Source organism: Bacteroidota bacterium (genome assembly GCA_041658205.1).
Classification (GTDB): domain Bacteria; phylum Bacteroidota; class Ignavibacteria; order UBA10030; family UBA8401; genus UBA8401.
In genome coordinates, this window is the sequence record JBBAAO010000002.1 from 1 (window position 1) to 57,671 (window position 57,671).

At 41.4% G+C, this 57,671-nt stretch carries 56 protein-coding genes (1 of these 56 running past the window's edge); 26 read left to right on the forward strand and 30 right to left on the reverse strand.

The genetic code is table 11. The annotated features are described in order from the left end of the window. Positions 1 to 68 precede the first annotated feature (68 nt). Complete coding sequence (locus tag WDA22_11820) at positions 69 to 1,616, forward strand: glycerol-3-phosphate dehydrogenase/oxidase (GenBank protein ID MFA5834151.1); 1,548 nt, start codon at positions 69 to 71, stop codon at positions 1,614 to 1,616. 47 nt (positions 1,617 to 1,663) lie between these two features. Beyond that, the gene (locus WDA22_11825) at positions 1,664 to 2,368 is read left to right on the forward strand and encodes an MIP/aquaporin family protein (GenBank protein ID MFA5834152.1); all 705 of its coding nucleotides are present in this window, start codon (positions 1,664 to 1,666) and stop codon (positions 2,366 to 2,368) included. 67 nt (positions 2,369 to 2,435) lie between these two features. Here WDA22_11825 and nfo read toward each other — a convergent pair whose 3' ends face one another. After that, positions 2,436 to 3,299 carry a deoxyribonuclease IV gene (nfo, locus tag WDA22_11830; protein MFA5834153.1) on the reverse strand — a complete coding sequence of 288 codons (864 nt, stop codon included), beginning with the start codon at positions 3,297 to 3,299 and terminating at the stop codon, positions 2,436 to 2,438. A gap of 124 nt (positions 3,300 to 3,423) precedes the next feature. On the opposite strand from nfo, the gene WDA22_11835 reads away from it, so the two are divergent. Then, positions 3,424 to 5,064 carry a membrane dipeptidase gene (locus WDA22_11835; GenBank protein MFA5834154.1) on the forward strand — a complete coding sequence of 547 codons (1,641 nt, stop codon included), beginning with the start codon at positions 3,424 to 3,426 and terminating at the stop codon, positions 5,062 to 5,064. A gap of 45 nt (positions 5,065 to 5,109) precedes the next feature. Here WDA22_11835 and WDA22_11840 read toward each other — a convergent pair whose 3' ends face one another. Together WDA22_11840 and WDA22_11845 are read right to left on the reverse strand one after the other, a co-directional pair. Further along, positions 5,110 to 6,567 (reverse strand): SUMF1/EgtB/PvdO family nonheme iron enzyme, encoded by a 1,458-nt coding sequence (locus tag WDA22_11840; GenBank protein ID MFA5834155.1) that lies wholly within the window; start codon positions 6,565 to 6,567, stop codon positions 5,110 to 5,112. A gap of 387 nt (positions 6,568 to 6,954) precedes the next feature. Continuing rightward, entirely contained in the window at positions 6,955 to 8,088 is a 1,134-nt protein-coding gene (locus WDA22_11845; protein MFA5834156.1) for an FAD-dependent oxidoreductase, read from the reverse strand. Positions 8,089 to 8,167: 79 nt separating this feature from the next. On the opposite strand from WDA22_11845, the gene WDA22_11850 reads away from it, so the two are divergent. The 8 genes from WDA22_11850 to WDA22_11885 all read left to right on the forward strand — a co-directional run bounded on the left by WDA22_11850 (position 8,168) and on the right by WDA22_11885 (position 14,611). After that, positions 8,168 to 9,355, forward strand: coding sequence for an anhydro-N-acetylmuramic acid kinase (locus WDA22_11850; GenBank protein ID MFA5834157.1), 1,188 nt, complete (start codon positions 8,168 to 8,170; stop codon positions 9,353 to 9,355). Positions 9,356 to 9,375: 20 nt separating this feature from the next. Next, positions 9,376 to 10,926, forward strand: a complete 1,551-nt coding sequence (locus WDA22_11855; protein ID MFA5834158.1) for a HAMP domain-containing sensor histidine kinase — start codon at positions 9,376 to 9,378, stop codon at positions 10,924 to 10,926. A gap of 111 nt (positions 10,927 to 11,037) precedes the next feature. Next, positions 11,038 to 11,919, forward strand: a complete 882-nt coding sequence (locus WDA22_11860) for a DUF2279 domain-containing protein (GenBank protein ID MFA5834159.1) — start codon at positions 11,038 to 11,040, stop codon at positions 11,917 to 11,919. A 1-nt stretch (position 11,920) separates the two neighbouring features. Further along, complete coding sequence (locus WDA22_11865) at positions 11,921 to 12,733, forward strand: hypothetical protein (protein ID MFA5834160.1); 813 nt, start codon at positions 11,921 to 11,923, stop codon at positions 12,731 to 12,733. Between the two features lie 29 nt (positions 12,734 to 12,762). Next, positions 12,763 to 13,224: a GNAT family N-acetyltransferase gene (locus WDA22_11870; GenBank protein ID MFA5834161.1), complete on the forward strand. Its 462-nt coding sequence runs from the start codon at positions 12,763 to 12,765 to the stop codon at positions 13,222 to 13,224. 34 nt (positions 13,225 to 13,258) lie between these two features. Next, positions 13,259 to 13,678 carry a VOC family protein gene (locus tag WDA22_11875; GenBank protein MFA5834162.1) on the forward strand — a complete coding sequence of 140 codons (420 nt, stop codon included), beginning with the start codon at positions 13,259 to 13,261 and terminating at the stop codon, positions 13,676 to 13,678. A 2-nt stretch (positions 13,679 to 13,680) separates the two neighbouring features. After that, entirely contained in the window at positions 13,681 to 14,151 is a 471-nt protein-coding gene (locus tag WDA22_11880; protein ID MFA5834163.1) for a GNAT family N-acetyltransferase, read from the forward strand. Positions 14,152 to 14,158: 7 nt separating this feature from the next. Continuing rightward, positions 14,159 to 14,611 carry a GNAT family N-acetyltransferase gene (locus tag WDA22_11885; protein ID MFA5834164.1) on the forward strand — a complete coding sequence of 151 codons (453 nt, stop codon included), beginning with the start codon at positions 14,159 to 14,161 and terminating at the stop codon, positions 14,609 to 14,611. 18 nt (positions 14,612 to 14,629) lie between these two features. Here WDA22_11885 and WDA22_11890 read toward each other — a convergent pair whose 3' ends face one another. Beyond that, positions 14,630 to 16,057, reverse strand: coding sequence for a glycoside hydrolase family 30 beta sandwich domain-containing protein (locus WDA22_11890; protein MFA5834165.1), 1,428 nt, complete (start codon positions 16,055 to 16,057; stop codon positions 14,630 to 14,632). Between the two features lie 137 nt (positions 16,058 to 16,194). On the opposite strand from WDA22_11890, the gene dinB reads away from it, so the two are divergent. Next, on the forward strand, positions 16,195 to 17,352 hold the full coding sequence (gene dinB, locus WDA22_11895; GenBank protein ID MFA5834166.1) for a DNA polymerase IV: 1,158 nt from the start codon (positions 16,195 to 16,197) through the stop codon (positions 17,350 to 17,352). A 44-nt stretch (positions 17,353 to 17,396) separates the two neighbouring features. Here the strand turns inward: dinB and WDA22_11900 are convergent, their stop codons facing one another. Then, entirely contained in the window at positions 17,397 to 18,116 is a 720-nt protein-coding gene (locus WDA22_11900; protein ID MFA5834167.1) for a YebC/PmpR family DNA-binding transcriptional regulator, read from the reverse strand. Between the two features lie 136 nt (positions 18,117 to 18,252). Here WDA22_11900 and WDA22_11905 point away from each other — a divergent pair, with 136 nt between their 5' ends. The 10 genes from WDA22_11905 to WDA22_11950 all read left to right on the forward strand — a co-directional run bounded on the left by WDA22_11905 (position 18,253) and on the right by WDA22_11950 (position 25,140). Then, positions 18,253 to 18,612, forward strand: a complete 360-nt coding sequence (locus tag WDA22_11905) for a DHCW motif cupin fold protein (GenBank protein MFA5834168.1) — start codon at positions 18,253 to 18,255, stop codon at positions 18,610 to 18,612. After that, a complete protein-coding gene (locus WDA22_11910; GenBank protein MFA5834169.1) occupies positions 18,609 to 19,304 on the forward strand; it encodes an aspartate/glutamate racemase family protein in 696 nt (231 codons plus the stop codon). The genes WDA22_11905 and WDA22_11910 overlap by 4 nt, the downstream gene beginning before the upstream one ends. A gap of 9 nt (positions 19,305 to 19,313) precedes the next feature. Then, a complete protein-coding gene (locus tag WDA22_11915; GenBank protein ID MFA5834170.1) occupies positions 19,314 to 19,829 on the forward strand; it encodes a hypothetical protein in 516 nt (171 codons plus the stop codon). Positions 19,830 to 19,873: 44 nt separating this feature from the next. Further along, a complete protein-coding gene (locus tag WDA22_11920; protein MFA5834171.1) occupies positions 19,874 to 20,425 on the forward strand; it encodes an outer membrane beta-barrel protein in 552 nt (183 codons plus the stop codon). A gap of 4 nt (positions 20,426 to 20,429) precedes the next feature. Further along, entirely contained in the window at positions 20,430 to 22,568 is a 2,139-nt protein-coding gene (locus WDA22_11925) for a glycoside hydrolase family 97 protein (protein MFA5834172.1), read from the forward strand. Positions 22,569 to 22,598: 30 nt separating this feature from the next. Continuing rightward, positions 22,599 to 23,081: a peptidylprolyl isomerase gene (locus WDA22_11930; GenBank protein MFA5834173.1), complete on the forward strand. Its 483-nt coding sequence runs from the start codon at positions 22,599 to 22,601 to the stop codon at positions 23,079 to 23,081. A 98-nt stretch (positions 23,082 to 23,179) separates the two neighbouring features. Continuing rightward, positions 23,180 to 23,560: a hypothetical protein gene (locus WDA22_11935; GenBank protein MFA5834174.1), complete on the forward strand. Its 381-nt coding sequence runs from the start codon at positions 23,180 to 23,182 to the stop codon at positions 23,558 to 23,560. Positions 23,561 to 23,602: 42 nt separating this feature from the next. Then, on the forward strand, positions 23,603 to 23,995 hold the full coding sequence (locus tag WDA22_11940) for a DUF1801 domain-containing protein (protein MFA5834175.1): 393 nt from the start codon (positions 23,603 to 23,605) through the stop codon (positions 23,993 to 23,995). A 30-nt stretch (positions 23,996 to 24,025) separates the two neighbouring features. Then, on the forward strand, positions 24,026 to 24,391 hold the full coding sequence (locus WDA22_11945) for a DUF2200 domain-containing protein (protein ID MFA5834176.1): 366 nt from the start codon (positions 24,026 to 24,028) through the stop codon (positions 24,389 to 24,391). A gap of 164 nt (positions 24,392 to 24,555) precedes the next feature. Further along, on the forward strand, positions 24,556 to 25,140 hold the full coding sequence (locus tag WDA22_11950; GenBank protein MFA5834177.1) for a DUF2238 domain-containing protein: 585 nt from the start codon (positions 24,556 to 24,558) through the stop codon (positions 25,138 to 25,140). Between the two features lie 23 nt (positions 25,141 to 25,163). Here WDA22_11950 and WDA22_11955 read toward each other — a convergent pair whose 3' ends face one another. From WDA22_11955 to dnaA, 17 genes are all read right to left on the reverse strand, one after another. Further along, on the reverse strand, positions 25,164 to 26,075 hold the full coding sequence (locus WDA22_11955; GenBank protein MFA5834178.1) for an MlaD family protein: 912 nt from the start codon (positions 26,073 to 26,075) through the stop codon (positions 25,164 to 25,166). 78 nt (positions 26,076 to 26,153) lie between these two features. Next, positions 26,154 to 26,885, reverse strand: a complete 732-nt coding sequence (locus tag WDA22_11960) for an ATP-binding cassette domain-containing protein (protein MFA5834179.1) — start codon at positions 26,883 to 26,885, stop codon at positions 26,154 to 26,156. After that, on the reverse strand, positions 26,882 to 27,691 hold the full coding sequence (locus WDA22_11965; GenBank protein ID MFA5834180.1) for an ABC transporter permease: 810 nt from the start codon (positions 27,689 to 27,691) through the stop codon (positions 26,882 to 26,884). Before WDA22_11965 ends, WDA22_11960 begins: the two co-directional genes overlap by 4 nt. A 157-nt stretch (positions 27,692 to 27,848) precedes the next feature. After that, a complete protein-coding gene (locus tag WDA22_11970) occupies positions 27,849 to 28,031 on the reverse strand; it encodes an Arc family DNA-binding protein (GenBank protein MFA5834181.1) in 183 nt (60 codons plus the stop codon). Positions 28,032 to 28,044: 13 nt separating this feature from the next. Further along, positions 28,045 to 28,560: a hypothetical protein gene (locus tag WDA22_11975; GenBank protein MFA5834182.1), complete on the reverse strand. Its 516-nt coding sequence runs from the start codon at positions 28,558 to 28,560 to the stop codon at positions 28,045 to 28,047. Positions 28,561 to 28,609: 49 nt separating this feature from the next. Beyond that, positions 28,610 to 29,485 (reverse strand): SPFH domain-containing protein, encoded by an 876-nt coding sequence (locus WDA22_11980; GenBank protein MFA5834183.1) that lies wholly within the window; start codon positions 29,483 to 29,485, stop codon positions 28,610 to 28,612. A 157-nt stretch (positions 29,486 to 29,642) separates the two neighbouring features. Then, positions 29,643 to 32,483 (reverse strand): T9SS type A sorting domain-containing protein, encoded by a 2,841-nt coding sequence (locus WDA22_11985; protein MFA5834184.1) that lies wholly within the window; start codon positions 32,481 to 32,483, stop codon positions 29,643 to 29,645. Positions 32,484 to 32,770: 287 nt separating this feature from the next. Continuing rightward, complete coding sequence (locus WDA22_11990; protein MFA5834185.1) at positions 32,771 to 32,989, reverse strand: hypothetical protein; 219 nt, start codon at positions 32,987 to 32,989, stop codon at positions 32,771 to 32,773. A 74-nt stretch (positions 32,990 to 33,063) separates the two neighbouring features. Then, positions 33,064 to 34,284, reverse strand: a complete 1,221-nt coding sequence (locus WDA22_11995) for a hypothetical protein (GenBank protein ID MFA5834186.1) — start codon at positions 34,282 to 34,284, stop codon at positions 33,064 to 33,066. Between the two features lie 48 nt (positions 34,285 to 34,332). Then, entirely contained in the window at positions 34,333 to 35,526 is a 1,194-nt protein-coding gene (locus tag WDA22_12000; GenBank protein MFA5834187.1) for a hypothetical protein, read from the reverse strand. After that, complete coding sequence (locus WDA22_12005) at positions 35,523 to 35,993, reverse strand: hypothetical protein (protein ID MFA5834188.1); 471 nt, start codon at positions 35,991 to 35,993, stop codon at positions 35,523 to 35,525. The genes WDA22_12000 and WDA22_12005 overlap by 4 nt, the downstream gene beginning before the upstream one ends. 27 nt (positions 35,994 to 36,020) lie before the next feature. Continuing rightward, the gene (gene gyrA / locus WDA22_12010; protein MFA5834189.1) at positions 36,021 to 38,750 is read right to left on the reverse strand and encodes a DNA gyrase subunit A; all 2,730 of its coding nucleotides are present in this window, start codon (positions 38,748 to 38,750) and stop codon (positions 36,021 to 36,023) included. A gap of 37 nt (positions 38,751 to 38,787) precedes the next feature. After that, a complete protein-coding gene (gyrB, locus tag WDA22_12015; protein ID MFA5834190.1) occupies positions 38,788 to 40,809 on the reverse strand; it encodes a DNA topoisomerase (ATP-hydrolyzing) subunit B in 2,022 nt (673 codons plus the stop codon). Between the two features lie 56 nt (positions 40,810 to 40,865). Further along, complete coding sequence (locus WDA22_12020; GenBank protein MFA5834191.1) at positions 40,866 to 41,159, reverse strand: DUF721 domain-containing protein; 294 nt, start codon at positions 41,157 to 41,159, stop codon at positions 40,866 to 40,868. Then, a complete protein-coding gene (gene recF, locus WDA22_12025; protein MFA5834192.1) occupies positions 41,156 to 42,289 on the reverse strand; it encodes a DNA replication/repair protein RecF in 1,134 nt (377 codons plus the stop codon). The genes WDA22_12020 and recF overlap by 4 nt, the downstream gene beginning before the upstream one ends. Positions 42,290 to 42,304: 15 nt before the next feature. After that, a complete protein-coding gene (gene dnaN / locus WDA22_12030; protein ID MFA5834193.1) occupies positions 42,305 to 43,420 on the reverse strand; it encodes a DNA polymerase III subunit beta in 1,116 nt (371 codons plus the stop codon). Positions 43,421 to 43,849: 429 nt separating this feature from the next. Then, on the reverse strand, positions 43,850 to 45,301 hold the full coding sequence (dnaA, locus tag WDA22_12035; protein MFA5834194.1) for a chromosomal replication initiator protein DnaA: 1,452 nt from the start codon (positions 45,299 to 45,301) through the stop codon (positions 43,850 to 43,852). A 499-nt stretch (positions 45,302 to 45,800) separates the two neighbouring features. Here dnaA and rpmH point away from each other — a divergent pair, with 499 nt between their 5' ends. From rpmH to yidC, 4 genes are read left to right on the forward strand one after another with little or no spacing between them, the layout of a single operon-like run. Then, positions 45,801 to 45,953, forward strand: coding sequence for a 50S ribosomal protein L34 (gene rpmH / locus WDA22_12040; protein ID MFA5834195.1), 153 nt, complete (start codon positions 45,801 to 45,803; stop codon positions 45,951 to 45,953). Positions 45,954 to 46,012: 59 nt separating this feature from the next. Continuing rightward, complete coding sequence (rnpA, locus tag WDA22_12045) at positions 46,013 to 46,399, forward strand: ribonuclease P protein component (protein ID MFA5834196.1); 387 nt, start codon at positions 46,013 to 46,015, stop codon at positions 46,397 to 46,399. Then, positions 46,396 to 46,635, forward strand: a complete 240-nt coding sequence (yidD, locus tag WDA22_12050; protein MFA5834197.1) for a membrane protein insertion efficiency factor YidD — start codon at positions 46,396 to 46,398, stop codon at positions 46,633 to 46,635. The genes rnpA and yidD overlap by 4 nt, the downstream gene beginning before the upstream one ends. 4 nt (positions 46,636 to 46,639) lie before the next feature. Then, a complete protein-coding gene (gene yidC / locus WDA22_12055) occupies positions 46,640 to 48,448 on the forward strand; it encodes a membrane protein insertase YidC (protein MFA5834198.1) in 1,809 nt (602 codons plus the stop codon). Between the two features lie 36 nt (positions 48,449 to 48,484). On the opposite strand, the gene WDA22_12060 is transcribed toward yidC, so the two are convergent. The 8 genes from WDA22_12060 to WDA22_12095 form a co-directional block, all read right to left on the reverse strand. Beyond that, positions 48,485 to 51,595, reverse strand: coding sequence for a two-component regulator propeller domain-containing protein (locus tag WDA22_12060; protein ID MFA5834199.1), 3,111 nt, complete (start codon positions 51,593 to 51,595; stop codon positions 48,485 to 48,487). Positions 51,596 to 51,673: 78 nt separating this feature from the next. Continuing rightward, positions 51,674 to 52,705, reverse strand: a complete 1,032-nt coding sequence (locus WDA22_12065) for a T9SS type A sorting domain-containing protein (protein MFA5834200.1) — start codon at positions 52,703 to 52,705, stop codon at positions 51,674 to 51,676. Between the two features lies 1 nt (position 52,706). Next, positions 52,707 to 53,726, reverse strand: a complete 1,020-nt coding sequence (locus WDA22_12070; GenBank protein ID MFA5834201.1) for an Omp28-related outer membrane protein — start codon at positions 53,724 to 53,726, stop codon at positions 52,707 to 52,709. A 12-nt stretch (positions 53,727 to 53,738) separates the two neighbouring features. After that, positions 53,739 to 55,439, reverse strand: a complete 1,701-nt coding sequence (locus WDA22_12075) for a DUF6029 family protein (protein MFA5834202.1) — start codon at positions 55,437 to 55,439, stop codon at positions 53,739 to 53,741. Beyond that, entirely contained in the window at positions 55,429 to 55,953 is a 525-nt protein-coding gene (locus WDA22_12080) for a TlpA disulfide reductase family protein (GenBank protein ID MFA5834203.1), read from the reverse strand. Before WDA22_12080 ends, WDA22_12075 begins: the two co-directional genes overlap by 11 nt. 67 nt (positions 55,954 to 56,020) lie before the next feature. After that, positions 56,021 to 56,632: a dienelactone hydrolase family protein gene (locus tag WDA22_12085; GenBank protein MFA5834204.1), complete on the reverse strand. Its 612-nt coding sequence runs from the start codon at positions 56,630 to 56,632 to the stop codon at positions 56,021 to 56,023. Positions 56,633 to 56,670: 38 nt separating this feature from the next. Beyond that, positions 56,671 to 57,585, reverse strand: coding sequence for a glutaminase (locus tag WDA22_12090; GenBank protein MFA5834205.1), 915 nt, complete (start codon positions 57,583 to 57,585; stop codon positions 56,671 to 56,673). Positions 57,586 to 57,600: 15 nt separating this feature from the next. Further along, a protein-coding gene (locus WDA22_12095; GenBank protein ID MFA5834206.1) for a MarC family protein crosses the window boundary here: on the reverse strand, positions 57,601 to 57,671 show its 3' portion. Its footprint extends 526 nt past the window's final position; the window shows 71 of its 597 coding nt (coding positions 527–597); its start codon lies off the right edge, out of view — the gene reads right to left on this strand; it ends in the stop codon at positions 57,601 to 57,603.

The following is a 57,671-nucleotide window of genomic DNA, read 5'->3' on the forward strand; positions in this document are numbered from 1 at the left end:
GGCAATTGCCTGGGCATCCTGACTTTATTAAAAGTACCGTGAATAAAAATCCTTTTAATCGTCAATACATGATCTCCCGGATTCAATCCGAGAAAGAGTGGGATCTCTGTATCATCGGCGGAGGGGCGACAGGTTTAGGCATTGCGGTTGATGCAGCATCACGCGGATTGTCGACGCTGCTGGTAGAGAAACATGATTTTGCCAAAGGAACATCATCGCGCAGCACTAAACTGGTGCATGGCGGCGTCCGGTATCTTCGTCAAGGAAATATTCCATTAGTAAAAGAAGCGTTAAAAGAACGTGGTTTGCTGCTGCAGAATGCTCCTCACCTGGTCAAAAAACAATCGTTCGTTATTCCGAATTATACCTGGTGGGAAACTCCATTTTACGGTGTGGGACTGAAAGCATATGACTGGCTTGCGGGAGATTTGGGATTCGGAAACACGCAAATGTTGTCGATTGAAGAAACGCTCCAATGTGCACCAACATTACAAACAGATGGATTGCAAGGGGGCGTTCTTTATTATGATGGACAATTCGACGATGCACGGTTGGCAATTCATCTTGCAATGACTGCCGCAGAACATGGCGCTGTTCTTGTCAACTATATGAGCGTTGAACAGCTATTGAAAGTGAACGGGAAAATCTGCGGCGTAGCAATTACTGACTACATTGAACAGAGATCTTATGAAGTAAAGGCAAAAATGGTGATTAATGCGACGGGTGTATTTGCCGATTCCATTTTAAAAATGGACAATGTCAATGCTCAATCTATTGTTACACTCAGTCAGGGAATTCACGTCGTTGTTGATCGAGAATTCCTCCCTTCCGCCACCGCTATCATGATTCCGCACACCGATGATAACCGTGTCCTCTTTGCTGTTCCATGGCATAATAAAACAATTATTGGTACAACCGACACCCTTATTGAAACTGTTTCTGCGGAACCTGTAGCATTGAACGACGAAGTTGATTTCGTCATGCACCACATCGGAAAATATTTGACAAAAAAACCGCTGCAGCATGATATCCGCAGTATTTTTGCTGGTTTACGTCCTCTTGTCAAAGAGGAGGCAGAATCAACAGCAGCGTTATCACGGGAACATCATATTTCTATTTCGGATTCCAATCTCGTGAGCGTGGTCGGTGGAAAGTGGACAACGTATAGAAAAATGTCCGAAGATGTTCTGCATATTACTTTAAATCATTTCGGTGCTGAGGAAAAACCGTGCACCACACATCACTTAAAAATTCATGGCTGGAAGATTGAAGTTGATTTTAACACGCCGCTCTATTATTATGGCTACGATGAAAAATTGATTCACACATTAATAACGGTTGATCCGACTCTGAGAAAAATAATTCATCCTTCGTTACCATTTGTAAAGGCAGAGTTTATCTGGGCGGTACGAAACGAGATGTGCATGACGGTGGAAGATGCGTTGAGCCGAAGGACACGGGCGTTGCTGCTTGATGCAAAAGCGGCAATTGAATCCGCTCCGGTTGTAGCAGCGCTGCTGGCTGATGAAATGCAGAAGGATGAACAATGGATCCAGCGACAAGTTGAAGAATTTACGAGTGTCGCAAAACAGTATCTTCCCAAACAATCATTTTGAAACATGATCGACTAATTTCCTATTCTACTCACCAACTCATACATATTATGACACCCTTTCTTGGAGAATTTATCGGCACGGCGCTTCTTATTATTTTAGGAGACGGCGTTGTAGCAAATGTTGTACTGAACAAAACTAAAGGAAACGGCGGCGGATGGATCGTCATCACCTTTGGATGGGCAATGGGAGTGTTTGTCGGTGTATATTCCGTTGCCGCGGTTAGCGGTGCACATATTAATCCTGCCGTCACTATTGCGCTCGCATTCGCTCAAAAAGTATCTTGGAATATAGTTCCGATGTATATACTAGCGCAAATGCTGGGCGCAATGTTTGGCGCATTTTTGGTTTGGCTTTCTTACAAGCAGCATTTTGATGCAACAGAAAATAAAGACCTACAATTGGCAGTCTTTTGTACTGGTCCAGCAATTCGAAATCCGTTTTATAATTTTTTAACAGAAGTTATCGGAACGTTTGTGCTGGTATCTGGTGTGCTGCATATTGTTGCTCCGCAAAGCAGTTTGGGTGCGTTGGATGCTCTCCCTGTAGCGTTATTAGTGCTTGGCATCGGATTATCACTTGGCGGTCCAACTGGATATGCTATTAATCCGGCAAGAGATTTAGGTCCGCGCATTATGCATTTTATATTGCCGATTGCCAACAAACGGGACAGCGATTGGGGATATGCGTGGATACCGGTGATCGCTCCGATTATTGGTGCGTTACTTGCTGTAGTAGTATTTCAAATGATGTAAGTTTTTCACTTTTTATTCACTCGTTCCTAAACTCAATTTGGGAACGAGAGTGTAATGTTCTCTGTCATCAATCTTTCAACAAACTCTTCAACAGAGTCATATTCTCCACATCTTCATGCAGATCGTTGCTCTTTGGTGTCTCCAAAATCTTTGGAATGTGGGCAAACCGATCATCATTCATCAATAATCGAAATCCTGTCAGTCCGATGGCGCCTTTGCCAATGTGCTCGTGGCGATCAACGTGTGAGCCGAGTCCTTTCTTTGAATCATTGATGTGAAATGCAACAAGCCGATCCAACCCCACAATCTCGTCAAACAGAATGAATGTTTCTTCATATCCTTTTTCAGTTGAGATGTCGTATCCAGCTGCAAAGATGTGACAGGTGTCGATGCAAATAGCCATTCGTTCGGGATGAGCAACCCCGTCAATGATTGCGCGAAGATGCTCGAACTTATAACCGACATTAGTCCCCTGCCCCGCAGTTGCTTCCAAAACACTTTTTACTTTAAAACCTTTCGTTGCATCGTGAGCAATATTCAAACTTTCGCAGATCCCTTTTATCCCCTCTTCATCTCCGAGTCCAAGGTGAGAACCGGGATGAAAATTCAATAATTGTATTCCTAACTGTTCGCATCGCTCCAGTTCATCGATGAATGCTTCGCGAGATTTTTTTAGAATGTCTGGATTGGTTGCACACAGATTAATCAGATAGGAATCGTGTGAGACCACTGGTGCAATACCGGCCGCAGAAATTTTCTTTTTATACTGCGTAATATCTTCTTCCGTGAACGGTTTTCCATTCCACTGATTATTGTTTTTTGTAAACACCTGCAATGCGGTGCAGCCAATCGAAATTGCACGGTCAACAGACGTATGTACGCCTCCGGCGATTGACATATGGGCTCCTAAGAGCAGAGATTGTTGTTTCATTGTATTATCCATTTTTACGTATGATATATTGAGTGTACAAAAATTCCCTTACTTTTGATATTGCTACTCCAGCACTATTTCGATACCATTGTCCCAAAGGACTGTTCTTCTGTAGCAAAAACATATGCGTACACCATGCTTTTCACTTCAAATAATGTTTTTTTGTTTCACCTGCACTGTTGTTTCTGCCCAAACAGTCACAATTGGAGGAATAGTCGTTGATTCATACTCAAAATCCCCGGTGGATTCTGCCCGGCTCGAAATTTCTCTAACCTCCGATCCAGTAAAAAAATACACAGTATATTCAACCGTAACGGGAAAATGGTCATATACGTTTCAAACCAATGGCATCGATCATTCAACTTCTGTTCCTCTCTCCTTTCAAGTGCCTCAAAATTTTCCAAATCCGTTCAATCCATCTACGACCATTTCATTTTCAATTCCAGGAAACGGATCGGTATCTCTATCGGTTCACAACATCCTCGGTCAATTGATTGATGCAAAAACATTCACACTTATAGCCGGTGAATATAGTATTCGATGGAGCGGGAAAGGTGCGGCGGGAACATTGTTTTACACAATACAATATAACGGACGATCAATCACAAAGAAAATGCTTCAATTGGATGGAGGAAGCGGTAACGGTCTCGGAGATGTTTATTTAGTGGGTGGGTATGCAGCTTCATTGCAAAAGAAACAAGCAAGTGACTACAAAATCAAAATCTACAAATTAGGGTATGAACAAGATTCCATTACCGTTCCTGAAGTAAGTAGTACAGGAATAGATTTCTCGATCATCACTGTTCATCGACGCGCATTTGTTTTCGATCTTCATAATGACGTAGCAGAATTGATGGTTAATGGATATCAGATTGGTACCCGACATACATCCAATCAAAGCGATATTCCAAGATTTTTTGACGGCGGAATCGATGCACAAATGATTGTGCTTTGGCCGGATCCAAGCGATTATCCAACAACAGCCTATTTGCGGACAAAAGAGATGTATGATACCTGTATGGCACAATTCGGTAGAAATGCATCAAAGATCGCAAGAGCATCTTCTGTCTCCGAAATTCAGTCTGTAAATACTGCTGGGAAAATTGCCGCTGTTCTTTGTGTTGAAGGAGGAATTGCGATCGAGGAAGATTTGAATAAATTAATTGCGCTGTACAATCTTGGTGCTCGATATCTAACAATTACATGGAACAACAGCACATCGTGGGCTACTTCGGCGGCAGATGCCCAATCGGCAACAAAAGGATTATCAGACTTCGGTAAACAAGTGATTCGTACGATGGATTCGCTCGGTATGATCATTGATGTTTCACACACCGGAATAAAAACAATTGAAGATATTCTTGTGGTAACAAAAAATCCGATTATTGCCAGTCATTCGGGGGCTCGTGCATTGCGAAATCATACTCGCAATTTAACGGATACTCAGATTAAAGCTATTGCCAACGGTGGAGGCGTGGTCGGTGTGGTATTTTATACATCGTTCATCTCATCATCACCCGCGGCAAGCGTAACAATTGATACCGTCATTAAACATATCGACTATATCAAGAATCTTGTCGGGATCGACCATGTGGCGATCGGTTCGGATTATGATGGAGGGATTACAGCCCCCGTCGGCTTGGAAAATGTATCCAAACTGCAGAATCTGACGATGGCGCTTCTGCGAAAAGGATACTCATCCATGGACGTGCGAAAAATTTTGGGAGAAAACTATTTGCGGGTATTCAAAGCGGTGTGTAAATAACCTAACAAAAATTTATTTATATCATTATCCATTCGCGTAAGATCTCTATTTTGTCCTACAAACACGAAAACCCAAATCACCATCGCGAATTCCGGGATTAACTGTATTCCGATTAGCTATATGACTATGAGCATAATCATGATGAGTAGCACCACTGCGAATTATTCGAACGGTTCCAGAAGTTGGTCCAGTCGGATTTATTTGCGCAGCAATATTATATAAACCACTCCAGTCCCAACATAATTCCAATACATTTCCACTCATATCATATAAACCTAATTCATTTGGAGCTTTTGTTCTTACGATATGCGTATTCCCGCCAGCATTTGCACTATACCAGGCAACACTGTCGACAGCATTGCTTCCGCTATACATGAATGAGGGATTGTGTCGTTTAGCGCCTCCTTGTGCAGCATATTCCCATTCCGCTTCAGTTGGTAAACGGTAACCATTTGCATTTAAATTTATCATTGAAGCTGTTATATTTATTTGTCCTGTTTTAAAAATATTTATTGATGTAAAATTGGAGTTGACGTAGTATACAGGAGTCAATCCTTCTTTTTGGGAACGAGCATTGCACCACTTTATAGCATCATACCAACTTACCATTGTCACAGGGTGCAGTGCGTTGCCATTTGAATATCCTTTTTGTCCTATTGGTAGATCAGTGTACCCATTATTTTTTCCCCATTGATATACTGTGTCCCATGTTCCCCATGTCACCTCTGAAGAATTAATATAAAAATCCGAGAGTGTGACAGAATGCGAAGGGCTTGCTCCGTTAATCCAGGTAATTTCGCTTCCCATAGTAAATTTGCCACCTACAACAAGCACCATTTCTGAATTTCCAATTGTTATATTATTTTTAGAAATGTTCGAATAAACGGATTTTTTGGTCGCCGTTATAGCTCTTAATCGAAACGAATACGTTGTTGTTGAATCATATATTCCAGAAATTGTCGCGGTTGTTTCATTTGCGGCTATATTTTTTACAAAAACAAAATTGTCACCATTCGCAGACTGTTCTACCTCAAAGCCTGTTTCGACTGAAGAGTTATCTTTCCAACTTAAATTTATTTGAAATTTTGTGATAGAGGTAATCTGAAGTTCTGACGGTGATTGGAATTTTTTAACATTTATTGTTAATATTTCACTCGTTGCTACATTGCCGTCTGCATCATATGCTTTCGCGTATACTAAATGTTTACCGGAGTCTTGTTCTTGGGGGGTGAGCAAAATATATTTATATGGTTTGATTAGTAATGGTTTCAAACTATCTGTTTTATTATCAATATATATCTCTACTTTAATTATTCCTTTATCATCAAAGGCGTCAATTTCGATCGTTACACTATCTAAAACAATAGCATTATTTGAGGGGGAAACGATCTTAATTGTGGGTGTAAAAGGCGTCTGCAAGTTATCTATTTCATTTGCAATATTTTTACAGCTTAACGCGCTAAAAGAGGAAAATATGATTACTAATAAAAATAAATTTTTCATTTATTAAAATAAATTTAGTTTGAGAATATGAAACAGATTTATTTCTGTATCAACTGTAATTATATCGGAAAAATAAATAACAAGCAATAATCGTTGCTCAATTAGTAAGTTTAATAATTAAATCATGTTATGCAGAATAAGAAAAACGATCATGGTGATCTAGACGCAGTCTAAGTTAGTTTAGTCATCCTTCGACGCATCCTTCAAACTACGAAGGATTTGCCCAGGATGACCGTTGTTTCTGCGCTGCGTCAAACCACTTTTACCTCTCTGCATAACATCGTAATTAAGATGTTTTGCTCTGTTATTTTTTAATGGTTTGAAATAACCACGACAGTTAATCCATAAATATTTTGGGGCGTTACCGTTCTAAACAATGTTCTTGTCTCAAAACGACAAAACTATCTTTTCCGCTAGCTCATCTCCCAACAAACTACTTAATGCAACACCCATTCCATTGCACCCAAGAGCTGCATAAACATTCGGCTGTGGAGATTCAATCATGGGAAATTTTGTTGGACCGAAGCCCATAATCCCCTGCCAGGTATAATCAATTTCATGAGAAGTATTTGGAAGAATAATTTCCGACAATTTATGTTTAAGATCATCAATGATTTTTTTATTGGGAGAAAAATCGGTCGTTGCTTCCGCTTCTTTGTCGAGGTTCCTCCCGCCACCGAAAAGCACTCTATTGTTGTAATTACGAAAATAATAAAACCCCTCGTCGTAATGGAATGTTCCTTTCAATTTTAGATTCGGAATCGGTTTGGTAATCAACACCTGTCCCCTTCCTGGAATAACATTCATGCTGGGAAATAACTTTGGTAGAAAAGCATTGGTGCACACTGCCGCGGTTCGTGCTGTGAACCGGATATTATCTTTTTCTTGTTTCACTTCTATATCAACAGAAGCTTCATGTGAATGCAACGCCGTTACTTCAGTGCCAGTCAACATTTCCACTCCGAGCGATGATGATTTTCGTATGAGTGATTTCATCATCTTCCCTGTATCAATTTGTCCTTCAAACGGATTGAAAATGATATCTTTAATCATCTCCTTGTTAAATCCAAATTCCGTAATCTTTGACGGAACGCTGTGATACACTTCCATTTGAAAAAGCGGAAATAACAATTGATTGATTATATCGATGTACTGATATACTTCAAGTTCATTTTCTGTCAATAATTCAAATCCGCCATAATGCTGGAAGTCCATCGCTTCTTCTCCCAATCGTTGGTCCAGCAACGCAAGCCCCCGCCACCGCTTTTCCACTAATTGCAGCATCAGCGATTGTCCGAATGATTTCATATCGGAAACAAGTTCTGTAAGGCTCCCAAAACACGCAAAGCCGGCATTTTTAGTACTGGCACCGGAAGGAAGTATTCCCTTCTCTAATACAAGTACTGTTCTTTCAGGTTGCTGTTCTTTTATTGAACAAGCCGTTGAAAGTCCAAGAATTCCTCCGCCGACAATCACGATATCCGAGCGAAGAAACGACTGTTTTTCCCAGATGGAGATCATGTTTTGACCTTTTACGATTATTGTAAGAAGAATATAATCAGTTTTTATTATATCTTCCGTTACAATATTTCGTTTAGCTATGACCCGAATAGAACAGATTGCAAGAAAAAAAGAGCGATTCATCGTTGGATTGATGTCTGGTACTTCTATAGATTCCATTGATGCAGTAGTAGCAAAAGTGCGTGGTAGTGGTATATCAACATCGTTTAAACAAATTGCTTTTCATTCACACCGTTATCCCAAAGGATATAAAGAATACGTGCTGCAAAATTCTCATCCTGGTGGTGGCAACGTAGATGCAATCTCATCATTGAACATTCTCATTTCCCATTTTTCTGCTGATGCGGTCTTTGCTGTAATAAAAAAAGCCGGCCTTTCGCCTGCACAAATTGACCTCATCGGCTCTCACGGTCAAACCATTCATCATCTTCCTAAATCGCAGAATATCTTTGGAAAAAAAATCCATTCGACGTTGCAGATAGGTGACCCTTCCACAATTGCGAAATTGACGGGTATCATAACCGTGGGAAATTTCCGAACGGGAGATATGGCTGTGGGGGGACAGGGAGCACCGCTGGTGCCATTTTTTGATTTTGTCGCTTTCCGCTCATCGAAATATAACAGAGCGTTACTCAACATAGGCGGAATCGCGAATATTACATTGATAAAAAAGAACTGCGCAATCCACGATATTATCGCATTGGATACGGGGCCGGGAAATATGATTATCGATGTATTAATGTATCATTTTTTCGGCCGGCAGTTCGACCGAAACGGTTTGGTAGCTTCACGAGGAAATATTCTTCCGTCATTGTTAAAGCAGTTGATCCAACATCCTTATTTTGATCTTCCCTTGCCTAAATCGACTGGCCGGGAGGATTTCGGTGATACTTTTGTGAAGAAAATTCTCCATATTTCTCGTGGAGAGACAAAGGAAAATATCATTGCAACCGTTACAGAATTTACTGCTTTAACAATCTTTGATCAATATAATCGTTTTCTGCGGAAACGTTTAAAGAGAGACACACTGCATGAACTTATTATCAGTGGCGGCGGTTCTCATAATAGCATGATTGTTGAATCGCTGAAAAAGCTTTTTTTTCCTGCTACAATTGTGACAAGTAATGATTGCGGTGTTGATTCAGAATCAAAAGAAGCTCTTTGTTTCGCGTTACTGGCAAATGAAACTGTGTGCGGAAATGCAGCAAATATTCCTTCAGTCACAGGCGCATCAAAACGCACAATTCTTGGAACAATTAGTTTGTAAATATTCTTTAAGGGGAACGTATGTTAAAAAATTTTTCACTTCCGGTAAAAGTGTCCATCATTTTTTTCCCGCTTTTCTTTGTGGCGGTGGCGGTGATCGCTTATTTCAACTATAGCACTACACAAGAACAAATGATGTCTCAGGTGCAGAATGCTGCTACTGCGCAGGCAAACACGATTAAAGAAGCATTGGTAAACATGATGGTGACCAATGAAAGTGTTGATGACACTTATCTTCGCAAGGTCAGCTCATCCGGCGATATTAAAGATATTCACATTCTGTTCCGCCTTGACAGCCTCCATTTCGATGAAAGTTATTTGGAAGATGATGAACGAAGAACGCGATTGATCCGCCGCGAAGTGGATGTATGGGATCTGAACAAAAATTTCGGCAGCGAGGTCTTCCTTACAAAAGAACCTAAATGGTATTTGACTTGTAATAAGCACCTTCATGAAACAAAACAAATTTCAAATCTTTCCAGCGATAAACCGAAATTCCTGCAATCCTGTGAAGAAATGCAGGCATTAATACCGTTTGTGGCAGAAAAAAAATGTGTGCGCTGCCATAATGTAGAACTCGGAAGCGTACTCGGTGCAGCGGTGATGTCCGTACCCCTTGCAAAAACAGCGGAACATTTGGAGGCAAATGCATTACAATCATTTTATGTGTTTGCCGGATTTTTCATTCTTTCTTTGGTACTGAATGGTTTTGTTTTCAGAAAATTCATCAATAGTCCACTGAAAAAACTGATTGGCATTACCGAATCAATCGGAAAAGGAAATAAACTCGACCATAAATTGAAGGATGATTTCGATAATGACGAGATCGGCAAACTTGCTGTCGCATTTGAACAAATGCAGGAAAATTTGCAGCGCGTACAAAGCGAATTGTTAAAAAGCGAGCGGATGTCTGCTGTGGGTCAAATGGCGAGTTCTATTGTGCACGATTTTCGAACGCCGATGACTTCCGTTTCGTTGATCGCAGATTACCTGCAAAAAAATCAGGCCATGGAGCCGGAAAAACGGACGAAAAAATTCGAACAACTTCACGGTGCTATCCGTAGAATGGATGATATGATGCAGGAGTTACTCGATTTTTCCAAGGGGGGGTTTCAGCTGGGTTATATTGAATGCTCTGCCGAAGAGATCGCCGATTCACTCCAGCAGGATTATGAAGCACGTTTCAAAGAATCCAATATCCGTTTTGCTGTCAGTTGTCATTCTGTGAGTAAATTGACCGTTGATAAAGATCGTATCCGCCGTGCGTTGAACAATATTATCAATAACGCCGAAGATGCAATGCCGAACGGTGGAATGATTAGCGTACTCATGGAAGAGAAAGATAATTTTCTAAAAATTACTGTTGAGGACAACGGTAATGGAATTCCAGTTGAGATTCGTGAATCACTCTTCGAACCATTTATCACTGTTGGAAAAAAGAATGGCACCGGACTCGGTCTGGCAATAGTCAAAAAAGTGGTCGATCATCATCACGGAACTATATCATTCACATCGGACATTGGTAAAGGAACCGAATTCATCATCGAAATTCCTCGATCACCCGCGGCATAAATTGAAGATGTTTTGTTCATAACAAAACCCATTGCTTTGCTTTGGGTTTTGTGTTTAAGGAAGTTTCTTCCGTTTGATGTCTCACCATTCTTTCGTACATTTTTCAATTCTATGAAAACATTCATTCTTTTTGCAGTAACAATTATAACTTTTGCACAACATTCAGTTGCACAACAAATGGAACGCGATTCGATGTTCCTTTATCTCCACCGCAAAGATGTGGCAACATATGGTACAATTGCCTGGTCGCTTGCTGCGGTTTCACTAGAATTTCAATGGTGGTGGAAAGACGACTATTATTACAAACAACATGAGTTTCGGATATGGGGCGATGGATATTTCTACAACCATAGTTATGGTGTGGACAAACTAGGTCACATGTATGCTTCGTACCTTATTTTTCATCTCACATATGATGTCATGAAATGGGCCGATTTTGACGAAGAGTCCGCTTTGTGGAGTGCAATAGCCGTTCCTGCAACTCACGCCATTGCGATTGAGCTCGGCGATGGATTCTCAAAATGGGCATTTAATTTTTCCGACCTCCTTTTTAATTCTTCGGGAATGGCTTACGCTGCGCTCCAGGTAAAATATCCATTCCTTAATAACTTTAACTATAAGTGGAGTTACTATCCATCTGCCAGCGGTGGAAAAAAAGATCCGGACTGGGGTCCGGCGAGCGATTATAGCGGTCACATCTATTGGCTGTCGGTTGATGTCCATAATATTCTTCCGGAACCGACTCAAAAATATTGGCCGAAATATTTGAACGTAGCGTTCGGCCTTGGTGCAAAAAATGTTTCCTATCAAGATGTAGGATTAAAAAAACATAAGTTCGCAATTGCGCTTGATTGGAACACCAATGCAATTCTCCCCGACGGTGATACCTGGGGCATATTTAAAAATCTGATCAATAAGATCCATCTTCCTGCTCCGGGAGTGAAGTTCTATCAACGCGAAAAACCGATCGCAAAAGCATTGTTACTGAACTGATATGAAAATATTTCTATCCATTTTATTACTTGTTTGTTCTTCATTGCTCACCGCTCAAGACAGTAGTGTTATCGGTTTTATTCCCAAAAAACAATTTATCCCCTCGTTTACTGCCAGCGGAACTGAACACAGACTCTCGTATGCAAAACACCTCTCCAGCGGAGCATTTTTTGCAGGACTTGGAGGATCGTTTCCGGCAGCAATCGTGCGATATCGTGGAATTGAATGTCTCATCACTGTTTCGGGAACGGTTTATACAACATTGGCAAATGCGGGAATAAAATATCAAGTGACTAATGCCGATTATTATGCCGATGTCACATTCGATATTCCTGTCGCTCATGAAACTGTGCTTCGTCTTGGTTCGGGACACACCAGCCATCATCTTGTTGATGATGCTGTTATAACTCTTGGCAATTCGAATGTATTAAATTATGCGCGGGATTATTACCAATTCTTCCTCGTGCAAAACATCCCACTTCTACGGGGCTTTGTGTATGGCGGCACATACTACAATCATTCGTTTCTCGTAAACGTAAGACGCGATGGACAATTTTTATTTCAACTTGGTGCTGATGGCGGAAATATTCATCTTTTTCACACGTTTGAACTTTACACCGCGTTTGACATTAAAATCCGAAGTGAAGTAAACTATGGTTCAACTCAAAGCTATCAGCTGGGTGTTCGAACAAGAAATGAATTGTTTCGAGCAGCACGTATAGCATATACTTATCGAACTGGAATGGAAGAGCGGGGACAGTTTTATAATCAACGTACCATCACTCACAGCATCGGTTTATATTTTGATTTCTGATTGAATCAGAAAATATCTAACAGAATTATATGATTACTATACGAACCGCACAACGTTCGGATGCTGAAACGATTGCTCAATATAATGTAGCGTTGGCTAAAGAGACGGAACATTTTGATCTCGATCTTAAACGGACAATTCGTGGCGTGAATGGAATGTTTGACGATTCATCACGAGGATTTTATCTGGTAGCGGAATCTGATGGAAAGATTGTTGGTCAATTAATGATCACGTATGAATGGAGCGATTGGCGCAACGGTGTCTTCTGGTGGATACAGAGCGTGTATGTGCATAAGGATTTCCGTTCGCAAAAAGTGTTTCGTTCGTTATATGATCGTATTATTGCGTTGGCGAAAGATAATGGATCCGTCTGCGGCATACGCTTGTATGTGGAGAAACAAAATACTCAAGCATTGGCGGTGTACGATAAACTTGGAATGAAGACAACGGATTACAATCTGCTGGAAGTCGATTTTGTTTTGCGCCGGTAAGGTTGTTTCTCATTTAGACATTTATCATTACTTTATGGACCAACGTCTCACGTTCATCACGCTCGGCGTAACCGATCTTTCGGTTTCTAGAAAATTCTATGAAGAGATCTTCGGCTGGAAACCGGATCCAAGCAGCAGCGGAGATGTCGTCTTTTTTAAATTGAACGGCATTATGTTGTCGCTGTTTCCCCGCGAGGAGCTTGCAAATGATGCTGAAGTATCATCCAAAGGAAGCGGGTTTAGACCTTTCTCTCTTGCGTACAATGTCCGTTCGGAGCAAGAGGTGGATGATATAGTGTCCGACCTGAAATTAAAAGGTGTTATTGTTTTGAAAACGCCTCAAAAAGCATTTTGGGGAGGATATACAAGCTACGTCGCCGATCCCGATGGGAATCTGTGGGAGATTGCCTATAATCCTTTTATTAGACTTGATGATTCTGGAAATGTGATGTAAGTATGAATGCCCGCATTATTCCTTTTACCAATGAACGGAGCGCAATGTTCAAAAGTCTGAATGAAGAGTGGCTCCAACACTATTTTACTCTTGAACCGGTTGATCAGGTCCTCCTTTCCTATCCAAGAAAAGAAATTATTGACAAAGGCGGCCATATTTTCTTTGCCGAATACCAGGGTGAAATCGTCGGCACGGTTGCGTTAAACTTCCATGAAGAGGGAGTATTTGAGCTCGGCAAAATGGCGGTAACCAAAAAGGTTCAAGGAATTGGTATCGGCTCGATACTGATGGAACATTGCATCAATAATGCAAAATCACTTGGCGCAAGAAAACTTATTCTCTACTCAAATACAGCATTGGCATCAGCAATTCATCTCTATAAAAAATTTGGCTTTGTCGAAGTTCCGTTTACCGAGAGCAACTACAAACGGACGAACATTAAGATGGAAATTCAATTTCACAAGCCTTCTTGATTGCGCAATGAATATAACATGTCAAAAACTGAACGAGCAGGATCTAGACCGTTTAACGGCATTGATACGAGTGTATGAAAATGTTTTTGAAATGCACAATTTTTCAATGCCTCATACAGACCATTTGCAAACGTTGCTTACGAATGGAAAAATAATTTTTTACACTGCTCTATTAAATAATGTCGTTGTCGGCGGTTTGACTGCACACATTCTTTCCTCAACATATTATCCATCGAGTGAAGTATATATTTATGATCTTGCTGTAAGAACTGAGTATCAAAGAAAGGGGATTGGAAAACAATTAATCGCTTCGCTCAAAGAATATTGTACGGGGCTGGGAATAAAAGAAATTTTTGTGCAGGCAGATGTCGTAGACCAACATGCGTTAGATTTTTACAAAGCAACCGGTGGAGTTGCGGAAAACGTTATACACTTTTCGTACAGTCTGCCAAAAATTTAGCGATTACCATCTTACCGCTCACCACATATATGTCCCAACTGATCCGGCTTTTAAGATCGACACAATTTCTTTTCCCCCATCATCTTTAATCTTAAACACCTGCGTTTGAGCACTGTTGTTCAAAACAACCAACACTTTTTTTCCATCAGTGCGGAGGAATGCAACATTCATGAGTGTTCCGGGAATTGTTGATTCAATACGCACTGAACCTGGCCGAACAAACTTTGCTGCGTGGGCAAGAATATAGTATGCGGGATTGCGGATGACAGCATCGCCGCTGATGGTTATGGCACCGAGACATTGCGTACATCCCCCCGGTGTGTGCGGATTTTGATTAGGATCGGCGGCAAGATTCCATTCCACCACCGTACGGCACCAATTGCGTGTTCCTCCAATAATCAATGTGCCGACATGCCATTTCAAATCGACCGGGAAATTTCCTGGAGCACCAATCCATTGTTCGGTAAAATAAAGATTTTTGTCGGGGTGAGCGTTGTGTACTGCCATCAAATCAGTAATGTTTCCTCCATATAAATGAAATGCTGATCCGTCAACATACTTTCGTGCCATTGTATCATTCAACACGGTGATGGGATAATCCGTGCGGTCCGCATTATGGTCGTAGACAATTATTTTAGTATCAATATTATTTTCAATGAATGCCGGACCAAGGTGGTTCCTGATGAATAAAGCTTGATCACCAGCCTGCATCACCATGCTTGGATTATTTCCACCATACAGCGGTTCGTTCTGAATGGTGATGGCATCAATACGTATTCCTTCTTGTTTCATCTGTTGAATGTATTTCACGAAATATTTTGCATAGGGGGTATAATACTGCGGTTTTAAGCTTCCGCCGATAGAATTGTTGTTCGTTTTCATCCACACTGGCGCAGACCAAGGTGAGCCGAGAATTTTGATATCAGGATTAATTGCCAATATCTCTTTCAGTACGGGAATCAAATGTAACCTGTCGGGAGCAAGATCAAAATTCGCCATTGCCGTATCAGTTTGTCCCGCTGCTAGATCGTTATACGAAAAGACTCGATCGTCAAGATCTGAGGCACCAATGCTTATGCGTAAATAACTCATCCCAATATTATTATCATTTGTTGCAAACAATTCTTTGAGGATCCCGGCGCGCGCTGTGGTGCTCATTGCGTGAAGCAATGTTGCGCTTCCGCCTGTCAGCGCACATCCAAATCCATCAATTGATTGATATGACTGTGTGCTGGTAATTTGAATCACCGGTGTCGATTCGTTTGCGGAGATGGATTGATTTGCCGTTTGTTTTTGAAATAGCATGGATTTATCAGCGTTTGTGAGCCAAAATTCATAACCCTGTTGCGGTTCATTTGCGGGAGCGCTGTCGGAATTTGTATCACATGAAAATAATATCGTTGCAAAGAAGAAGATTGGGAAAAGGTGTTTTTTGAATGATTTCATAAAAATGCATCTTTCGCACATCGGTTGTGGTAGGGTTGAATAAAATAATATATTCATATATTCATAGAAGAGCTACACTTTGTCTTTTCGATTATTGCTCGTTTTTATTTTCTTTCATTCTTACATATCTTATCGAGATGTCAGGACAAAAAAAATATATCGCCCATCTTGATCTTGATTGTTTTTTTGTCTCCGTAGAACGAATTAAAGATCCTTCTCTTCTGGGAAAACCGGTCGCGGTTGGCGGTACCGGCCGGCGCGGTGTTGTTTCCTCTGCATCATACGAAGCGCGAAAATTTGGAGTCCGTTCTGCAATGCCGACCGGACAAGCGCTTGATCTCTGCCCGAATCTTATTGTTGTCCGAGGAAGTCATGGTGAATATGGAAAAATCTCCAAACGCTTGTACCATTTTATGTGTGATTACGCACCGATCGTTCAACAGGCTTCCATTGACGAAATGTATATGGATTTTACCGGTTGCGAAAAATTATACAATAACGATCTTCCCGGATTGATGCGCACACTGCAAGCGTTGGTGAAAAGAGATTTTTCCCTTCCATGCACTATCGCACTTTCATCCAATAAGTTGGTTTCAAAAATTGCAACAGGATGTGTGAAACCTGAGGGATGTGTTACAATTGAGCATGGATTTGAAAAGGAATTTCTTGCACCTCTCAATATCAATGTTATTCCCGGTGTTGGGACAAAGACGGAGCTTGAATTGCGAAAATACGATATCAATTTCATTCGCGATATTCAAAAGATGCCTAAACAGGTTCTTGAATCAATCCTTGGGGATCATGGCGGATATTTTTATCGAGCAGCAATGGGTTTGGGAAGCGATAAGTTGGAAGTAGAATGGAAACGGAAAAGCATCAGTAACGAAAACACGTTTGGAAAAGATATATCCGATAAATATGAATTATTGAAGCATCTATATGATTTGACCGAAAGCGTCTGTTATAATACTCGGCGGTACGGTTGGAAGGGAAAGACTGTTAAGTTGAAACTTCGGTACTCCGATTTTTCAACTATTACACGAAATATTACGCTAAAAGAATCGACAAATGACGATAAGGTGGTGTTTGATGCGGTAAAAAATATTTTTTTGAAAGCGTATATTCGAAAAATGTCAATACGTTTACTGGGAGTAGGATTAACTCAATTTTCAGAAGCAAATGAAGAACCGATGTCCCTCTTTCCGTCTGACGAAAAACGAACTCATGTACTGAGTGCGGTGGATAAATTGCGGAAAAAATTCGGTGATGACGCTATCCATACAGGAAGCGTCTGATGTATCACGCGCTTTCTGTATAATTTTTGACATCTGAAAACTGATTACTGATTACTGACCATATTGTGATACACGTTCTGCACATCGTCATCCTCTTCCATAGCATCGATCAGCTCAGTCACTTCTTTTGCCTGTTCCGGAGTTAACTCTTTTGTGGTTGTAGGAATATACTGTAATTCGGTGCTCGCCGGTTCAATCCCTTTTTCTTCCAGGGCTTTTTGCATTGAGCCGAATCCTTGAAACGATGTATATACGTATAGAAATTTTTCGTCGCCGTTCAGATCGTCCAATCCATGATCGATCATTTCTAATTCAAATTCATCAACATCTGTAATCTTTTCAATTGGAATTTTGAACAGTCCTTTACGTTCAAACATGAAGGCGATCGAGCCGGGGTTTCCCATTGACCCGCCGTAATTTTTAAAATGATGACGAACATTGGAGACTGTCCGCGTTTGATTGTCCGTAGCACACTCTACCACCACCGCAATTCCGTGGGGAGCATATCCTTCATAAATAATCTCAAAATATCCCGAGGTATCTTTATTAGATGCACGTTTGATCGCAGCATCAATCCGATCTTTCGGCATATTCACGCTTTTCGCGTTCTGAATGGCAATACGCAGGTGTGAGTTTGCTTTCGGATCGACGCCGCCGGCTTTCACCGCGATTTCAATATCTTTTCCAATGCGGTTAAATGCTTTGGACATTTTTTTGAACCGCGCGAACATAACATGTTTACGTTTTTCGAATATTCTTCCCATAACGCTGTCGATTAAATGGTGTTGGCAATGATTGAATTGTCTCAAAATACAAAAATTGAGCGTGAAGTGGAAACGAAATTGCTTAAGTATGATTGAATTGGTACTTTACTGCAGATAACTATTTCATCGGAATTTTATGAATACACAAAACATTCCATTTCAAACGATTGACTGGTCCTCAATCTCCAAAGTCGAATATAAAGGGGAAACCGGATCAGCGTTCTGGCAAACACTCCTGTTTTCCGGACTCAGAATTCGCATTGTTGAATATTCTTCCGGTTATCTTGCAGATCATTGGTGCACCAAAGGACACATTGTCCATTGTTTGGAGGGTGATTTCATCAGCGAATTAAATAATGGAACATCCTTTGAATTGAAACAGGGAATGACCTATGTCGTTTCAGATGAAATGAGTTCTCATCGTTCCGTTTCTCGAAACGGAGTAAAATTATTAATTGTTGATGGAGATTTTTTAAAAAAGAAAACTGACGTATGAAAACAATCGGTCTTATCGGCGGCACAACGTGGATTTCCACTATCGATTATTATCGAGCAATCAATGAAATGACGAACAAACATCTTGGCGGTTCACATTCTTCTCGATGTCTTCTTTATTCTTTCGATTTCCAGGATATTTCCGAAATCATTAACCGTAACGATTGGGAGGCTGTTGAACAGAAGTTTCTTACGGCGGCTACAACATTACAGACTTCTGGTGCAGATTGTATCATTTTCTGTGCGAATACGGCACACGTTGCCGCAGATTTTGTCCGAAAAGGAATTTCGATTCCTTTGATCCATATTGGTGAGGTTACCCTTGAAGCCGTTCAAAAACGGGGAATCACAAAAAAAGTCGGATTGCTCGGTACAAGGTTCACAATGGAAAAAGACTATATCAAAAAAATATTTACGGCAAAGAATATTGAAGTGCTTGTTCCTGATCCCGAAGACCGGGAGTTTATCCACCGCACAATTTTTGATGAGCTCGGAAAAAATATTTTCTTGGATGCGACGAAAAAACGATATCAATCGATTATTGAACAACTTGCTTCGCGGGGAGCCGAAGGAATTATTCTCGGATGCACAGAGATCCCTCTTTTGATAAAACAACACGATGTTGCGCTCCCCGTCTTCGACACAACACTGATCCATTCCGCTGCTGCGGTTGAATTTGCACTTGCGGGTTAATCTTTCACTATGAGCCTTGAATCTGAAATTCTGAAAGAAAATTCCAAACACCAAGCAGTGAAGGTTGCCCGGTGGATCGGGAATGATGCACAACGATTCGCCGAACTGATGCGTTTACTCCTCGCCGGAGAAGATCGAATCGCATTGCGGTGCGCATGGATCATGTCCCACTGCGCAGACCAATATCCCGAGATAATCGTTCCGTGGATCTCGAAACTCGTACGGCGTGCGGGGGAAAAGGGTGCGCACCAAGCAGTGCAACGTAATGTGGTCCGCGTGCTTCAATTTATCGATATACCTCGCAAACATCAGGGAAAGGTCGCAATCCTTTGTTTTGATTTTTTACAAAATCTCAAAATTCCGATTGCTGTTAAAGCATTCTCTATGACTGTGCTTGTCAACATCGCAAAAAATGAACCAGATCTGAAGCATGAGATTGCGCTCGTTGTGGAACAAATGCTTCCGTACGGATCAGCAGGAATTCAATCACGTGCAAAAAAGGTGTTGAAACAGCTTGCGAAATAATGTTGTTTCTCTCCTTGCTCCTTTCTACATTGAAGAAAATTTTTATGCCTTGTAAATATTCTTTTTCTTTTTTTATCGTGTTGTTCTGTTCCGTTTCGACTCTCTCTGCTCAAGATTTTTATCCTGAGAAAGAAGGTACTGCAAAAAACCGTCTGTTTGGCTTGGGCGGACAAGCAATTTATCCTGCGGCCGGATTGAGCGGAAAATTCAATATTGGAAACCATGCTTCGATCCAGGGAATTGTTGGACTGTTTGCTTTGGCAAATATAGAGTTGAAGTCAATCATGCTTCGCGGTCTCTTTCGCTTTAATGAAGCCAATGGTGTTGAACCATATCTTTTCGGAATGGTTGGATCGTGGACAATGGAACAGACCTCCATATTTTCATCAATTCAAACATCGTTGCAGCCGTCGACAATAAAAGAAACGTTTCCCGGTTATGGAGTTGGGTGTGGAATAGAGTATGCATCAAAGGAAATCCCCAGCACCGCTTTAAATGTTGAGATTGGCTATGGCAGTCTGCAAAATAAAAAAACAACCTTTCAATTCTCCACCATCACCTATGGTGTTGGTATTCATTATTACATTATGAGATAATACTATGTTCAGATACGCACTGTTTCTGTTCCTCGCCTCTTTTACGATCAATGCACAAACAATACAATCGCCAAACAAATCATTAGCGCTGACATTTTCCTTATCCGCTGACAGTATTCCGTATTATCAGTTATCCTTCGGGAAAAAAGCAGTTATTCTGCCAAGTAAACTTGGGTTGGAAGTTAAAAATATGCCATCGTTTCTTTCGGGATTTTCGGTGGCAACGATCGAATCGTCAATGGTTGATGACTCGTGGAACCCAGTTCTTGGTGAAGTAAAAACAATACGGAATAACTATCGCGAGTTGAAAGTAACACTTCAGCAGCCTGCAGAAAAAAATCGCCTGATGATTTTGATCTTCCGGTTGTTTAACGAAGGGGTGGGTTTCCGATATGAATTTCCCCAACAGGACAATCTAAATTATTTCACTGTAAGGGATGAACGGACAGAATTTGCACTTGCGGGAGATCATAAAGCCTTTTGGATTCCCGGAGATTTTGATACTAATGAATATACATATCAGGAAACAAAACTGAGCGAGGTTGAGGCAAGCAAAGATAGACATCCCGGCGAAATATTTACCAGTTCACTTTCTAGCAAGGCAATGGTGCAAACGCCGGTACAGATGAAATCTTCCGACGGTCTGTACATCAATATTTCTGAGGCAGCCCTTGTGAATTACCCCGCAATGTGTGTAGATATTAATCAAAAGAACTTTGTACTGACATCGAAGATCGCCCCTGACGCAGTCGGTAATAAAGCATATTTACAAGCACCGACAAAAACTCCGTGGCGGACGATTATTGTCAGCGATAAGGCTGTCGATATCCTTTCATCAAAAATGATTTTGAATCTTAACGAACCATCAAAGATCTCTGATGTCAGCTGGATCAAACCGGTAAAGTATGTTGGAATCTGGTGGGAAATGCATGTTGGTGTTGCATCATGGAACTATGCCAATGTAAACAATGTGAAGATCGGCGAAACTGATTGGAAATCACTCACGCCGAACGGAAAACATGGAGCAAATACCGCGCGGACCAAAATCTATATCGATTTTGCGGCCAAGCATGGATTTGACGCTGTTCTTGTTGAAGGATGGAATGTTGGCTGGGAAGATTGGTTCGGCAACTGGAAAGAGAACGTATTCGATTTTGTAACACCGTATCCGGATTTTGATGTTGCAGAAGTTCAGCGATACGCAAAAGAAAAAGGGGTAAAACTTATCATGCATCATGAAACGTCTGCATCGGTGACCAATTATGAGCGGCAATTGGACACTGCGTACAGATTTATGAAAGCATATGGTTACGATGCTGTAAAATCAGGATATGTGGGAAAAATTATTCCCCGCGGAGAGGTGCACGACGGACAATGGATGGTAAATCATTATGTACGTGCTGTTTCAAAAGCGGCGGACTATAAAATTATGGTCAATGCGCACGAATCGGTACGACTGACCGGTCTGCAGCGCACTTATCCCAACTGGATCGCCAGCGAAGCGGCGAGAGGAAACGAGTTTAACGCTTGGAGTTCCGGCAATCCTCCTGATCATGAGACGATTCTCCCCTTCACCCGATTTATGGGTGGACCGATGGACTATACACCGGGTATTTTCCAGATCAAAATGAATTTCTATGATCCAAATAAAAAAGAACGGGTGCACACAACATTGGCAAAACAGTTGGCGTTGTACGTAACAATGTATTCGCCGTTACAAATGGCGGCTGATCTTCCGGAAAATTATGAATCGAAACTCGATGCCTTTCAATTTATTAAAGACGTTGCCGTCGATTGGGACGATACCAGGATTCTTGAAGCGGAACCCGGAGATTATGTAACAACGTCACGCAAAGCCAAAGGAAAAGAAAATTGGTTTATCGGCGCAATAACAGACGAGCAAGCAAGGACGGCGACCGCCCCTCTCAGTTTTCTTGATGCAAAACAAAAATATGTTGCAACAGTATATAGCGATGCGTCTAACGCTCATTGGGAAAAAAATCCCATGGCGTACAAAATTGATAGTTACCTTGTGAACACTAAAACCGTTTTGAAATTGACTCTTGTTCCCGGCGGCGGTGCTGCTGTGAGCATTATGCCTGCAACAAAAGAGAATGAAAAGAAATTAAAATTGTACAAATAATAACCAGTTCATTTTTAAAAAAGGAGATACATGAAAATAGCGAAAGACAAAGTTGTTTCAATCGAATACACGCTGCGCGATGATAATGGTAACGTTCTCGATTCGTCTGATGGGCGTGAACCGCTTGCGTATCTCCATGGCAACGGGAATCTTATTCCCGGACTCGAATCTCAACTTGAAGGAAAGATCGCAAATGATATCCTTAAGGTTTCTGTTGCTCCGGCGGACGGATACGGAGAATTCGATCAATCTCAAATCGTCACTGTTCCGCGAAACCAATTCACCGGTATTCATGACCTGGCTATAGGAATGCAATTCACTTCTTCCGGACCGGACGGTGAAAGAGTTGTTACTGTAACCAAAATTGAAAAAGAGAACGTTACCGTTAACGGCAACCACCCTCTTGCAGGACAAACACTGAATTTCGATGTAAAAATTGTTGGCGTACGCGAAGCAACGGCGGAGGAATTAAGCCACGGTCATGTTCATGGTGCCGGCGGACATCATCACTAAATAAAATGAATAACTCATGTTACGCTCTACGAGTCGTAGAACGTAACATCGGTGAATAATTATAATGGTTATCTCGACGACAAAAACGAGGTTACATCATGACAGAAGAACAAAAATCAATGCCCAAGTGGATACTTATCGTATCAGGACTTTTTGCATTCATGGAACTTATGGTAAGTGTATCGTTATGCGTATCACCGCAATCGGTTTTGGAGACGGTTGACCTTACCGCAAAAGGGGTTGACTACCTCGTTTATATGTGGGCGGCCAGACAGTTTGCGCTTGGTGTTATCTTTGCTTTTGCCACGTTGAAAAAATCAATTCCTATGCTGACAATTGCATATATTTTCTTTTTCGTAATGTTTGTTGGCGACTTCATTATTGGAATTTTACAAAAGGAAAATTCTCTTATCATTAGTGCCTTAGTAATGGCTATTATTTCTTTGGCATTGATAGTTGTACTAAATAAGAAAAAATAATATTTGAGTATAACACCGCTATTCATTATCACGCAAACCGAAATGAACGCTGACATTCAATCATATAACGACAAGCAAACAGCCGTCGACAAAGAAATTTGCGACCTTCTTGCAACAACGGTTGACGGCGAACTGACTAAAGCAGAAAGCAAAATTTGGCACGCCCACCCTGTTTGGTTTTTAGACGGTAATCCAATTGTTGGCTACAGTAAACAGAAGGGGGGCTGGCGTTTAATGTTTTGGAGCGGAGCAGGTTTTGAAGAAGAGAACTTGAATGTGGTCGGTAAAAAATTTAAAGACGCTTCCATATTCTACACCACGGTTGAACAAATCAATACAAAAGAGCTTAAACGGTGGCTGAAAAAATCAAAAGAAATTCAGTGGGACTATAAGAGCATAGTGAAAAGGAAGGGCAAATTAAAAAGAGTGAAATAATTTTGAGGGAGTAACGTTACCATACACGGTATGAACAACACAAACAAACATGATGAGCGTATAGCAACAATGACCTTCGCCTCTGTCTATCCTCTGTATCTGGCAAAAATAAGGAAAAAAGGCAGAACGAAAGAAGAATTGCATCGAGTAATAGAATGGTTGACCGGTTTTAATGAAAAAAAGCTACAAAAACTTATTGATGAAAAAGTAACGTTTGAAACATTCTTTCAAAATGCTACGGTAAACCCTAATGCTCACCTCATTACTGGTGTAATCTGTGGTTATAGGGTGGAAGAAATCCAAAATTCGTTAACACAACAGGTGCGATATTTGGACAAGTTGGTTGATGAATTAGCAAAAGGTCGTACGATGGAGAAGATTTTTCGTGTTGCTTAATGTGGCTGACGAATATTCGGAGAGCTTTTCTCTTATGAAATACGTGGTGAACGATAGATAGAAACAATACTACCAACAGCGGTTTGGCAAAATGGCTGTATTGATGGGAGCCAGCAAAAAAAGTGAATACTTCGGCACCGATAGAACATAAGATCCTTTTAGGCATGTTTGGCGCCACACTATTGTGGTCAGTAGTACACCCAAAGGATCTCTTCACTTGGTTTTTAGAGGTTATTCCGGCTCTGATAGGAGTTGTTCTTGTGATAGTGACATACAACCGATTTCGATTAACCACACTAGTCTATACTCTTCTTTGTTTTCATTCCATCATACTAATGATCGGCGGACATTATACGTACGCTGAAATGCCGCTGTTCAACTGGCTGCGCGATGAATTCGGTCTAGCCCGGAATTATTATGACAGGGTCGGCCATTTTGCACAGGGATTTGTCCCGGCAATTGTCGCTCGTGAAATTATAATTAAAACAACGCCGTTGCGATCTGGAAAAATGTTTTTCTTCATTGTTGTTTCTATTTGTCTCGCCATCAGCGCTATGTATGAATTTTTTGAATGGTGGGTTGCGCTCGCCGTGGGAGAAAATGCTGACGCATTTCTGGCAACACAAGGAGATGTGTGGGACACGCAGTGGGATATGTTTTTGGCAATGTGCGGAGCGATTATCTCTCTTGCTCTTCTTCAAAGGATGCACAACGCACAGCTGAAAGAGTTTCTTCTTAACAAAAGCTAGAATCTTAAACGAAATATTCGATTTTAAAATACACTGACATTCACATATCGTTTGGGATTTGTCTTGAAATCCTTTACCAATTCATTGATATTTAAAATCAATGAATCGAGATGTGTGTAGAGACGTTGGTCGTGCAACAATTTTCCCATTGTTCCCTCTCCCCTGTCCAATGATTTGAAGACATTATCAATAGATGTACTCGCATCCCTGAATTTTCCTGATGCTTCTTCCATTGTCTTTGCTGTAACCCGGATGCTTTTTACTCCCTCATCAATATTCCCTTTTTGTGTTATTGCAATGGTGTCAAGTCGTTTTGCAAAGCGGCCCATATCTTCAGAAAATGTCGAGAAATTACCGACGGCATAATCCAAATGACCTCCCTGTTGGCGAATCACTTGTTGAAGTTCGATTGCGGCTCGATTTAATTCTAGTAAAATACTTTGAATGTTCCGCCTTGTTGGATCGTCAAACGTTGTATTGACCCGTTCTAAAATTCCCAATACATTGCTTGAAATCGGTGATAGTGTTGATGTCAATTCTGTCAGATCGGCCTCGTATGCTCCGGTCAATGTATCTCCATCCTTTAAAATCTCAGGAGACATGCCGGGCACTAAAGCAATCTGCTTCCCCCCCATAATACTGGCTGATTTGATAAACGCTTTCGAATCTTTTGAAATGTTTACTTTGTTATCCACGGCAATGCCCACGGCGATAACATTTCCAGCAAGACGCATATCCTGCACTTTTCCGATATTCAAACCGGCAATAGTAATCGGACTTCCTTCTGTCAATCCGTTAACGTTGCTGTAAAAAAGTGTAATGCGATATTCTTTTGACCGGAAGTCCATTCCTTTCAGGAAGATGATTCCTCCGACCAAAATGATAACAGAAAAAAATACTGCTATCCCGATTTTTGCTTCGTTCGATAAGTTCATAATATGCCTTAACGCTGTTCACTATTCGATACATCCGAACAAGAATCGTTTGAATGTACCGTGAATAAAATTTGTGTGTTATGTTTGAATGTCACTTTCGATATATTTTCGCACTTCCGGATTTGGACTGTTTCGAATATCGTCTTTTGTCCCCGTCATGATAAATTGGCCATTTTCAAAAATTGCAAATCTGTCTCCGACAACAAACGCACTATGAATATCGTGCGTTACAACAATCGACGTTACACCGAGCGTTGTTTTCATTTCGTTGATGAGCAGATTGATTCCATCTGCCGTTTCTACATCAAGTCCTGTTGTTGGTTCATCATACAACATATATTTCGGCGTTAATGCTATTGCGCGAGCCAAGCCGACCCGTTTTTTCATGCCGCCGGAAATATTGGATGGCATAAGATGTTCAACATTTTTCAACTTTACCAAATCAAGAGCAAACGTAACACGTTCAGAAATATCTGCCGCTTGATAATCACTATGCCGACGCAATGCAAGCTCAATGTTTTGTCCAACGGTCATCGAATCGAACAGTGCCGCGCCTTGAAACAAAAATCCGAATTTGAACCGGAGCTTCTGCAGTTGTTTATAGCTGAGGGATGAAATTTCTTTGCCATCCACGTTGATTGATCCGCTATCCGGTTTGATCAGACCGATGATCATCTTCAACAAAACACTTTTTCCACCGCCGCTTCGACCGATAATGACCAGTGTTTCGTGATCGCGCACCTCTAGGTTGAGTCCACAATGGACCTGCTTGTCGCCGAATCGTTTCCAGATATTTGTCAGGTGAATCATAATAATACCGATGCCAAAATAAAATCCATCACAACTACGCTAAGGCACGTCAACACGACTGTATTCATCGTTGCTTTTCCGACACCTTCGGAACCGCCTTGGACCTGAAATCCCTGATAACAAGATACCGACGTAATAATAAATCCGAAAACCGTTGCTTTGATAATCCCAAAAATTGCATCCCATGATTCAAAAGAGCTTTTCATCCCGTCAACAAACGCTTCTACCGGGATCCCGGCAATTGTTGAAGCACCAAACATTCCACCCAAAATTGCTACAAGGTCGCCAAAGATGACGAGAACAGGGAACATAAAAATACCGGCGAGAACGCGTGGTGTAATCAAAAAGGAGATCGGATCGAATGCCAATGCCTCTAGCGCGTCGATCTGTTCCGTTACACGCATCGTTCCCAGTTCGGCAGTGATTGTTGCCCCCACTTTTCCGGCAAGAACAAGGGCGGTAAGAAGTGGTGTTAATTCCAACAAAACCGATTTTGTCACCAATGCGCCGACAACAGAGCGGGGAATCCAGTCATACAATTGATAGGATGACTGGACGGCCGTTACCATGCCGACAAACATTGAGACAAACAAGACAATGGGAATTGAATTGTTACCAATCATTACCATTTGCTGAAGAATGTTGCCGGAATATTCCTTTGCGTTGCGGAAATTATAGAGCATCCAACCGATTGTTCCCATATATCGGCCGAGGTGTTCAAAAAATGTGAGGACTATTTTACCCGGCTGAAAGAAAAGCTCAGCAATTCGAGATACTATTGTGGGTTTGTGTGCGGTGTCAGTCATTCATTTGATAATTGTTTAGCGCTTTCAATATGAAAAAACTGAGGGGGAAAATCAAGAAATTGGGCTGTAAATATTGGCTTCGGTCTCCGTTGGTACTACGGTTAAAACAATAGTGCAATACCGACCTTCTCACAGTCGGTGTTGGATAAACGCATTATTACGTACGCCTTTCCTCCGTTGAAGAATTCTGTTCTTTTAATCGACCCGCTTTTCGCACAGCGTCTTTCAAGAGAAATTCTATCTGGGCGTTGACGCTCCGCAAATCGTCGGCCGCCCATTTTTCCAGAGATGCATAAATATCTTCATCCAAGCGCAATAAAAATTTTTTCTTTTCACTCATAGCCGTTTCATGTTCACATTGATGCGCCGTGGGCTTGTTGTCTTCGTTCAAGCATGACGTAATAGACTACCATGATAATCCATGGGTTCTTTTCAATCAATTCGGATTCTCGCTCGATCATCACATTGATGGAGGTTTTCCACAACGAAACGCGTTTGAACGAAATCAATTTGTTTTTTTGTTGGGAGTAGAGCTCGTTAACCGATTTCCATATTTTAAAAATATATTCAATCCGCTCACCATTGGGAAGCTCGAATGTTCCGCCCCATCCCCACTTTTCTACGGAAAATTTTGCGAATGGCAATTGGTTACCCTTTTTTTTGATTTCCAGATTCGATTTCCAAATGCTCGGCTTTTGAAATTCCCATGTTTCTCCAAATCCTTCAACTACTGCAAGCGTGCTGAACAGTTTGGGATATGTCATCGTCATCAGTACCGTCTCTCCGCTGCGCAATTGATATATGCGTTTCCAGATAGATGGTTGAACAAGTTGAATCTGTTCTGTGCGATATTGAGAGAGTGTTTTCATGTTTTGTATGTTGTAGGACATCTCTAAGATGTCCTACAACTTTTTGGTGTTATTGATACAATGTACCAGTGTTGATTACCGGCACTGCTTCGTGATCGGATACAAGCGCCACCATTAGATTGTTCACCATGGTTGCTTTTTTATCTTCGTCCAGCTTCACAATATTTTGCTCCGATAAAATACGCAGTGCGTCCTGAACCATGCCGACTGCACCTTCGACAATTTTCTTTCGAGCAGCAATGATTGCTTGTGCCTGCTGCCGTCGCAGCATCGTCTGAGCAATCTCCTGGGCATAGGCAAGATGACTGATGCGTGCTTCGATGATATCAACTCCGGCAACCTGCAGACGGGTCTGCACCTGTTTTGTTAATGCCTCTGCAATTTCCAGTGGATTACCACGGAGCGATGCTTTGGTTTCTTCATGAGAATCGTAAGGATATTCGGATGCGAGTGCGCGGATTGCTGTTTCACTTTGGATTGCTACGAACTGTTCGTAGTTTTCCACGTCGAACAGCGCGCGAGCTGAGTCGATCACACGATATACTACCACCGCACCGATCTCAATTGGATTACCGTCAAGATCGTTTACTTTAATTCGTTCGCTATTAAAATTATGAATACGGAGAGATACATGTTTTTTGGTCGCAAACGGATTGGTAAAAAAGAGCCCTGATTCGCGGACCGAACCGACATATTCTCCGAACAACACTAATACACGAGCTTCATTTGGTTGAACAATGAAGAATCCACCCAAAGAGATAAGATTGATAATTAATAATGGGATAAAGACGATTAACATTGACGGGAGTTCTAATCGGATCATCATCACTAACCAGTAAAGATTAAAAATGGTCAAACCGATAACGAGAAATAACATCAAATAACCGTTTAATTTTTTACCGCTTTTTTCAACGACTGTTTGCATAACAAGCTCCTTTCTGAGTTTGATATTGTAATGATATCATATGAATATCAAAAAGTCAAGTTAAATTTTTGTTTAAAACATAAATCCCCGAAATCTATGAGATTTTGGGGATTTATTTGTATTCCAATGCTTTATTCAAACGGTCAAAAAATGAATTCTATCTCACCAATACCATCTTCTTCACTTCGGTAAAATGAGCCGATGTCATTTTATAAAAATAGATGCCGCTGGAAAGCATAGAAGCATCAAGCTCTGCCGAATAAATACCCGGGGTCTTATAATCATTAATTAAGGTTTTGACTTCTCTTCCAAGTATGTCGAATACTTTAATGGTAACAACCGCGGAAACAGGAATTGAGTATTGTATGGTTGTTGTGGGATTAAACGGATTCGGATAATTCTGATAGAGCGAATAGATTCTCGGTAACGGATTACTCTCGGGAACAGCAAGAGCAACGTCTTTTATCAAAAGTGAATCATAAATACTAATTCCCTTTTTTGTTGTAATTGTAATGGTGTCTCCCTTTTTTGGTAATCCCTGAATTGGATTATTATGATGAACGTTTATATACCAAGTCAGTCGTTTTTTTTCAAGGATTTTTTCTACCAGATAGAAATCAGCAAAATTATTTGATTGTGCGACATACGCAAATTCAATTCTTTCTTGAGATTTCTTATCGACAATAGCTACGTCAATAGATTCTTTTGGTGTTGTATATCCCAAATATGGTTTAAGATCTATTGTCCTACTCTTAACACCATAAATTATCTGATAATCAATGGGTTTCGGATATCCATAAACCACGTTTGAGTTTGTGTCCGGTATTTGGACGGTTCTAAAATAAATATTGGGGGAAATTGAGTCTTTTCTGCTCCAATACGATGTATCGTATTTCGTAATATCATCATCAATAGATAATCGCAATCCGGCAAAAACTGGTGATTCTGTCTTATTCAATAACTCTACGTTGGAAAGTATGGGGATATTTTTTGTCTTGTTATAAACAGAGAGAGTTTTAGGTTTATTATGTGAAGTATCCACAAAAGAGATAACGTATGTTTCCGCCGTTGTTTGAGATTTATCTACCACTGTTATTTTAACTTTTGACTGGTTTGTGCCGGATAACGAAGTAATATTTGAATTTGCAATTCCGTTGCGAGGAGTGTTCTTGACAAATGTATCTGTTGAATCACTCCATATACTGTTTCCGTCACTAATATCAATTTTCAGTCTGAATTTCTCACTGTTTGGCATCTTTCCCAAATTGATTTGAAGGTTTTGTTCTACGGTGTCTGAAGTAATTGATGGTTGTTCGGCAATAGTAAATCCTTCTCCGAGAGAATAGGATATATTTGCCAATAAATTTTTATTGTCAGGATCACCGACTAATATTCGTAAAGAAAGTATGCCGTTTTTTACTGTGTCGACACTCTTTAAGTCGGACAATATTTTTATAAACGGTGTACCGTTTCCGACATTGTTGATGGAGAAATATTTTTTGTTTTCCAGGTATGTACTATAAACACCCGAAGCATTTTTAATAAATAATCTTAGTTTGCCAAACGAACAATCTCCGTATTGAGCGGTATTCCACGAATAATTTCCATTATTGGGGATATCTTCGGCTACTGTTTGCCAATTTTTCCCTGCGTCGGGGCTAAAATAGATATCTACGGTTTCGGTAGGATTGTTGCTCGGCCATTGAATTGACATATTTCCCGAGAGAGACTGAACTATTTCAAATTGTGGTATTGACGAATGCGAAATGGTTGCAGTAATATTAAAATTATTTTTTGCTAACAGTCTTCCAAGTTTTATTTTCTGAAAGATCTCGTTGGGCGAATATCCGTATGCGATGGCGGAAACGATTCGTTTTTTTTGTTTTGAATTTTTCGATTTTAGTGAAAAGTATTTTGAACCAAACAGATAATCACCATCATGTCCCATAGTAGCTACTGTATCATTGACGATACTTTGAGGAGATTTATAAGAACCGGGAATAAAATGTTTCCACATTTCTTCATCCGATCCTATAGGTATATTATTCGCCGGTGTAAAATATAAATAGCTTGCAATAAGACCATTACTATCTGATTCTAAAAAGCCTTCTCCGGTTTTTCCTACTGGTCCGCTCCAGAAAGGGTTTCGTGAAACGTTATCACCAAAATCGCCGGCTATAACAACGTTTTCTTTTTTGTAGAGTATCGAATAATCGTCGTCGTATTCGTTAAAGTTTTGATTACCCGTAAGTCCAATTAAGGTGCCATTTAAATATCCAAAAAATACTTTCTGATAATCATAAGAGCTTTCGTTTGTAATATCGTATACTCTAAAAAAAATGTCGTTGAATAATGGATGATTATACTGAAGGTATCGGACATCGACTCGTATTCCCTGGCCTTTTCGTTCGAGATTTAACGTGTCTGGTTTATACACCGCCTTATAGGAATTGTAGATTGCGGACGAAAACCGTTCATCGTTTTGATCATCCATTTGAAAATATGATTCAAGATCGGCAACGATTTCATTATTCCCATTAATACCCTTCCAGTTGTTTCCCCATAAAATTGGCCATGTTGTAGGGTCGTTGCTTATTGCTATACTTTTTTTATCGGGGTTGAAGAATCCATCTACTGGCATAAAAGAGAATGGTTTGCCACCGCCCGATTTATCGTCTGTATCAAAAACTGAAGCAGGCCGAGTAATAGGACAAGTAATAACTGAGTGAATGGTGTCTGGTTTTCCATCGTTATTATAATCTTTTATCGGCAGTTCGATTCCAAGAAAAAAACTGTTGTCTCCTATATAACCATTTGATTCTTTTAACCATGCTCCTCGTGGCCGATTATCGGTCGGTTGGCCTATCACTCCCCAATTTCCGAAAACGGTTTTAATATTGTTTCCATTCATGACCGCTGATTTATAAAAGGCGGATCCGCTTTGCTGGGCAGAGGTGAATGAAATCAGCAAGAGTAAGGAGAGGCTTAAATTTTTCAAAAAAACTCCATTTAGTAAATCAAATATGTTCAATATAGTATTACCTTCTAAGCATAAAAATAACGTGAATACGGGATGCTTGGGTTGCGGTAATTATTACTGTGCTCTGTATACATATACTCTCCGTTGATCAATTTTTGGAGGTTTCTTATAAATATATTTTTTTCCATTTACTCTAAAAATAAAAATCCCCTAAATCTTTCGATTTGGGGGATAAGATTTGTAACTCTTGTTTACTTGTTTATCAGATGTAGGACGCTTCAGGGGTGTCCTACGTCTGTTTTTAATTATAGCTCAACAAAATCATAGAACTGCACTTTAATATCAAATTCCTGTCCTGGCTTGTAATGCTGTTCAAATTTTCCGGGGAGTGGTTTCACCACTTTTACGGTAGCCCAGCATCCCTGCGCTTTTTCGATTGTCGCTTCGTACAATGGAACTTCGTTCAATACGCAAGTATAGGTCTTACCGATTTCGGGAGCGTTTTTTAATTCGTGAGTATGCATAGATTTTTGTTTAGAATTTCTCGTTCCCAAGCAAAGCTTGGGAACGAGATTGAAGGTGTCCTACAACTTCTTGTTTATGCCGTTGGTGCTGGTTTTTGTTTCATTCTTCCATAGACAATATATGCCAAAGCAATAACAAAGAGTCCAATCAGCGAATACAACATCCAGTTGGACGGTTTCACTTTGGAATACCAGAGCTGCACCTTGGTATCAATATCCGCAACGTTGGCATCCGTGATCATGCTGTTTTCTTTCATCACGGGAACCCAGACCGGTTTCAATTCTTCGCTCCAGATTTTGACAAATGCCTGATAAGCATCGTACGGATCGGCATCGCTCTTTTTCTCTGCGCCGGTGATCTGGTCATCAATAAAGCGAGCAAGTGCGGGATGAATTTCATTTGCACTCATAATTGGTGCTACGGGAAGTTTTGCGCTGGAGAAAAGATTGTTTAAAGCTTTCCAGAACGACTCGTCAACTTTCGCGCGCCATTGAATAATCATCGTATCAATCGCCGGTATTTCGCGTGCTTTTTCTTTATTGGAAAGGTACGCATCGCCGATCATTTTTTTCACGCCGTTCCAGCTTGATTCGAACTTGCGTTGTTCGGCGTACAGTTTTGCAACATCGGATCCGGACAATAATGTGGAGGAGAGGAATTCGATATTATCCGCCGCGGCACGTTTCACGTTAGACAGCACATTGCTTCGTTCAAGTTTTGCCTGCTGGCTTTTTTGCACATCGCCTGTCGGCTGAATGTTCTTATCGTACTGCAGAAACAGACTATCCACCAAGGCAAAGATTGCTCTGTCTCGTTTTGCAATATTGGTCCTGAGCGTGGTAACCACTTTTTGCAGTGAGTCGCGCTCTGCTTTTGCTTCCTTCAGTTGTGCAAGAAGCGAAGTATTTTCGCCGGAAAGTGTGTTCACTTGATCGGTGAGCGTAGCAACCTGGGTTTCCAATTCGGCAATACGTGCGGCGCTTTCACCGATCGCTTTTATTTTTTGTTCTGAATAAGTGAATTGCGCTTTTAATTTTTCAATGCTTGCATCAAAATCATCCGGGAATAATGCTTTGTTTAAAAATTCACGGTGCGGTTTGTAATCTGCTTCAAACGCATTTACTTTTTCGCCTACCGCGGCAATTTTCTCCGGCGTATCAGCTTCGCTGATTGATTTCAGCATTCCTTTATACTCTTTTTCGAAATCTCTTTTCACTTCTGAATTTGAACGCTCTTGAGCTGATGAGAATGTAAACAGGAACACGCTCAACAGGATTATAAAGTTTTGTTTCATCTACTCCTCCTACAGATATGTGGATGGTTGATGGATCATGAATAATAATTATGCGGACCGCTTCCGCGTTCCAAGATAGATTCCTGCCAAAATTGCGATGAGTAAAGCCCCAATGAGAATATACGACAAGGTGCTGTCTTCAATCGGTTTCATTCCCGCAGCCCATGTTTTGGTCTTAGCGTCGATCTCTGCCATTTGTTCTTCGGTAAACAATCCGTGCCGCATCATTACCGGAATCCATGACGGTTTTAATTTGCTTCCCCATGTCTTGTAGGCAAATGCTTCAAAAACGATTGTTTGTTCTGCCGAACTTCTCTGTGCAGTATTCTGTATCTCGCTGTCAATGAATTTGATAATATTGGCGTACATTTCTTCGCCGTTATTAAACGGAGTGATGGAAAGTTTTTCGGAAGCAAAGATTTCGTTTAAACCCTTCCAAAACACCCCTTCCGTCATTGTTCTCCAGTTGGCAATTAAGCCATTGATTTCGGAAACTTCTTTCCCCTGAAGCGACGTAGGAACATATGCTTTAGAGAGTTTTTGCCCGACCCCTTTCCAGGATGATTCGAATCGACGCTGCTCGTTTAACAACTGAGGGATCTGTTGCGGCGAGAACGAGGCAGACGAAAGAAACATCATGTTGTCGCTGACAGAACGCTTGATGCTGGCGACAACATTTTTCTTTTCCAAGATAGAAAGTTTTTTCATATCTGTACCGGAAATCTGATCCGTATCATATTTAACAAACAGACTGTCCACAAGTGCAAAGACCGCTTCGTCCCGTTTTTGGATATCATCCTGAAGCAGTGCGATTGCTTTCTTTAAAGAGGCAAGCTCTGCTTGCGCTTTTGTTAACTGTGAACGGAGTGATGCATTCTCTTCTTTTAAGGATTGCACTTGATCCGTCAACGATGCGATCTCTTTTTCCAATTGCAAAGCAAGGATTTTTTTCTCGGCCAGTTCTTTCGATTTCTTTAATCGATCAATTAATCCGTCATATCCGTCCGGAAAGACCGCTTTGTTTAAGAATTCCTGGTGCGGTTTAAACTCAGCTTCAAAGGTTGCAACATCTTTTAACAGCAGCGTCAATGTTGCTTCGTTTTCGGCACCATTTAAATTCTTTGTTAGAAGGATAAAACGCGTCTCAAAATCCCGTTTGATATCGGATTGCGTACGCTCTTGAGCATTCATCCCGCTGATGAATAGGACAACGCCTGCGAGGAGAATGATTCCCTTCTTCATTTTTTCCCTCCGACCGGTTGTGCGCCTCCCTTAGTCAGCTGAAATTTATCTTTTCCGTTCCACAGTTCAACATAAGTATCTTTCTGATCGAACTTTGGATCGTCCATCGTTTTTTCTACGGAAATCACCAATGTATTACTCACCGAGAGTGCGCCGTCGCCTTGTGCAAGCACATAAACATTTTTGAATTTTTTGCCGGTCAAGTAATAGAAGCCTGCTTTGTCTCTGATTAACCGGATTTCTTTGGTGTCTTTTGCTGCTGCGGAATCAGTTGCAAATTCTTTCGCCAACAACGCCGTTACATTAAATGCAACGCTGTATCGTTTTGCATCGACCATTCCTTTTGCGCCAACTTCAACAATCTCTTCCGCTGCCCATGCAAAATCCGCCGGTTGCAATTGCAACGATGAACAACCAATAATTGTCAACGATGCGATAATGCTGATCAGAACGAGAACTTTTTTCATAATGCTTCTCCTTGAATGATTAAGAAATTATTTCTTCCCCTTTTTCTTCGGTTGAACTTTCATTTTCTGTTTCGGTTTTAGTGCAGCTTTTTTCGGAACAGATTGTTTTACCGTTTTTTTCTTTGGAGCTGTTTCTTTTTCTTTTTTTGGTTCCGTTGTTTTATTTTTCTCGACTTTCTTTTTTCCGCCCGCCGGATTATTCTTCTGTTTCTTCAGGGCTTTTTTTTTATCGTCGAACAGTTCCTTTTGTTCTACGTTTTCTTCTTTCGCGCTGGCAACAGCAGCCGATGCTCTGGCTTTATCCGCTGCTTCAAGTTGTTTTTCTTCTTCGTCCTCCGATGTAACGATTGCGATAGCGGTGACAGCATCTTTTTCGCCCAGACGAATTAATCGAACGCCCGATGTATTCCGTCCGGAGACGCGAATATCTTCTGCGCGTTGACGGATAATCATTCCGCTGGAAGAGACAACTACGATATCATCGGTATTCTGCACTTCCTTAATAGCAATCATTTTTCCTGTTTTGTCGTTCGCTTTCAGCGTTGCAATACCTTTACCCCCGCGATGACTGACACGGTAATCTCCAAGATCGGAGCGTTTACCAAATCCATGTTCGGTGGCGACAAGAATAGTAGTCTTCGTCCGCTTCAATGAGACGGCACCGATCACTTTATCTCCACTTGACAATTTGATGGCACGAACACCCGAGGCAGAACGTCCCATTGCCCGCACTTCGCTTTCGGGGAATCGAATTGCAATTCCTTCGTGTGTTCCAATCACAAGCTCGTGTGTTCCATCGGTCAGCTTCACATCTCGAAGCAGATCATGCTTATCAAGCGAGATTGCACCGATCCCGTTCTTTCGCGGATTGCTAAATTCCATCAGCGATGTCTTCTTCATTTGTCCCTCTTCGGTGACCATAAAGACAAATTGATTCTCGCTGAATTCTTTCACACTTAAAAATGCTGTGATATTTTCTTCCGCCTCTTTGGCGATAAGATTGGTGATCGCTTTTCCTTTGGATGTTCGGCCTCCTTCAGGAACTTCAAACACTTTCAGCCAATAGCATTTTCCTTTATCCGTGAAGAAGAGGATATAATTATGTGTGCTGGCGATAAACATATGTTCAACAAAATCATCCTCACGCGACGCCGCTCCGGTTACGCCTTTTCCTCCGCGCGATTGTCTGCGGTATCCACTCACCGGAAAGCGTTTAATATATCCGCCATGAGAAATGGTAATCACCACTTCTTCTTCGGCAATCATATCTTCAATTTTGAACTCCGTCTGCTTCATCACAATTTCGGTGCGGCGTTCATCACCAAACTTTTCTTTGATGGCGAGGAGTTCTTCTTTGATAATCTGTAATTGAAGCTGTTTGCTTCCCAGAATCGCTTTCAATTTGTTGATCAGTTTAATGAGCTCTTTATATTCATCTTCAATCTTTTTGCGTTCTAATCCCGTCAACCGCTGCAGGCGCATATCGAGGATTGCCTGCGCTTGAATCTCGGAAAGCTTGAATTTTTTCATCAATCCAAGTTTTGCTGTCTCGGTATCCTTCGACGCTTTAATCAATTTGATGATTGCATCGATATTATCGAGCGCAATAATGTATCCTTCTAAGATGTGCGCTCTTTTTTCTGCCGCATCAAGATCGAATTTTGTCCGACGAACAACCACTTCGTTGCGATGTTCGATGAAATATTTTAGTGTATCCTTCAATTGTAAAACTTGCGGACGACCATCCACCAACGCAAGCATGATAATGCCGAACGTGGTCTGCATCTGCGTGTGTTTATAGAGATTATTCAGCACAACGCTTGCGTTCGCATCGCGCTTCAAATCAACAACAATCCGCATACCATCGCGGTCGGATTCATCGTTCACTCCCGAAACATCATCCAGCTTTTTATCGCGCACTAGTTCGGCAATTTTTTCAATCAGCGTTGCCTTGTTGACCTGATATGGAATTTCAGAAATAATAATGCTTTGTCTGTCGTTCTTTGCAGTTTCAATTGATGCTTTAGCACGGAGAGTGATCTTTCCTCTTCCTGTTTTGTATGCTTCGCGTACACCGTCATAACCGTAGATGATGCCACCGGTTGGGAAGTCCGGCGCTTTGATATGCTTCATCAATTTTTCATTATCGATATCCCTGTCAGCAATCATCGCAATAATACCGTCAATCACTTCGCTAAGATTGTGCGGCGGGATATTTGTGGTCATACCGACTGCGATACCGCTTGCTCCGTTCACAAGAAGATTGGGAACACTTGCAGGAAGAACTGATGGCTCCTGCAGGGTATCGTCAAAGTTTGGTGTGAAGTTCACCGTGTTTTTTTCGATATCGCGAAGCAGCTCTTCGGCTACTCGGGTCATACGAACTTCTGTATAACGCATTGCCGCCGGTGAGTCGCCGTCAACCGATCCAAAGTTTCCTTGTCCATCAACAAGCGTATATCGAAGCGAAAAATCCTGCGCCATACGGACTATCGTATCATACACCGATGCGTCGCCGTGCGGGTGATACTTACCAAGTACCTCTCCAACAACGCGTGCGCTTTTTTTGTACGCTTTATTTGGCATTAAGCTGAGTTCGTTCATTCCGAACAACACCCTGCGATGCACCGGTTTTAAGCCGTCGCGAACATCGGGAAGCGCACGTGCAACAATAACCGACATCGAATAATCGATGTACGATCCTTTCATTTCATCTTCAATATCAACCGGAACTATTCTTTCGTTTGTCGTAGCCATAGGTAATTTTTAACCTGCTTGGTTCATACTCAATTTTTTAGACATCCAGATTTCTAACGTACTTTGCATTCTTTTCGATGAACTGTCTTCGCGGTTCCACTTCGTCTCCCATTAAAATTGAAAACGTTCTATCTGCATCGGCCGCGTTTTCAATACCTACCTGAAGAATCGTGCGTGTTTCCGGATTCATGGTAGTGGACCATAATTGTTCCGGGTTCATTTCTCCAAGACCTTTAAATCGGGAAATAACAATTCCTCCTTTTAACGCTGCTCCTTCTTCCGGAACCGTTTCAACCTCTTCCTCTTCTGTTGTTTTTTTCTCCGCCTTCTCTCCTTTTAGACGCTTCAGAATCTCGTCCCGTTCTTCATCATCGAATGCATACAACTCTTTCTTCCCCTTCTTTAATTTATAAAGAGGAGGCTGCGCGATATACACATGACCAAGTTCAATGAGTGGTTTCATATAGCGGAAGAACAATGTCAGCAGCAGCGTGCGAATGTGTGAACCGTCAACGTCGGCATCGCACATCAGAATGATTTTGTTATATCGTAGTTTTTCCGAATTAAAATCTTCGCCAACCCCGGCACCGATTGCGGTAAATATATTTCGGATTTCTTCGTTCTCCAGCATTTTATGAAGACGCGCTTTTTCAACATTCAGGATCTTTCCTTTCATTGGAAGGATTGCCTGGAACCGTCTGTCGCGTCCCTGTTTCGCGCTTCCTCCTGCGGAGTCACCTTCAACAAGATACATTTCGCAATGTTCCGGATCGTTGATAGAGCAATCAGCAAGTTTTCCGGGGAGTCCAGCGCCATCCATTGCGTTCTTGCGGCGGGCGATATCGCGCGCTTTGCGTGATGCTTCGCGAGCTTCTGCTGCGCGGAGACTTTTATCGATAATTCGTTTTGCGTCGGGGGAGTTGCTGTCCAGCCAATCGGAAAGAGCCGGTCCAATAACTGATTCGACGATCGATTTAATTTCGCTGTTTCCGAGCTTGGTTTTTGTCTGTCCTTCAAATTGCGGTTCGGGAACTTTCACACTGATAACGGCGGTTAACCCTTCTTTAAAATCTTCGCCGGTCAGTTGTATCTTTTCGTCTTTGACAAGATTATTTTTTGACGCAAAATTATTTAGAGAGCGTGTGACGGCTGTTCTAAATCCGACGAGATGTGTTCCTCCTTCGTGTGTGTTGATATTGTTGACGTAGGAGAACATGTTCTCTGAATATTGATCGTTGTACTGGAATGCTGCTTCTACTTCGACTGTGCGATCGTTTTCATCTTTCCCTTCACCTTTTGCGTAGAATACCTTCTTCATGATTGAAGGACGCGTGGAATCCGTATATTTCACGAACTCCATCAACCCGCCTTCGTAATGAAATTTTTCAGTCTGTTCTTGTTTGTTTCGCAGATCGGTAATTTCAAGAGTTACTTCAGAGTTTAAAAAGGCAAGTTCGCGCAAACGTTCGGCAAGCGTTTCAAATTTATACGTCCGATTTTTAAAGATCGTATTGTCGGGAAGGAATGTCACCGTCGTTCCGGTCTTATCCTTCTTTTCCATTTTGCCGATCACTTTGACGGGAGCAACCGGATCACCCTGTTTATATTTTTGATAGAAGATCTTGCCGTCCAGACGCACCGTTACTTCAAGCCATTCGCTGAGTGCATTCACCACTGAAACGCCGACACCGTGAAGTCCGCCGGAAACTTTGTACGTGTTCTTGTCGAACTTTCCGCCGGCGTGGAGCACGGTCAGCACAACCTCTAAAGCGGAACGTCCCTCATCTTTATGAATGCCCGTCGGGATACCGCGGCCGTCGTCGGTCACCGTTACGCTTCCATCTTTATTGATCCTTACATCGATATTTCGGCAATATCCTGCAAGCGCCTCATCGATTGAGTTATCAACAACTTCGTACACAAGGTGATGAAGTCCTCTTGTGCTGACGTCGCCGATATACATAGCGGGACGGCGGCGAACCGCTTCGAGTCCTTTTAATACAGTGATATCATCGGCGGTATATTCTCCGTTGTGTTTCTTTGGTTTTTGTTCTGCCACAGGTTATCCTTTTATTATTATTTCAGGCAATCCAATTTTTCAGGAGTGTCTTTTATTTATCTAAATTTTATGTCAACAATACTTTGCGAGTTCGTTTTTTCGTGTATCTTTTCCAAAATTTCTTTTTTGCGGAATGTTAACTCAGCTCTCCATGGGGCATTATTTACCGTCACAATCAACACGCCATTCTGGAGCCTTTCTGGCTGAGCAACTTTTGCTACCTGCTGGCCAACAACCTCATTCCATATATCAAAAATCTTATACTGTTCTACCTGTTTCTCAATCCCGAGCGATTGCATCAACAAGTTAAGTGCATCCCCGAGCGACTGTATGTTTTCCCGTTTTTTCACGCCGCATTCGTTTCTTTTACCACTTCACCATTTTTCATAAAAAATTTTCGGCGTTCGTTATTCCACTCTGCTCCGCCAAACATTTTTTCGCTGGTGGTGGTGATAAAAATCTGCCCTAATGTCTCCGCAACCGACAACAATTTTTTACTGCGGTATTCATCAAGCTCGCTAAACACATCGTCTAAAAGAAAGATCGGAGTTTCATTGCACCGTTCTTTCAAAAAGAAAAACTCTGCTACTTTCAGCGCCACCAAAAATGTTTTGTGTTGTCCCTGCGACGCAAAATGCTTTAGCGACATTCCGTTTAGAGAAAAAATAATTTCGTCGCGATGCGGGCCGACCAGGGTTGTTTGAAACCGCGATTCGTCTTTCTTTTTTTTTGCTAGTTTCCATTCCATTGCCGAAACAATTTCTTCCGGTGTTGAATCAATCGAAATGTTGATCGAAGGCGCGTATTCAATCTTTGGTATTTCACGTTCGTCGACAATGTCCAAATACGTTTGCGCTATATACGGGGCAAATTCATTAAGGAATTGATTTCGTTTATGAATAATCCGGGATCCATACCGAATCAGCATGTCGTTCCATGGCGCAATCTGGCTTCCGCATTCTTTTCCTTTCGCCTCGGTTAAGATCGCATTGCGCTGTCGAACGATCCTTCGGTATTCCATAGAATCTTCAACATACGATTTGCTGCTTTGGGAAATCACCAGATCAATAAATTTTCTTCTGTCCGCTGGCGAGCCAAAGGTGATTGAACTGTTTTCCGGAGAGAGAATTACCACAGGAAACATTCCTATTACCGATGAAAACTTTTCCACGGCCGCTCCGTTAATTGTGAATTTCTTTTCTTTCTTCACATCATCGTAGGTTACCCGTACGTGGAATTCTTTTCCTTCGTCCGATTGTAAAGCACTTTTAATCTCAAAGAACGATTGTTGCTGCTGCATTACTGTTGCATCCGCGCTAGCATAAAAACTTTTCGTCAAACAGAGAAACGAAAGTGCTTCGAGGGCGTTGGTCTTTCCTTGACCATTTTCCCCCAGAAGAACGTTTACCCGTGCACCAAATTCGAATACTGTTTCGTTATGATTGCGAAAACTGCGCAGGTGGGCATTGGAAATTTTCATCGCAGCGGTTGCGGCCTAGTTATTCAACCGTACCGGCATAATCAGCATTAATACCTCTTCGCCTTCTTTTTTGTTGACTGGCGAGACGATTGCTGCCCTATTGGGTGAACTTAATTTAAATTCAACTTCTTCCGCATCAAGATGTGAGAGCACATCAATGACGTAAGCAGAATTGAATCCTATTTCCATCTCTTCGTCGTTATAGTCGCAGGATATTTTTTCTTTTGCTTCGCTGCCGAAATCTTGATCTTCTGCCGTTACCCGTAGTTCATCTTTTCCAACAGATAACCTGATTTGATGCGTTGTTGAATTTGAATACAGCGAAACACGGCGGACAGATTGCAGCATTTCGTTTTTATTGACGATCAGTGCCCGTTCATTATCAAGCGGAATCACTGTTTCATAATTCGGATATTTTTCTTCAATCAAACGGGATATCAACGATGTACCGTCAAATTTAAACATTACGTGAGTGGCACTGATTGCTACTTTCGTTTCAGTTCCCGTCGCTACTTTATCAAGTTGTCCTAACGCTTTTGAAGGAATAATAATATCTTTGGTCAATTTTGTATTTCCGAGATTATAATTATTCACCCGCACAAGACGGTGGCCATCTGTGGCAACTGCACGAACTTCACTTTTCGAGAATTGAAATAATACTCCCATCATCGCCGGACGTAATTCATCTGCGCTGACCGCAAACATTGTTGTTCCGATAAGTCGCTGTAGCACTTGAACGTCAAATGCAACTTCTGTTTCACCTTTAAATTCGGGAATAGCCGGAAATTCTTCGCTGGATTCTCCGGTAAGGGTATATTCACCATTATCGGTTTTCATTTTAATTTTGTTCGACTCTGTATCTATATTGAACGTAATATTCGTATCAGATAAAGCGCGCACTGTATCAAAAATTCTTTTTGCGGGAATAGCAATTGTTCCGTTTTGACTTCCCTGCACCTCTAATGAAACAGAAACAGATATTTCCAGATCGGTTGCTGTTATTTTTAGAGTGTTTGCATGAACATCAAAGTGTAGGTTTTCAAGTATTGGAAGGGTCGATCTGGTGGGAACTACGCTGACTGTTTTTGCTAATGCTTTTTGTAATTCAGCGCTCCGTACGGAAAATTTCATTATCAATCTCCTTAATTTATTGATCTATCAACGAAGAATTTTAGTGGTGCAATATACAAAAAATGTGTCGTAAACCCAAAGGAAGAAATCCCGTAAGTCTTTATTCTTTCAGTGAGTTATAGCGTATTTAAAAGAGATATATAACTTTAAAAATATAATAACAATAATACAGTGGATATGTTGATAAGTGCCTATTTGAAATATGTTTACTGGTAAAAACAGAAAAACAGGTGTCGATAGTTTGTTGGTATACCCAAGACTTTTCCACACTCATCCACACTCAAGAGGAAACAAGAAAAATTTGTCCAACGTACCAACATTACATTCACACTACTTCACACATCATCCACAAATTATTGTGGATAAATATTTAAAAGAAAAAAGGGATCAAGCAAGCACCGACCCCTTTTAAAAATTATAAAATGAAAATTACCGGGAATAAATTTCGATCTTCTTTTTTATTTGTTCCATCGATGCGCGAAATTTTTGATCGATCTTAATCTGCTCTTCAACAGTTTGATATGCATGGATCACCGTACTGTGGTCTCTTCCCCCGAAATTTAATCCAATCGTCTTTAATGAACAGTTCGTCAGTTCCTTTGCAAGATACATTGCCACTTGCCGCGCAATAACAATCTCTTGTTTACGGGTTTTTGCGCGGAGCAGATCGTTCGGAATATCATAAAACTCAGAAACAAGACGCTGAATCTCTTCTACTGTCAGCGGCGAACGAACCTCGGTAACAACGGAACTTAACACCTCACGCGCCATTTCAATATCGATATCTTTACCAAGCAAGGAAGCGTTGAATAACAGCTTTGTATAGCATCCTTCCAATTCACGAACGTTCGATTTAACATTGGCAGCAATAAAATCTAACACCGCTTCAGGAATAATAACATCGTCACGCTCACATTTATTGCGCAAGATGGCAGAACGAGTTTCAAGATCGGGCGGCTGAATATCTGCTGTTAAACCCCATTGGAAACGTGAAATAAGTCGTTCATCCAACCCTTGTAACTCTTTCGGAGGACGGTCGGACGATAGAATAATCTGTTTCCCTAATTGATGGAGAGAATTGAACGTATGGAAGAAACTATCTTGCGTCTTTTCTTTTCCTGTAAAGAACTGAATATCGTCAACGATCAATATATCCATGTTGCGGTAGAAATTCGAAAAATCGGTCGTGGCATCGTTTCGAATAGCATCAATAAATTCATTTGTGAATTTTTCGCTCGAAACATACATTACCCGTTTTGCTTTACCGGTTTCCAGAGCATAGTTGCCAATAGCCTGCATTAAATGCGTTTTTCCAAGTCCGGTTCCACCATATAGCACCAAAGGATTAAAAGATGTTCCGCCAGGATTATTCGCTACAGCCATTGCTGCTGCACGCGCAAGCTGGTTACTTTCCCCCTTAATAAAGCTTTGGAAGGTGTTCCGTCGATTTAAAAATGTCTTCTCGTACGGAAGCGGCTGAATATACTGTGATTGTTCTATTTTTGATTGGACAGATTCAGCAATTTTTATGGGAGAATCGTTCGGAGACACAACCATTGAAGGGGAAGGCTCATCAGACGGAACAACCGTATAAGTCAGTTTTGCAGAAGACCCCATCACTTTTTGTAGAGCTCCGGAAATCAGGGAATAATAATGTTCTTCGAGCCACTCATAAAAAAACTGACTAGGAACCGTTACAGAGACTTCATTATTCTCTATCTTTACAGGCTTTATTGGTTCAAACCATGTCTTAAAACTTTGGGAGTTTATTTCCGGTTGAATGTGGGAAAGAATGTTGCTCCATAAAACAAGCAACGCTTCCTTCTGTTGTAGATCTGTTGTTGCGGCAGGAATATCAGAAGGGGTGACAATAGAAATCATAAATCCTCAAACGTTATCAACATCTAACATTGTCTTATTCACAATGTTATTCACAAGATCTAAATCTTAATTTAACAAACTTACAGAAAGAACAGAATTATACACATCATAAAAACAGCAGTAACCCATTGAAACATAACAATCGATCAGTTGAAAGACAAAAGATATTAACATCCGATGTTGATATCTTTCACCCACATTTACCAGCGCTTCCACGGTATTCTTCCATCCAAAAAGTTATCCACATTTTTTCCACACATGGATAAACCTACATTCTATACACAGTATATCGTACTTCAGGGAGATAAGTCAAGCAGAATTTTAAAAAACAGAAAAAAATTTTATTCGTCCGCAATTTTATAGAATTTAAAGCATTATTAAAAATATTTTTCTAGAAAAACGGCTATGAGTATCCGACAAAAACACAAGGCATAAATTTATCTTGTTTGTCCATCGATATTTTCGTAATTTGTATAGCTTTTATTCACCTGGAGAAACAATGAAACGTACATTTCAACCACATAAACGTAAACGCAGAAATACACATGGTTTTCGCGAACGTATGGCGACCAAAAATGGTCGTAAAGTATTATCAAGCCGCCGTGCAAAAGGGCGACATAAATTGACCGTAAGCGACGAACCGCGTTCATAACGCGGCGTTGCTTCCGTTTGTGCTTCTCTCCTCACTCAATACAGGAAGCGGCGGTGTGAGTGCGACAGACTCTTCCCAAATCAAACATCCTCCGCGGATACCAATCGTTCACCAACGTCATCACCAGCGGGGTTTCATTTCAAGGAACAATGCTTACGGGATTTCTTTTGACCGACACGAACGATAAGAATATTGCGATAGGGTTTTCCGTGCCCAAAAAGAGAGTTCCGCTTGCCGTTGACCGCAACCGAATACGACGGTTGATGCGTGAGTGCGTTCGAGAACATTCCGGTGAACTGTTTACCACATTCCGGGAAAAGAATGTCGGCGCAAAGATCGTCTTGATGTTTAAAGGAGAGAAGAATAAGCAGATTGACCGTCTGGCACTTCGCGATGTTGTGCCGGCGTGGCTTGTTATACAGCAGCAAATTTTGAAAGCGTTATGAAATTTCTTTTTATCTTTTTGATCCGCACATATCAGACGGTAATCTCACCGTTTCTGCCGGCCAACTCATGCAGATTTTTTCCAACCTGTTCCACCTACACACTTGAAAGTATTCAACAACACGGAGCGTTCAAAGGATCGCTGCTTGGCATGAAACGGATCTGCAAATGTCATCCGTTTCACGAAGGGGGATATGATCCCGTTCCGGAAAAATTTTCATTGACGAAACAACAATAACACTATGGGAAGACAAGAGACACTCGGATTTGTTCTGATCGCCGCAATACTGATGGCGTGGATGTACTTCACGTCGCCGCAGCGACAACCACAACAACAAGCAGCGCAGTCAACAAAACAATCGGCAAAAGATACTACTGCACAAAAGCCAGTAAAAAATATTTCGCCGGATCAATACCAATCCGTTGCACCGGCAGTGAAACCGGCTCAACAGATCAGCGATACACTAGGAAAATATTTTAGTGGAACTGAGATTGGCAAGGAACAAACGTTTACTATTGAAACAGAGAACTACGTTGCCGAACTGTCGACACGGGGGGGTACAATAAAACAGTGGACGCTGAAAAAACATAAAACGTGGGACAATCATCCGGTGCAGTTGGTAAACGACTCCAAAGGTGATTTCAATATCTTGTTCACAACGACAGACGGAAGAATGATTAACACAAAAAATCATTTCTTCTCTGCACAGATTCCAATTGGCGGAAAAGTTGTTCTCTCCGGCGACGAACAGTACGTTATGCAATTTGTTCTTAAAGGGAGCGAAGGACGATTAGTAAAAAAACTTACCTTCAAAAATCAAGCGTACGATTTTGATGCCGATATTTCGTTTGAAGGAATGCAAAATGTTATTGCGAACTACGAATATCAAATCCTCTGGGAAAACGGCATCAAATACACCGAATTTAATAGTGTTGATGAATCAAATTTAGCTGCCGCGTATACGTATGGGGGAGGCGAACTGAAAGAAGTAAACGCCTCATCTTCCGGAGATAATCCGAAAGAAGATCCTTCCGGGCAAACCGAATGGGTGGCGCTGCGCAATAAATATTTTGCCGTTGCCATACTGTCACAGGATAAAAAAGCAACCGGTTCGTATTTAGAAGGAACACATCTTTCCGCAATAGATGCCGGTGTGGTGGAGAAATATTCCATTGCATTGAAATATCCGTTTAAGAATACCACAAACGAAACGGCAAAAATATCAACCTATATCGGTCCGCTCGAATTTTCCACTATCAAAGGATATGATCGTGGACTTGATCAAATCATGTCCCTTGGGTGGAAATGGATTCGTCCGATTACAGAATATATTTTCATTCCGTTGTTCCGGCTGCTTCACTCCATTATCTCAAACTATGGACTGGTCATTATCATTTTCTCCATCCTTATTAAATTGGCATTGCAGCCGTTGACGAAATCCAGCATGAATTCCATGCGCAAGATGCAGAAGCTTCAGCCGTTGATGCAGGAGATTCGTGAAAAGTATAAAAGCGATGCGCAGCAGATGAATATTCAGATCATGAAACTGTATAAAGACTATGGTGTGAATCCGGCGGGAGGATGTTTGCCGTTGCTGCTTCAATTGCCGATTTTGTATGCGCTCTACTCTCTCTTTACTGCTTCGATTGAATTACGACAAGAACCATTTATACTGTGGATTACCGATCTCTCGATACCCGATGTTTTAATATCGCTTCCGTTTACCATTCCGCTGCTTGGCAATTTCATCAGCGGTTTAACACTGGCGATGGGTATAACGATGTTTGTGCAGCAGAAACAAACAGTGACCGATCCGACACAAAAGGCAATGGTTTGGATGATGCCGATTATGATGACGGTGATGTTCAATCATTTTCCTTCGGGGTTGAACTTATATTATTTTGTCTTCAATCTTCTCTCCATCAGTCAGCAATGGTATTTTAACCAGCGCCATAAAGATGAACCGCTGCAAAAGATTCCTGAAAACAAACGCAAGGCAGGATTTATGGAGCGGATGCAGCAGAAGTTACCCAAAGGATCAAAGAAATAAAACGTACTATTTTGGCGAAATAAAAATCCCCGGGAATTACTCCTGGGGATTTTTGATTTCCAAAGGTAGCTGGATATAAAAAGTACTTCCGCGCCCGAGCGCGCTTTCCGCCCACACTTTCCCTCCGTGCAGTTCTACAATAAGTTTTACAATCGAAAGCCCAAGACCATTTGAAGATTCGTTGCCGGTCGGTCTCGGTGCGAGTTTTTGAAATTTTCCAAAAAGCTTTTTTTGATCCTCTTCGCTTAATCCCGCGCCGGTATCTTTGACCGATACTCGCGCATAGTTTTCTACCCGCTCAACACGGATTTCAATAGGTGCGCCAAAAGGAGAATACTTAATTGCATTGCTGAAAAGATTCTCGATAGACTGATACAACCGTTCCGAATCGCCAACAATCATGCTCTTTTCGCTGTCACATACAGTCAACGCCACCGTTTGTTGTTTCTTTTCCGCCAGACGTTTATTTGTTGATACAACAAATCCGGTAAGCTCCGAAAGACTCAAAGGGATCTTGTGAAGATTTATTTTTCCCTGCTCCATTGCTTCGACGTTCAAAAAGTCTGTAATAAGATCCACCATCTGTTCTGCTGATCCAGAGATTGCTTTTGCAGAATCTCTTACCGTACTCTGATCGAAATCGTCTTCCTGTAAAAAATGCGACATACCGACAATTGTTGTAAGTGGATTTTTTAGATCGTGTGCAACTATGTTGACCAGATCACTCTTAAATTGATTTGCCTGTTCCGCACGTTCCTTTTCGACTTGCAAATTTTGTGTTCTCTCCGCTACAAGCTGTTTCAATTCTATTTCTCGTTCTTTCAATACATTAATGCGAACGCGATATGCGGAAAAAATTAGACCGGTAAGCAGTAACATCGTGGAAACACCAAACCAAGCAGTTTCGTAGAAGTGCGGCATTTGTATGACAGTAATAGCGGCGCCATTATTATTCCAAACTCCGTCGTTGTTTGAACCAATCACCCTGAAGCGATAATTTCCGGGAGCAATATTTGTGTAGGAAACCGTTCGACTGTTTCCGCCGTCTATCCAATCTTGATCATATCCATCCAGCATGTATTTGAAGCGCACGAGCTCGGGCGCCAGAAGGCTTAACGCGGTGAAGTTGATTGTCACACGATTTGAACCAGCGCTTAATTCGGCGGTCTCGTTATTGATTTGGACCGGTTTTCCATCAACAGAAATTCCTTCAATATACACCGGGGGAACAATTGTGTTTGTTGGTAATTTTTGTGGCGAAATAATGGTGACCCCCTTCATCGTGGGGAACCATATTGTTCCGTTTCTCATTTTCCAACCAGCCGGCTGGTTACCGCCATTACATTCACTGCTTCCCATACCATCGATAATTCCAAACAACGTAAAATCAGTCCGAGTTTTTTCACCGCGCGCAATGGCATTTAAATCTTCTCTCCGCACTCGAAAAATTCCTTTGTTACAAGTCAGCCATAAAAATCCGAGATCATCTTCTTGAATTTCATGCACGGCAACAGCATCATATCCTTCTTTTTCGGAATATTGTTTGAATGAATTGTGATGATATCGTCGCAGGCCACCGCGGTCAGTGCCGATCCAAACAACGCTATCCTTATCAATATAGATGTCGCGGATCTCTTCTTGTGATAGCTCACTATTAAACGGAAAGGCTTTCCATTCGTTTCTTTGCTTCGGTGATGTCAAGATGGAAATACCAGCATTGGTTCCCAACCAAATACTGCCGTCGGGATGTTCTGTAACAGTGCGAACTGTATTGTTCGACAATCCCGTAGAAACTGTATAATGCTTCAACGTATTATGATTGAGCGCAAAAGCACCACCTTCAAGCGTTCCAAACCAAAGAGTTTTATCGCTGGTTTGCGTTATCACTAAAATTGTTTTAGCAGTAATTGTGGTATATCGCTTGAACGAATGCGGAGGGGAAGAAGGAGAAAAATACACACCATCAGCAGTGCCAACCCACACCTTTCCTTTCCCATCATCAACAACGGTACGAACAATATTGCTTAACGGTGTTGAGCCGACAGTATATGATTTTGCCGTTCCGTTTTCCCAAACTGTTACACCTCCTCCATTCGTACCGATCCATTGAACACCGCGGTTATCTTCATAGACTGTCCATAAGAAATTATTTCCAATACCCTCTTTTTTTGTCAATGCTGTAAATCGCGAATCACGCAAACGATTCAATCCGCCACCACCGGTGCCAATCCAAAGAGAGCCTTCACGGTCCTGGCATAGTGCCCAAACAACATCGGTTGTCAATCCATCGGTGCTGGAGAGCGTTTCAAAACGGCCATTCAAATATCGCGAAAGACCGCCGCCGCTGCTCCCGATCCACACGCTTCCGTTTCGATCTTCAAACAAGATCCGAATGACATTGCTCGGCAATCCGTCGTTTGTCGTGAAGGTGGAAAAAGCGCCGTTTCGATATCGGGTAATGCCGCCTCCACCCGTTCCAATCCATATATTTCCAAACCTATCCTCAATGATTGAGCGGACAATATTGTGTTTAAGATAACCCGACGTGGTATCGATTTGTTCAACGAATGACGAAGTCTTTCTTCGGGCTCCCCTGTCCGTTCCCACCCAGATTTCTCCGCCGCTTGTTTCTATCATTGACCAGACCGCAATTCCCGCAACATCATACTCCATCGATCGGTTTTGAAATTTTATTCCGTTGTAGGAAAAAATCCCGGATTGAGAACCAAATAATATTGTTCCATCCCGCAGCTCACGTATAGCGGTAATAGTTTTTATTTGAAAGGATGAATCAAGGATGCTTTTTGTGAATACTCCATTGGAATAAAAAAATAATCCTCCTATAGTACCAATCCACATCCGTCCCTGCGAATCCTGAAATAAACTTCGCGGTTGCGCATTGCCGAGAGACTGTTTATAACTCTTAAAGGTGGTTCCGTCAAATCGATATAACTCGGAATAGGTTGCCAGCCAAAGATATCCATCGGCAGATTGTGAGAGGGCAATAATAGAATTGTGCTTTAATCCCTGTTCTTCCTGCCAGGATTCTAGCTTGTATTGCGTAACACGTTTCGCCGTGGAAAGCCCTAGCGGCTGCTGGGCAACAACAGAACTGGTGATAATGAGAATGGCAATTACAACGAACACCGATTTCCCCCCGATGTATGAAATTAACCCGCTATGATAGAAAATATGGAACAGAAAAACAATGCGCGGCGGTACAAACTATTTTATAAGATGCATTTTTCGTGTTGTACTGCTCCCGTTGCTGTGCAGACGGTAAAAATACATTCCAGTAGAAAGGTCCGAACCATCAAAACGAACGTCGTATGTTCCCGAAGACAAACGCTCGCTCACCAATGTCGCAACCTCATTACCGAGGAGACTATAGATACGTAATGAAGTTTCTCCTTCCGTTGCCAGAGAAAACCGAATATTGGTAGAGGGGTTAAATGGGTTTGGATAGTTTTGATCCAACAAGAACAAATTCGGAACATTGTTGACACGCGACACCAACGTTGGCAAAAAAAAGGTAAGGGACTTCATTTCAGATTGATACACCGTCTTGCTTGAATTACTTTGAATAAAAACAACGGCATACATTTTTTCATCAACCCAGCCCGGATAAAGTGTAACTCTTTTGACAATTTTTTTTGACTCCCCTTTTGCGATAGAAAACGATTCTCCAGAAGAACCAGTCAACATTTTTCTCATGGCATAGACCTGCGGCGTAACACCGTTTTTCCCAATATACGTTCCAACGCTTTCTGTGAGAATGATGTGAATACGCAGATCGTTTTCCGACACATCGCCAGTTTGTTTAACCTGTGCTTCAATCGTAAAACTCTTTTTTTCATATGTTCCCGCGATGGTAATTTCGAATGGGCTCGATGTTTGATATCGCGACAAAATAGATTGTTGCCATGTTTTTACGTTGTTGCCAACAAAAGATCCATCCATAAACAACAAAGGAGCAGTAGCAAACGGACCGTAGTAATTATTTCGCGCCTCAGAATCCGTCCGATTTTCATAATAGATGGAATCCTCGACTCCCGGCTGAGCAATATGATAAAAGACGTATGCAGTCTTTACAGCAAGCGGATTTGAGATATTGTATTGACGGAAAAGTTCGTATGCTGCCACGCAGGAATAACAATGCGCATTAGTAAACATCTCCAACAACACCTTCCTGTCGCCCGAAAAAAGCGTTGTTGCAACAACAACGAAAAGGATGATTTGTCGTCTAATGAAGATCATATTATTGTAATACCGTCATTTTTCGGACGAAGGCTTTTCCTCCGGACTCTAATCTATAAAAATAAACTCCAGACGACAAATAAAACTCTGCCGCATTGAACGGAAATGTATACTGACCCGAACCGAGCGTTTGATTGACAAGGATTGCCACCTCATTGCCGAGCAGGTCAAAAACTTTCAACGATACGCGCACCGTCCGCGGAAGAGAAAAGGTAATGGAGGTAGACGGATTGAACGGATTCGGATAATTTTGTTGTAGAGCCACATCCAGCGGTGTTAATGGCTCGTTCTGTTCAACATCGGTTAAAGTTGAATATGAAATATACTCAGATTGATATACTTCTTTTGTTGAAACACTCTGGACGAAGACCACCACGCCGACATTATTTATCGATGTAATATTAGTTAGTGTTGCAGATCGACTTACCAGTTTTGAAAGACCCTCATCCATTATAAGCGGATCACCAGCAATCGGAGTAATCATTTTGCGCATAACAAAATTTTGCGGCGATACACCGTTGCGTCCCACATACGTTACATTTTCAACGACAACCATATGGATTACAAGATCGTTTTGTACAATATTTTCTGTTTGTGAAACCGAAGCTGTCACCGAGATTGTTTGTCCGCTCTTTGTTCCAGTCAGATCTATGTTCAGAGGAGTGCTTACCGCCAACCTCGACTCAAGATTTATTGAAAATGAGGAGTACGTTCTACCTTGATTAACCCCGTCAAAAAATGTATTTGGTGTAGATGACGGTCCGTTATAATACGTATTTCGTGCATTTGGTTCGGTTGTGTTTGCAATCGAAAGTTGATCGTCACTGTACGGAAAGGTAGTGTGATAAAATATATATCGCACACGGTTCGCATTCGCGCTGGTGGATCTAAAGGAGTTGATCGCTGCATGTGCACCCGGGCACACAGTGCAGTGAGAGTTAGTGAACATTTCCACAAGCACTCGCCTCTCACCGGAGTACAGCAAAGAAACAAATGTCAACATCAAGAATAAATTTTTCATAGAATCGATTTTTTATATTTGACTTCTCAATGAAAACCGCACGCCTTCAAACGGTAATTGATATTGGCAGACACCGTTTGAGCAAATTTGTCCTCCTCGTTCTTTTCCATACGATATTGTTGCAGTATGAGATTGTCCGAAGGTATAACCAAATTCTCCCATTAGCCAATCGCGTCTTCCCGAAGGATCCGCTTTATCAGTTGTATGTTCATATCGAACGGTTACCGAAAGATTGGGTGATCGTGTAAAAATACAGGTCAGCAGTTGAGTATAATACTGCTCATTGCTAGTGTTATAACTGTCGTAGGCAAATTCATGTTCCGTTTGTATGGTTATTGAATATTCTTGTGATAACGAATATTGTAATTGTATTGGAATAATTGTTGCCTGTTTTGTATGGCTAAATTGAGCGCCGGTAAAATCGTTGTAGAGAACATTTGCACGCCTTGCCAATCCCACGCGGATTGCCGAAGTCTCTTCAAAGTAATGCTCAAGTTCTGCAAATAGTTCCCAGTACGGTGAAAGCCTTCTCTCAAACGATGGAAGAAAACTATGTTCCCGCGTTCGCTCAATGAACGAGAATGCTTCAGAGTTATAATCATAATAATGATGCCGGCTGGCCACACTCCCATTAATATTTAGCATGGTCGAAGAATGTAAAGAAAACAATCCCTCAATTTGAATTCCGACTTCATCATTAAAATCAATCTGATGTAACGCACGAGTCAGCAATGTATAATTATGTTCCTTTTGAACAATTGGTCCATTTTGAAATGGCAGCATTCGCGTTGCTCGTTCGCTTGCCCCACGGTCAAACGGATCCCGAATATCATAACGGTAATTTTTATAGTCGATACTAATGCCATATCCTTTTCCCGCAATGGATAACGATGCATAAAATCCATCCCCTTTTCGAGAGATGGTATCGGTCAATACGTTTGTCCATTTGTGGGCATAACCGACGAATCCGCTGAATTGATTGAACCGAAAGGAAGAATAAAGTTCGGGAATTTCCGCTTTGATCGTTTTATAACCGACAAACTGTGGAATAGTACCGTTTGCTTCCACAAAACTCGTTCCCAGGGTAATTTCCTTTATCGGTTGTATTTCAACATTGGCTGCGCGAACGCTATATTTTTCGTGGCGCGCAATGGTAACAGAATCTCGGAAATCAATTGTTCCTCCCGCAATGGTTGCATTGAGAAACGAAGAGCGATAATTTGTTTTCACGCCATCCATCCAGGAATCGTACGCAAGTCCCCGGTTCTCAAACAAGTTGAAGGCAAGCCCTCGACCGAATAACTCATTAAAATTTCCGGCGCGAAGTGAAAAATGTTCATCGCGGAATTCCACAAATCGTCGTTTTAATCCCTGAAATGAATCTCCGACTTCTGGCGGAGCATCGGCAAGGAGTCGAAACCCGACAACGATCCTCGATTGAAAATTCAATCGCACATCTGTTACATTTTCAAGGTAAGAGCTTTTGTGTGACAGTCCTCCGAACCCTCGTTCACCATTCCCATATCGAAGAATATTTGAAACCGACGGTGTTACCGTTTGTGAAAATGTAAGAGAAGAAATACAAGAGAAGAGAAATGCTGTTACCCCAAATACATTCCAACAACCGGAAAGGTGAAAAAATGAAACGGATTTCTCAATAGTTATTAACTCATGCCGTCGACGGAAAGAGCAAAAGGAATTTTTATTCCTCATTCTTCACCGCAAATATTTTTTCCAACGCATCGACTATTTTTTTCTCGTCTCCCTGTTTATAGCCGATGGATTTGTAAACGATTATTCCATTTTTATCGAACAACAGACTGGTGGGATAACTTTGCACATTGAATTGTTGTGATATTTCTCCTTTTGGATCAGTGGAAACGAGGAACGAATAATCGTTTGAAGAGATGTAGGTAGAGACCTTTGCAACACTTTTTTGATTGTCCTGATTAATGGCGAGGATGGAGAATCCTTTTTCCTTGTACCGATCATAGATCGTCTGGAATTGTTTCATTTCCACTTTGCACGGTTCACACCACAGCGCCCAAAAGTTAACCAACACCGGACCATTTGCAATCAACAATTCTAACGATACTTCGTCCCCTTGAATAGATTGTACCACAAGATTCTGGTGTTCCTGGGCGAGAGTAAATGACAATAAAAATAATGTCATTTCAAATGTAGCGTAGAACCTAAGAAATGGTTTATTTGTCGACTTACCGCACATACGTTCTCCTTGTGTAAGATAAAAATGCGAAAGGAAAATCACAAAAGTATCACAAGAAAATTCAAAATTACGGTATTAGATTATGCATCCAGCCCCTTATATCGCTTAAACAAACATCGTTGATTTGATGTGCCATTGCATATTCGTTATACGTAACGTGTGCGCCGGATTTGGAAAGAAGTTCCTTGGTTTTTCGTGCGGCAGAAATGGGAATAATTGGATCATTAATCCCATGAGAAATAAAAATAGGAAAACTGAGTAATTCGTTAAGTTTATATTCTTTTTCCAACTGCAATGGAGCAAATCCGCTCAGTGCTAAAACTCCGTTGCAGAGTTTCGGTTGAGTTAACGCAAGAACATACGACATAATTGCCCCCATACTGAAACCGAGAAGAAAGAGTTTGTCCGTCGTAAGTGAATTGATGAATGAAAGGATTTTACTTTTACTCTGTAGGAAACTTTTCTCATCGACGGTACCATCTTCAAACAAGTCGAACCAAGTATAACCTCCCCATTCGTACTCGTTTGGTGCACGAAGAGAATAAATATCAAGCCGAGAATCGAGATGACTTTTTAAGCCGAACAGATCGTGTTCATCTGAACCGCGTCCATGAAGCATGATGAGTGTTGATTTGGACCCAGAAGGTTGCGATGCGGCGTGATAGACAGAATGGAGCATAGAAAATAAATAATGTTATTAATGGTAATGTTGTATCCTCAAAAGATCGATGAGCCCAATTTTGTTGTCAGCAGCTCCAGTGCTTTCATTCCCATCACCGAATTTCCTTTCTCGTTTAATCTCGGACTCCATGTAGCGACAGCATATCGATGCGGATGGAGTGCGACGATTCCTCCGCCAACACCGCTTTTTCCGGGCAGACCGACAGTAAACGAGAATTCTCCCGCTTCATCGTAAAAACCGCAAGTTTGCATAATGGCGTTCAAACGTTTCGTCTGGCTTTTCGTGAGCAACGCTTCGCTTGTTGACGATAATTTTCCGTGATTGGCAAAGAGAAGAAATGCCGTGGCGAGATCTTTGCACGACATTTCAATGGAGCATATATGAAAATAGAGATCTAACACATCGTCAACATCGTGATGGATGTTGTTAAAGGATTTTAAGAAATTTCCAAGAGCAATATTACGAAAGCCATACATTTTTTCGGATGCGGCAACCTTTTCGTTAAATCCGATCTTTGTATTGTTTGCCAGCGTTCGGACGAACGAGAGAATTTCCTTTTTGGGGTTGTGTAATTGATCGATCAGCACATCACATACAACCATTGCCCCGGCGTTGATTAAAGGATTTCTCGGAATTCCCTTTTCATATTCCAATTGAACCAGAGAATTGAATGAACTGCCGGACGGCTCTACTCCGACCCGCTTAAATATTTTTTCACCGATCAGTGTAACGACCTGTGCAAGCGCAAAGACTTTTGAGATGCTTTGAATAGAAAAATTTTCGTTATGATTACCGACCGAAAAATCATGCCCTTCGAGCGTTCGCAAATGTATACCGAATTTGGTTGAATCTACCGAGGCGAGTTCTGGAATATAATTTGCGACATTCCCTTCTTGCTGCAGAGGGAGTACTTCAGCGTGAATGGAATCAAGAACAGACTGATAGTGCAGAGACATAACGATAGATTATTTGAGAATGTTTTGAACACCAACGCGGATCATCATTACCGCAATTGCTACCATGAAAAGGGCGGCTA

Bases quoted from the DNA above. Each gene is read 5' to 3' on its own strand.
- WDA22_11885 (MFA5834164.1), top strand. From the start codon at position 14,159: ATGAATATAACATGTCAAAAACTGAACGAGCAGGATCTAGACCGTTTA.
- nfo (MFA5834153.1), bottom strand. From the start codon at position 3,299: ATGAAACAACAATCTCTGCTCTTAGGAGCCCATATGTCAATCGCCGGA.
- WDA22_11910 (MFA5834169.1), top strand. From the start codon at position 18,609: ATGAAAACAATCGGTCTTATCGGCGGCACAACGTGGATTTCCACTATC.
- WDA22_12085 (MFA5834204.1), bottom strand. From the start codon at position 56,632: ATGCTCCATTCTGTCTATCACGCCGCATCGCAACCTTCTGGGTCCAAA.
- yidC (MFA5834198.1), top strand. From the start codon at position 46,640: ATGGGAAGACAAGAGACACTCGGATTTGTTCTGATCGCCGCAATACTG.
- WDA22_11835 (MFA5834154.1), top strand. From the start codon at position 3,424: ATGCGTACACCATGCTTTTCACTTCAAATAATGTTTTTTTGTTTCACC.
- WDA22_11905 (MFA5834168.1), top strand. From the start codon at position 18,253: ATGAATACACAAAACATTCCATTTCAAACGATTGACTGGTCCTCAATC.
- dnaA (MFA5834194.1), bottom strand. From the start codon at position 45,301: ATGATTTCTATTGTCACCCCTTCTGATATTCCTGCCGCAACAACAGAT.
- WDA22_11855 (MFA5834158.1), top strand. From the start codon at position 9,376: ATGTTAAAAAATTTTTCACTTCCGGTAAAAGTGTCCATCATTTTTTTC.
- WDA22_11920 (MFA5834171.1), top strand. From the start codon at position 19,874: ATGCCTTGTAAATATTCTTTTTCTTTTTTTATCGTGTTGTTCTGTTCC.
- WDA22_11915 (MFA5834170.1), top strand. From the start codon at position 19,314: ATGAGCCTTGAATCTGAAATTCTGAAAGAAAATTCCAAACACCAAGCA.
- WDA22_12065 (MFA5834200.1), bottom strand. From the start codon at position 52,705: ATGATCTTCATTAGACGACAAATCATCCTTTTCGTTGTTGTTGCAACA.
- WDA22_11965 (MFA5834180.1), bottom strand. From the start codon at position 27,691: ATGACTGACACCGCACACAAACCCACAATAGTATCTCGAATTGCTGAG.
- WDA22_11890 (MFA5834165.1), bottom strand. From the start codon at position 16,057: ATGAAATCATTCAAAAAACACCTTTTCCCAATCTTCTTCTTTGCAACG.
- WDA22_11945 (MFA5834176.1), top strand. From the start codon at position 24,026: ATGAACAACACAAACAAACATGATGAGCGTATAGCAACAATGACCTTC.
- WDA22_11865 (MFA5834160.1), top strand. From the start codon at position 11,921: ATGAAAATATTTCTATCCATTTTATTACTTGTTTGTTCTTCATTGCTC.
- WDA22_11995 (MFA5834186.1), bottom strand. From the start codon at position 34,284: ATGAAACAAAACTTTATAATCCTGTTGAGCGTGTTCCTGTTTACATTC.
- WDA22_11840 (MFA5834155.1), bottom strand. From the start codon at position 6,567: ATGAAAAATTTATTTTTATTAGTAATCATATTTTCCTCTTTTAGCGCG.
- WDA22_11845 (MFA5834156.1), bottom strand. From the start codon at position 8,088: ATGATCTCCATCTGGGAAAAACAGTCGTTTCTTCGCTCGGATATCGTG.
- WDA22_11990 (MFA5834185.1), bottom strand. From the start codon at position 32,989: ATGCATACTCACGAATTAAAAAACGCTCCCGAAATCGGTAAGACCTAT.
- WDA22_11860 (MFA5834159.1), top strand. From the start codon at position 11,038: ATGAAAACATTCATTCTTTTTGCAGTAACAATTATAACTTTTGCACAA.
- WDA22_11870 (MFA5834161.1), top strand. From the start codon at position 12,763: ATGATTACTATACGAACCGCACAACGTTCGGATGCTGAAACGATTGCT.
- WDA22_11850 (MFA5834157.1), top strand. From the start codon at position 8,168: ATGACCCGAATAGAACAGATTGCAAGAAAAAAAGAGCGATTCATCGTT.
- recF (MFA5834192.1), bottom strand. From the start codon at position 42,289: ATGAAAATTTCCAATGCCCACCTGCGCAGTTTTCGCAATCATAACGAA.
- WDA22_11935 (MFA5834174.1), top strand. From the start codon at position 23,180: ATGACAGAAGAACAAAAATCAATGCCCAAGTGGATACTTATCGTATCA.
- WDA22_12075 (MFA5834202.1), bottom strand. From the start codon at position 55,439: ATGAGGAATAAAAATTCCTTTTGCTCTTTCCGTCGACGGCATGAGTTA.
- gyrA (MFA5834189.1), bottom strand. From the start codon at position 38,750: ATGGCTACGACAAACGAAAGAATAGTTCCGGTTGATATTGAAGATGAA.
- WDA22_11825 (MFA5834152.1), top strand. From the start codon at position 1,664: ATGACACCCTTTCTTGGAGAATTTATCGGCACGGCGCTTCTTATTATT.
- WDA22_11880 (MFA5834163.1), top strand. From the start codon at position 13,681: ATGAATGCCCGCATTATTCCTTTTACCAATGAACGGAGCGCAATGTTC.
- WDA22_11875 (MFA5834162.1), top strand. From the start codon at position 13,259: ATGGACCAACGTCTCACGTTCATCACGCTCGGCGTAACCGATCTTTCG.
- rpmH (MFA5834195.1), top strand. From the start codon at position 45,801: ATGAAACGTACATTTCAACCACATAAACGTAAACGCAGAAATACACAT.
- WDA22_11950 (MFA5834177.1), top strand. From the start codon at position 24,556: ATGTTTGGCGCCACACTATTGTGGTCAGTAGTACACCCAAAGGATCTC.
- WDA22_11960 (MFA5834179.1), bottom strand. From the start codon at position 26,885: ATGATTCACCTGACAAATATCTGGAAACGATTCGGCGACAAGCAGGTC.
- WDA22_11900 (MFA5834167.1), bottom strand. From the start codon at position 18,116: ATGGGAAGAATATTCGAAAAACGTAAACATGTTATGTTCGCGCGGTTC.
- dinB (MFA5834166.1), top strand. From the start codon at position 16,195: ATGTCAGGACAAAAAAAATATATCGCCCATCTTGATCTTGATTGTTTT.
- WDA22_12000 (MFA5834187.1), bottom strand. From the start codon at position 35,526: ATGAAGAAGGGAATCATTCTCCTCGCAGGCGTTGTCCTATTCATCAGC.
- WDA22_11955 (MFA5834178.1), bottom strand. From the start codon at position 26,075: ATGAACTTATCGAACGAAGCAAAAATCGGGATAGCAGTATTTTTTTCT.
- WDA22_11940 (MFA5834175.1), top strand. From the start codon at position 23,603: ATGAACGCTGACATTCAATCATATAACGACAAGCAAACAGCCGTCGAC.
- WDA22_11820 (MFA5834151.1), top strand. From the start codon at position 69: ATGATCTCCCGGATTCAATCCGAGAAAGAGTGGGATCTCTGTATCATC.
- yidD (MFA5834197.1), top strand. From the start codon at position 46,396: ATGAAATTTCTTTTTATCTTTTTGATCCGCACATATCAGACGGTAATC.
- dnaN (MFA5834193.1), bottom strand. From the start codon at position 43,420: ATGAAATTTTCCGTACGGAGCGCTGAATTACAAAAAGCATTAGCAAAA.
- WDA22_11975 (MFA5834182.1), bottom strand. From the start codon at position 28,560: ATGAAAACACTCTCTCAATATCGCACAGAACAGATTCAACTTGTTCAA.
- WDA22_12070 (MFA5834201.1), bottom strand. From the start codon at position 53,726: ATGAAAAATTTATTCTTGATGTTGACATTTGTTTCTTTGCTGTACTCC.
- WDA22_11930 (MFA5834173.1), top strand. From the start codon at position 22,599: ATGAAAATAGCGAAAGACAAAGTTGTTTCAATCGAATACACGCTGCGC.
- WDA22_12005 (MFA5834188.1), bottom strand. From the start codon at position 35,993: ATGAAAAAAGTTCTCGTTCTGATCAGCATTATCGCATCGTTGACAATT.
- WDA22_11925 (MFA5834172.1), top strand. From the start codon at position 20,430: ATGTTCAGATACGCACTGTTTCTGTTCCTCGCCTCTTTTACGATCAAT.
- WDA22_11970 (MFA5834181.1), bottom strand. From the start codon at position 28,031: ATGAGTGAAAAGAAAAAATTTTTATTGCGCTTGGATGAAGATATTTAT.
- WDA22_12080 (MFA5834203.1), bottom strand. From the start codon at position 55,953: ATGTGCGGTAAGTCGACAAATAAACCATTTCTTAGGTTCTACGCTACA.
- WDA22_11980 (MFA5834183.1), bottom strand. From the start codon at position 29,485: ATGCAAACAGTCGTTGAAAAAAGCGGTAAAAAATTAAACGGTTATTTG.